Origin of the sequence: Neokomagataea anthophila, assembly GCF_018122595.1 — a bacterium.
GTDB classification, from domain to species: Bacteria; Pseudomonadota; Alphaproteobacteria; order Acetobacterales; family Acetobacteraceae; genus Gluconobacter; species Gluconobacter anthophilus.
In genome coordinates this window covers 343,847-401,517 of the sequence record NZ_JAGRQH010000002.1, presented here as the reverse complement: position 1 = coordinate 401,517, position 57,671 = coordinate 343,847, and the positions used below count along the sequence as shown (strand labels likewise).

Genomic DNA, 57,671 nt, shown 5'->3' with positions numbered 1-57,671 from the left:
TTATCCGGTGGTGGCTGTGCATGGGTTGGGCGTTGGGCAAGTACCTTGCATGTGGGCGATGTCAGCTCAGATTTTCATGCGGAGGGAGTAGAAAAGGGGCAGATGGGGGCGTGGCATTTTGCAATGACGCCTATTGCGCCATCAGCCCTTGGGTCACTGCTTCCGTTAGCTGGGCAATGGAAACTTCCTGTTTCTTTGGAAGGTGACGCGCTTTTAGTATCACGCGGCTTTGAGGCGCGCCCCGCCCATTTGGCGCTGACCGTACAGTTGGGTGATGGGCAAGTAGAGCAGGTTCAGGGGGATCCCATTCATGTGGTGAATGGAGGAGCGCACCTTGTTCTGGCTATGGATAAACCCGGTTTTTCAGGGGGAATTAAAGCCGACATCACGGATGCTGCCATCGCTGTGCAAGATAGCGCCGGTCATGTCACGCATGTGACGGCGGCGGGTGAGGTGACTGCGGATAATGTGCGCGACCCGGTGCATCTGGATGGGCAAGCACATGCGCAGATTGATGCGCTCGATTTAGAGCATCTTAGGACGATTTGGCCTTTACGCTTTATCAAGGGCGCGCGGCAATGGGTGACACGTAACCTAACGTATGGTCAGGGTCATGCGTTGACGTTGGTGTCTCATGTTCATTCGGATCATGGTTTGGATGGTTTACGCCCGACAGTGATGGATGGTCATTTTACGGCCGATGATGTGACCGTGAATTGGCTGCGGCCGGTTCCTCCAGCGGAGCATGTTGCTGCATCCTTGCATTTTGATGGGCCAGAGACATTGGTGATTGATTTCGCTCATGGGCAGCAAGGGACGTCTGCCGGGGTGGTAACAATCCCAGATGGTGTGGTGCGGATTGAGCATCTCTATGATCGGGGGCCGCCAGCCACCATTGCTGTGCATGTGGCTGGGCCGGTCGCGGGGGTGCAGAATATTTTGTCGCACCCGCGTTTGCATCTTTTAGCAAAGCATCCTCTGCCGTTTACGGAATATGCGGGTGCGATGGATGGTCACCTGACGTTAACGATGCCGTTGCTGCCAAATGTGCGAGATGACGCAATGCATGTTGGGGTGCAGGCATCTTTTCGTGATGTTGCATTAGGCAATGTACTTTTGGGGCGGCGTTTGGATGGGGCGGAAGGGACTTTACAGGCTGATGAAAACCGCTTGACGCTCAATGGTGATGGCCGTCTTTCTGGGGTGCCGGTGCAAGCGCAAGTGCTGGAAGTTTTTCGGGCAGCAGGGGCGCAAAGTGTGATGCAAGACATCACGGCACATGCGTTGTTTACTCCGCAACAAGCCGTGCAAGCTGGCGTAAATATTCCCGGTTTTGTTGCAGGGCAGTCTGCTCTTCAGGCGCATTATGTTCAGACGGCTGATCATCAGGCGGATATACGCTTGGGGCTGGATTTGGCGCCTGCGAAGGTGGATTTGCCGATGTGGTCAAAACCTATGGGGGATGCTGCGCAGGTTTCCGCGCATATGGTGCTTTCCGGGAACGAAATGACGGCGTTGGACGGGTTGCAGGCGCATGGGCAGGGCTTGGATGTCGCTGGTCGTGCGTTTACGGACCATGGACGTCTTAGCCGCGTGGTGCTGGAAGGCTTCCGTGTGGGGCGGAGTTTGGGGGATGCTCAGGTGGATTTCCCAGAGGGGGAGGTACCAATGCGGGTACATGTGCATGCGGACCCTTTGGACATTACGCCTCTTTTAACACGGCTGAATGATCGTTCTGAGCATCATGCGGGGTGTATAAAGTGTACAGCGCAGCCAGTAACGCATGATGGGTGGTCAGTCGTGCTCGACGCGCCGCATGTTTATTACAGTGCGCGTGGCATGCTCTCGGGGGTTAAGGCGCAGATGGAGTTGCGAGATGGGCAGTTACGGTCTGCCCGTTTTGCGATGGAAACGCCAAGCCGCGTGCGTGGTGTTCTAGCAGATGCTGGGACGGAGCAGCCTTTGGTTTTGGATATTGATAATTTGGGCGCGTTATTGAGTGGCCTTGGGTTGTTTGACCGAATTAGCGGCGGTGTAACCCATTTAGATGGCCGTTTTAAGAACGGTGATGGTGTGTCCGGCAGTGCGGGGGTGGGGCTTGGGTTGCCACCTTTTACTGGGCATGTGGACGTGGGTACGTTTGATGTTCTGAAGCCGCCTTTGGGAGTTACAGTCGCGTCAGATCTCTCGCCGTTGCATTGGGCGAGTACGCGTGTGGATCGGTTTACGATTCAGCATTTTACCAGCAGTCTCGCGCTTTCAGATGGGCAGGTCATGTTGCGTGATGGGGCGATTGGCAATACGGCGCTGGGAGCAACGCTTGAGGGGCAGGTCGGCGTTAATGATACGGCTCTTGTTTTGGATGGAACGATTGTTCCGTTGTTCGGGTTAAATACGTTGCCGGGGCATTTGCCGGGTGTTGGCCGTTTGTTAAGCCCGGAGAAGAATGGTGGTTTACTGGCGGCGACTTTTCGTGTGCGGGGGCATTTATCGGACCCGGCTTTGACGATTAATCCTTTTTCGATGTTACTTCCGGGGGCACTGCGTAAGTTAGTGCATTAGAGGTGTTTTTGCGTGCCTTGATTTTAGGGGGCTGGATTACATCCAACGGTTCATTCTCGAATGATACACGTTCAGGAAAATCTTATTGAAGGGGTGATGTGCCTCTATCCTGTAAGGCTGTATCAGAGCTGAATGAATTATATTAGGTGTTGCTAATGTAATTCATTCAGCTTAAATTAGAGTATTCTAATGAACTGATAATGATGATCAAAAAGCCGATGGATCTAGCGACCTTTGAACATAAGGCTGGACAGGTCGCCAACACTTTGAAGGCGATCGGAAATACGCGGCGGCTGATGTTGTTGTGTAAGTTGGTTGAGCACGGCGAAATGACAGTCAGTGATCTCGCAGAGAGCGTAGGGCTGTCGCAATCGGCGTGCTCGCAGCATCTCGCGAAAATGCGTGATGAGGGCATCGTCAACTTCCGGCGTCAGAGTCAAACGCTCTGGTATGCCATTGCTGATTCTCGCGTGAAAACGCTCCTCTCCACTCTCTACCATCTTTACTGTCAGGGTTAATACGATGACGCTCGTGGCGCTTTCTCCTGCGGATGCCCGTGTTGCGGTTGATACCGGTGCACGCTTGATTGATATTCGGGGTGCAGATGAATATGCGCGTGAGCGTATTCCTGGTGCGGTGAACGTACCGCTCAACCGTATAGGTGATCTTGCGTATGATGGGCGGCCGGTGATTTTTCACTGTAAGTCTGGGATGCGGACGACGGCTAACGCAGCACAGCACAGCTCAGCTTAGCAGCAGGTAGTGTGCAGGCTTATATCCTTGAGGGCGGTATTGAAGCCTGGCGGAATGCAGGGCAATTTATCCTTAAAGATAGGGGGCAGCCGCTTGAAATTATGCGGCAGGTTCAAATTGTTGCGGGTTCACTTATTTTGATCGGTGTACTGCTTGGTCTCTTTGTTGCGCCGGGATTTTTTGGTTTATCGGCATTTGTTGGTACGGGTTTGATATTTGCGGGTATGACTGGCTGGTGCGGTATGGCGAATGTGTTAGGCGCCATGCCGTGGAACCGACGCTGAGGGTGAACAACCGTAAAATCGTAGCGTTTATTGCTGTTCTGGGCATTGGTTTCCGAACGATTTTCATCAACATATCGGGTCAAGATTGTGTTGACGTTTGTGGACGCCAGTGGAAACAGCCTTAGGGCTATGTTCAGCAGTATGACGAAGAAAGAGGAACGTGGTGATGTCTGACTTGTTCGGTGACATGCCCCCGGCTCAAGGAAAGAGCACATCCGCTCAGGGGAATGCCGGGCCGGGCAGTCATAATAATGGCAGTCAGGCAGGTGCTGTTCCGCCCCATAGTGGAATGCGAACACCTATGCCTAATGTGCAGGCAGCGCCACGGACGCAGCCTTTAGCAGATCGTTTACGTCCCAAGCGGTTGGAAGATGTGTGTGGGCAGGATCATTTGCTGGGGGCGGAGGGTACGCTTACGCGGATGTTGGCGCGGGGGACATTGTCCAGCTTGATCCTGTGGGGCGGTCCGGGGTGTGGAAAGACAACGATTGCGCGGCTTTTGGCTGGACAATCGAATCTTGCTTTTGCGCAAATATCGGCTGTTTTTTCGGGTGTAGCGGAACTGCGGAAGGCGTTTGATGAGGCCGAGCGCCGTCAGCAAATGACAGGGCGTGGCACGTTATTATTTGTGGACGAAATCCATCGTTTTAACCGGGCGCAACAGGATGGATTTTTGCCATTTGTTGAGCGGGGGACTGTGGTTTTAGTTGGCGCGACGACGGAAAACCCGTCTTTTGCGTTGAACTCAGCCTTGCTGTCACGCTGCCAAGTCTTGGTGTTGAATCGCTTAGATGATGCCAGTTTGGAAGGGCTATTGAAGCGTGCGGAAGCCGTGCTGGAGCGTGGTCTCCCATTGGACCGAGAAGCACGGGCGAGTATCCGAGCGATGGCTGATGGTGATGGGCGTTATTTGCTGAATATGGTTGAGCAGATTGCTGCCTTAGGGGATGTACCGTCGCTGACGCCGAAGGATTTGACCGGTCTGCTGGCGCGGCGTGCCGTATTGTATGATAAAGACCGGGAAGAGCATTATAATCTGATTTCAGCGCTGCATAAATCGTTGAGGGGCAGTGACCCGGATGCCGCGCTATATTGGTTTGCACGGATGCTCGAAGGGGGCGAGGACCCGCGTTATATTGCACGGCGTTTGGCACGTTTTGCGGCGGAAGATGTTGGGCAGGCTGATCCATCCGCGCTGAATTTGGCGGTGGCGGCGTGGCAGAGTTTTGAGCGTTTGGGTTCTCCTGAAGGCGAGCTGGCATTGGCGCAACTGGTTGTGCATTTAGCAACCGCGCCGAAGTCAAACGCTGTGTATGCGGCGTATAAAGCGGCACGGCGTTTGGCCCGTGATACAGGGAGCTTGATGCCGCCGGCTCATATTTTGAATGCTCCGACCAATTTGATGAAGGACATTGGGTACGGGCAGGGCTATGAGTACGATCATGATTCGGAGGGGGGCTTCTCCGGACAGAATTATTTCCCGGATGGTATGCCGCGCGCTGTGCTTTATCAGCCAACAGAGCGAGGATATGAAGGAAGATTACGAAAACTTCTGGACAGCCGGGCCGCGAAGAGGGCATCCCGCGAGGCATGAGAGTTAACAATCGTATCGTAACTGAAGATGAGGCCGATCTGCGCCTTGATCGTTGGTTCAGACGTCATTACCCGAACTTGACGCAAGGCGCGCTGCAAAAGCTGTGCCGTACGGGGCAGGTGCGTGTGGATGGTGGCCGTGTGCAGACCAATACGCGTCTGCTTCCGGGGCAGAATATCCGTATTCCGCCTATGCCGGATGTGAGCCGTCCAGCGCCACCGCCGCCGCCTGATCCGCATTTAGTGCGCGAAATTGAGAAAATGGTCATTTATCGTGATGATCATTTGATGGTGTTGAACAAGCCATCTGGTCTGGCCACGCAAGGCGGTCCGGGGATCATGAAGCATGTCGACATGATGTTGGATGGTCTGCGTGGGGAAGATGGTGAGCGCCCACGTTTGGTTCACCGTATTGACCGTGATACGTCCGGCTTGTTGTTGATTGCCCGTACGCCGGGTGTTGCGGCGAAATTGGCTGAAGCCTTCCGTGGCCGGGATGTGAAGAAGACATATTGGGCGATTGTCGTTGGGCGTCCGCAGCCAGCATCGGGCGTGATTGATCAGCCTTTGGCTAAGGTTGGCGCGGGCGGTGCGGCGCTGGTTGTGCCAGTGGATCGTGGTGAAGAAGACGCGCAGTCTGCCAAGAGTGAGTATGAGACGATTGATGCGGCGGGCAAGAAGATCACATGGCTTGCCCTGTCTCCTTTGACGGGGCGTACGCATCAATTGCGTGTGCATTGTGAATCTCTTGGTACGCCGATTTTGGGTGATCCACGTTATGGTGGGAAGACGGCGCATCCGGATGGGTTCTTGGACCAGTTGCACTTGCATGCACGCGAGTTGGATATTCCGCATCCAGCAGGTGGGCGTTTGATCGTGACAGCGGCACTGTCCCCGCATATGCGTGAGACGTTCCGGACGATGGGTTTTGTGGCGGGTGATACGCCAGCACCAAAACGCATTCGGGGTAAAAAGGCTTAAGCGCAGCTCTTAAGATGTTTTAAGGGGCGCGACTTTGAAAAAGGCACTGACCATGTGCGTAACGTGGTTCAGTGTCTTTTCGTATGGTGGGGGAAAGCTTCGGCATGAGAAAGTTGGTTGCTGCCGTTATCGTGTTTGTGGTGCTGCTTGTGGGTGTAAGCATCGCGGCCAATGTCCTAGTGGACCAAAAGGCCTTGCGTGCGCGCGTTGCGATTGCACTGAAGCAGGAAACGGGGTTGGACCTGAAGGTCGAGCAGTCAGCAGTTCAATTTTTGCCGTGGCCCTCTATTGTCGCGCAAAATGTGGTGTTGTCCCGGGCGGGGGATGTTCCGGTATTTCAGGCGCAGTCTTTGCATGCGGGTTTGTCTGTTCTCGCACTTTTGCAGCGGGAAATCCGCTTTCAGGATTTTGTAGCGGATGGTGCACGCATTTTTGTGCATCGGCGTGCAGATGGCCGTATGGACTGGATGACGCATGCGTTGAACAGCCAAGAGGAAGAAGCCCCTCTGCCAGTCAATGGTTTTCAAGCGCGGCGTATTGAAGCGCATTGGGCGCTGGCATTGGACGCTTTGCACCTGACGAACAGTACTGTGCAGTGGGATGATCGCCGTTTAGGGGTGAGTGGCGGGTTTGCTGTTCAGGCGTTGGATTTGGCGGGGCTACGGACGCCAAGCCCGTGGATTAATTTGGCAGGGCAGCATGCCGGTACGCCATTTACGGTCAAAGGGCATGTGAGCGCTTTGGGGGCATTGTGGTCTGGCGCTTCTTCTCAAGGGGCATCATGGCCATTTAGTTTGGCGGCTACTTTAGGGCCAGAAAGTCACCGTGATTGGTTGGAGCTGGATGGCGCCATGCAGGACCCACGCCATTTGCAGGGTATGACGGTTCATGTGCGGGGAGAGTGGCTGGATGTGCAGGATGCGCAGCAGTTATTTCCGCATGCAGGGTTGCCGCATGTGCCAGCATTGGGCGGAGATGTGACGCTGGCTGGTGGTGTGGACTGGGCTGCATTGCGAGCGATGCAAAAGGGTGGTCGGTCAGGGTGGTGGCCGGTACCGGGTTTAACGCCAACAGCGCTGCATCTTCATGCAGGGTCTATGCCTGTGCGGGGTGTGGAATTGGGGCATGTGACGCTTGCGGCGGATTCGGCACAATCTCCGCTGATGCTGGAAACGGATATTGAGTGGCGTGGTAGTGATTGGCATGCATCAGGTCAGGCTGGTACATTAAGCGGTATGGTCGGCTTTGTGCAGAGTGTTGGGCGTGGGTCTGCCGTGCCTGTGCAAGCAGAAATCCGCAGTCAGTCTTTGTCTCTCTCCGCTACGTTAAATGCGCCGAATGCGGCACCGCCTGTGAATAGTCAGGATGCATTGGTGTTGACGTTGAATGGTGCGGTTGGGGCTGCTTCTCAGCTGACAGTGCAGGGGCATGCTGACCAGTTATCGACGCCGTGGGCTGTACTGCATGGTGTAACGCTGGGTGGGCAGTTGGCGTTGGATGGGCAAGCCGTTTATGCCGTGAAGGGATTGGATTTTGAAAGCCGAGAAGCTGCGCTGTCTGGGGATGTACGCTTGTCTTTTCCGGCGAATGCGATGCCTCAGATTAATGGCGCATTGAGTGCTAAACATTTGGACATAGACGCATTGAAGCTGATGACGTCGAGTGCTGCGCCATCAGCTTCAGAGCAAGCGGTCCATGCGGTTACGGTGCCACAAGCTGTTTTGAAAACCGCCATAGCTGTAGAGCATAAGTCGACGGATGCGCCTGTTGTGGAAGATCATGCAGCGGTCTCATCAGTCCCTAATTGGGTAACGCTGTTGCGCGCGCAAGATGCTGATATGGTCCTTTCTGCTGATCAACTGCGTGTCGGGGGAGCAGAGTATACGGGGGTGTCTGGGCATATTGTTCTAGCTGGTGGACACGTCACGTTGGACACGTTGAAGGGGCAAGGCGCGGGCGTTGCGCTGGGTGGCGTGTTGGATGTGAATGCTTCGGGTTGGCCGGTTCAGATGCATGTGCAAGCGGCATCTTTGGTCTTGCCAGCGCGGTGGCTGCAAGAGGCCGTGTCGATGCCAGAAATGCTGCAAGGTACGGTTCAGCTTGTTGGGGATGTCCGTTCGCAAGGCCATGATGTGCAGAGCATGCGCGATGCGTTGGAGGGCGATCTTGGCTTATCCATGGTGGATGGGCAGGTCAGTGGTGCGTTGTTGGCGCAGTTGGCTGGGCCTCAGGCAGCATCTTTCATAGGCTCGGGTCTGCATGGTTTGCGTTGTTTAGGAACGCATATGGTGCTTTCCGATGGTAAAGCCACGGTGGAACGTTTAGGGCTGCAAGCCGGTAATGTGCAGGTTTCTGGTCAAGGTCAGATTGGTCTGGTAGCGCAAAATCTGACATTGCATGTGCGGCCATCGGTGCAGTTGGCTGGCGCGGAGGCATCGGCCCCGCTTATGTTAGATGGGCCGTGGACGCATGTAACGGTGCAGCCTGAACGTGATGTTGATGGAAATGCCCAACTGACCTTGGGCGGTGCTGCCCCTGCCGAGGAAGATCCGTGTGTGGCCTGGCTGGCAGCGGGGCGGAACGGTCAAGCCGGGCCACAACCCGCAGCGGCGGCAAAGCATCATAATCGAGCAAGTGATCTGCTGAAAGCATTAGGAGTGTGGCATTGAGCGCAAAGAGACGGTTTTGGAAAACAGTGTCTGTTCAGGAAAAACATGAGGATGGGCAGGGCACTCTCTATATGCCTGCGCTGGATGAGCGGCCCATTCGTTTACCAAAGGGCAGCGTTTTGGCGCTAAAGCAGCGTGCGTTGGCGGATGCCATTGCTGCGGAATGGGGAAGCATTGGGGAAGGGAATTTTCAGCCAGATGAGCTGCCTTTAACCCGTATTGCAGGGACTATGATTGAGCGGATACGTCCTGATCTTTCTGTCCCGCGTGAGGCGTTGTTGAGCTTCGGCTTGGATGATGCGTTGTGCTATGACGGCGGCACAAATGAGCCAGCGGTAAAGGCGCTCTTAGCGTGGCTTGATGAGCGAGGCGTTCGCCCTGTTGTAACAACAGGTTTAATGCCTGTTACACAATCTGAGGCCTATGTTATGGCGCTGACGCAATGGTTGGCGCAGTGTGATGAGGCAGAACTGGCTGTTCTGGGGGTTTTGGCACAGGCTGGTGGCAGTGTCCTAGTGGGTTATGCCTTGCTGGAGGGTGGCCTGACGCCAGAGCAAGTTGCCGCGATTATCACTGCCGATGAGCGTAAGCAGGAAGCTGTATGGGGTGGGGATAAAGAACTCACGGCGACGATCCAAACCCGGCAGAATGATGTGCGGGATGCTGTGTCTTTTCTGCGTCTCTCTCGGTAAAAGCGCTGACGTAATACATCTTCGTGGTGAGGTGGGGTTTAATCTTCATCTTGCCGCCATAATCTCCTGCCAGAGCAGCGGCCAACGTGACATTTCGAGATGATTAGTGACTGGCTTTCCGTATGGGTAAGTCATCATATCCGTCTTGAAGGAATACGTGTGGCTGCGAGTCACATGAGAGTAAATGAAGGCAGGACCAGATGTCTGACGAGACTTGTAAATCTTTAAAGCGTTTTCGTGCGCGTGCTGTACGGGTGAGCTCTTTAGGGGCATGGGCTATTTTGGCAGCAACGCCCTTAATTATCGTTGTCTGTGCACTACACGGTTAATTTTTCTCGGGATTGATAGCACAAGACAACTTGAACACTGAGCCACTTAACCAATCTCCTTAAAAGGCGTTTACTAGCGTCAAAACCAAGAGTCGCTGGAATAATGTGGCGCTTGCGGTTTCGCTGATGAGCAAAGGAGCTTCCAATGGCTTACGCAACGATCAATCCCTACACGGCTGAAACGCTCAAAACTTTCCCTGAGGCGACAGATGCAGAAGTGCATACAGCACTGGATGATGCCCATGCGGCCTTTATCCAATGGCGTGATGTTTCTTTTGCCGAGCGTGCGAAGGTGATGGCATCGGCGGCGTCTATTCTGCGCCGTGATATTGATAAATATGCGCGTTTAGCGACGTTAGAAATGGGTAAGCTCTTCAGTGAAGCGAAGCTGGAAGTTGAACTCTCCGCTGATATTTTCGACTATTACGCGCAAAATGCTGAGACCTTATTGAAGCCAGAAGACCTGCCTGTTGCAAAGTCAACGGAAGGTAAGGCGAAGCTGGTTCATCAGCCGCAAGGTATTGTGTTCGCGGTTGAGCCTTGGAACTTTCCTTTTTATCAGGTCGCGCGGATTATTGCGCCGCAGCTTTCTGCAGGGAACACAGTGTTGTTGAAGCATGCAGGAAATGTGCCGCAATGTGCGGCTATTTCTGAAGAGTTGATGCTGGAAGCGGGCTTGCCTAAAGGGGCGTTCCAAAACTTGTATGCTGCCCGCCATCACACTGCGGTGATTTTGGAAGACCCGCGTGTATGTGGTGTAGCGCTGACGGGGTCTGAGGCTGCTGGTTCCGTCGTTGCGGGGGTTGCTGGTAAGGCACTGAAGAAAGCGACGCTGGAACTCGGTGGTGCAGATGCTTTTGTTGTGCTGGAAGATGCTGATGTTGAAAAATCAGCGAAGTGGGCGGCTTTTGGGCGTCACTGGAATGCAGGGCAAGTGTGCGTTTCATCCAAACGCTTGATCGTTGTGGATGCGATTTATGATCGTTTCCTTGAAGTCTATAAAGCAGAAGTAGCGAAGTTGAAGGCGGGTGACCCGATGGATCCGGCCACGACTTTGGCGCCGCTCTCTTCTCAAAAGGCTGCTGATGATTTGGCCAAGCAAGTGGAAGAGGCCAAAGCTGAAGGTGCACAGGTTGAAGTGATTGGTGCGCCTGTTCCAGAAAAAGGTGCATTTTTTCAGCCACTGTTGATGACTGGTCTTCATGGTGAGAATAAAGCGCGGCATTGGGAATTCTTTGGGCCAGTGACGCAGCTTTATCGTGTGAAGGATGAAGCAGAAGCGATCCGCGTGGCGAATGACTCGCCTTTTGGCTTGGGTGGTTCCGTCTTTACGAAGGACGAAGCGCGTGGCTTTAAGGTGGCTGAGCAGATCAATACGGGTATGGTTTATGTGAACCATCCGACGATGGTGAAAGCCGATCTACCCTTTGGTGGTGTGAACCGTTCGGGCTTTGGTCGTGAACTGATTGGTCTGGGTATCAAAGAGTTTGTGAACCACAAATTGATTGATGTTGTGGATATTGATGCACCGTTTTGATTGATGAAGTGATGTTGTGATGAAAGGCCCCGGCAGTGATTGTGCCGGGGTTTTTTTTGGTATTGGTTGGGGTTTAAGGGGCGCCCTATGTGCCTAATAGGATGAGGATTTTCTGTATATAAATTACCGCCGTGCTTTTTATGGCATCGGTATCACCTGAAGCAGGCAGTGCCGATGCCGTAAAGCGGACTTATACCTCGCCGGAGTCAGGCACCATAATGCTGACGGTGGCTGTCGCAGCGATGCCTTCTTCACGTCCCGTGAAGCCAAGGCGTTCGGAGGTGGTTGCCTTGACGGAGATACGGCTGGCACTGACCTTGAGAAGATCGGCAAGGCGTTCTTGCATAGCCTGTGCATGTGGGCCGATTTTGGGGCGTTCACAGATCAGGGTGATGTCTGCATTCACTAAAAATCCACCGCGTGCGCGGATGCGTTCACCTGCATGAATGAGGAAGCGGGCGGAATCCATATCTTTCCACTCGGCTTCGCTGGGGGGGAAGTGACGGCCAATATCACCTTCGTTCAAAGCGCCATAAATGGCATCACAAAGGGTATGGATGCCAACATCAGCATCAGAATGTCCCGCGAGGCCACGTGTGTGTGGGATTTCAATGCCGCAGAGGATCAGCTTACGGTTATCCGCAAAAGCATGAACGTCATAGCCCAGGCCAACGCGGGGCAGCATGTTTCCGGCGAGTATTCCTTCAAGGCGCATCATATCCTCCGCGACGGTCAGTTTAATGTTGTTTTCAGAGCCCGGTACGATAGCGACGTGGTGGCCACCTTGTTCCAGAAGGGCGGCATCATCCGTGCGGGCATCTGGGTGATTGCGGTGCAGGGCAAGGAATTCGTTGAAACGAAAACCTTGAGGGGTTTGGGCACGGTATACGCCATCACGTGGAACGGTGCCGGTGATGATATTGTTTTCAACTTTTTTAAGAGTATCGCTGACCACAACGGCTGGGATCGCCCCGGCATGTGTTTGGAGCGCGTGAATCACGCCTTGGACAACGTCTGCGGGTACGCAAGGGCGCGCACCGTCATGCACCAAGACAAGGTCCGGCGGTTCAGGCAGGGCGGCGAGGGCTTCTAGTCCATTGCGCACGCTGTCATGGCGCTCAGCACCGCCGGGAACGGGGGCAAGGATATCGAGCCCTGCAAGACTTTCGGCCAGTAATGGGTCATCCCCAACAGGCAAAAGAATATGGACATGGGGGAGCAAGGCTTCAGCCGCACGACGGATGACTGGCTTTCCGTGGAGCAGGCGGAATTGTTTGCTGGCACCGTCAGCATGCGGTGCAGATTCGACGAAGCGCCGACCACGGCCGGCAGCGAGGAGAAGGGCAGCGATACGCATGAAAGGAGGAATGGTCTGCCCATCGCGCTCCGTCAAGGGGAGAAGGGCTCTTTTGAGGGGTTATCTGCGCGCGCGTATGAGGGAACGGTAAATTGTAAGGTGATGGAGGGCGTTGAGGGGTATGTTGATGCGCTTTGGCAACAGGAGGTCAGTGGTATGAAGCGGTATCAATACGTCTGGGGTTTGGTCTTGTGGTCATTATATGCCGCACCTTTGGCGGTGGCTCATGATAAAACGGGCCAGACTGCGAAGGCGGATCGGTTGTTACAGGCTGATCATTCTTGGAACGGAGAAGCGTATCAAGCTTACCCACGAGGAAGGCCACAGCTCACGGTATTAAGGATTACGATTGCGCCGCATACGGCGCTGCCGTGGCATACGCATCCGTTTCCGAATGCTGGTTATGTTTTAGAAGGTTCATTAACGATTGAGGATAAGGCCACAGGTCAGACAAGGACGTTCCATAAAGGGGAAGCCTTTGCAGAAAGTGTGAATGATCCTCATCGTGGTATTGCGGGAGATGAGCCAACAATTCTGTTGTTGACCTATGCGGGAACGCCGAACGAGCCGACGTCCATACCGTTGGCGGGTGAAAAGAAAGAGTATTAGTTGTTTGCTATAGGTCTTGGTGAATGTGTTGGCGGCGTTTCATGGAGTTAAATGGGCTGGTATCCTTGCCATTCTGCGTGCAGGGCGGTGCCGGTAGGGTGTGGTTCTAGATGGATGAATAGACCGTCGATTTTATCGATGAGGATGCAATCATCAATATCCATTAGGTTGTCGTGATGTTGTAAATTCCGGTCTGTGAGGAGGAGTTGTTTTGCCCGTGTTTTCGCCTCTTCTGCGGAAGGGGCGACGAGGAATGTGAAAGCGTGATCTTCACAGAGTGCTCCGGGCGTGTAGCCGCCCATATTGATAAAATAGAGCTTATTGGTGCTGGCTGATGGTGTTGTGTGGATGGATACAGCGTGCCCATCAGCCCATGTGACGATGCCATAGGCATCTAAGTGTAACGAATCTCGCGTGCCAAACCATTTTTCGATGAGGAGAGGATGTGCTTCTTCTGGGCGTTCAACTGCGGCGAATTGGACGTCATGGACCTCAATATTGGCTCCTGGTGCATCACCACCTAAGTAAAAAATGAAAAGCTTTTTTGATGAGAGCATGAGAACCAACTGGGAATTATATTCTATTTCGTTAGTGTACTAAACTATGCTCATGCGGGCTGTCGAGGCTAAAAACGGGGATTTTTATGTCGAAGCGTTGGCCTGATGTGGGTTCGACCATGTGATAGGTGCCGTGCATAAAACCGCTTGGGGTCGTGAGCATGGCGCCGGATGTATAAACATATGGTTCTGAGCGGCTGATGAAAGGTTGCTCCCCCACGACACCATCGCCGTGGACATGTTCTGTGCGTCCTAATCCATCGACGATTTCCCAACTGCGTGACACAAGTTGGACTGTGTCGCTGCGGGTACTCTCAATACTGATGTGATAGGCCCATGCGTAGCGGTGTTCTTCTGGTTGGGACTGATCCTCCAGCCAGAAGGTGCGTACAGTCACGGTGAGGTCCTGCGTGGTTTCTGAAAAGCGTGGTGCGCTTTCCATCGCCTCAGCGAGGGCCGTTTCCGGGTCGGTGACGATCTGCGGGGGGGAGGGCTTGTCTTGCATGGCCCTAGTGTAGCGCAGGGCCATGCAGATGTCAGGTTCTCTTATACGCTCTTTTGAGCAGCCTCTGCGCCGCGGCGGAGGTCATTAATCAGATCTTCCGGGTCTTCGAGGCCGACAGAGAGGCGAATAGCGCCGTCTGTAATGCCAAGGCGTGCCCGTTCTTCTGGTGCAACACGCATATGAGTGGTTGTTGCGGGGTGTGTCGCGAGGCTGCGTGCGTCTCCAAGGTTGTTGGAAATAGCGATGAGCGAAAAGGCATTGAGGCATGCAAAAGCGCCTGCTTGTTCATTCTCAACGGTAAATGCGATGAGTGAACCGCCGTTGGTCATTTGTTTCTTGGCAAGCTCTGCTTGTGGATGGTCTGCGCGACCTGGATAACGCACGGCTTTTACGCCGGGTAAGGTAGCGAGAGCATCAGCCACTTTCGCGGCATTATGTGCCATGGCGTCCGTGCGGAGTTGCAGTGTCTCAAGCCCTTTGAGAAGAACCCAGGCGTTGAAGGGGGAGAGGGCGTTGCCGGTGTTGCGGGTAAAGGGCTGGAGGGTTTCGGTAATCCAGCTTTTGCTGCCGAGTACGGCACCGCCGAGCACGCGGCCTTGCCCATCAATGTGCTTTGTACAGGAATACAGGACGACATCTGCGCCCAGTTTAAGAGGGGACTGACCCAGCGGGGATGCAAAAACGTTATCCACCATGAGAAGGCCGCCCGCTTTATGCGTGAGGTCTGCGATGTATTGAATGTCCAACACATCCAGCATGGGGTTGGATGGGCTTTCAATCAGTACGGCCGCTGTGGGCTTGGACAGAGCTTTTTTCCAGCCCTCAAGGTCATCACCATCCACCAGTTCGGTCTCAATGCCGTAGCGTGGGAGGAGAGATGTCACGATCCAGTAGCAGGAGCCGAACAGAGCGCGGGACGCGACAACACGCTCGCCTGTTTTGACATGGGAGAGGATGGCGGATGAGACAGCGCCCATGCCTGTTGCTGTTGCAATGCAGGCTTCTGCCCCCTCAAGAAGGGCGAGGCGCTCTTGGAACGTATCAACCGTTGGGTTGCCAAAGCGTGAATATTGGAAGCGCTCGACATCGCCCGTGAAAGTGGCTGCGGCTTGTTCTGCGCTGTCATAGACGAAGCCGGATGTTAGGAAGAGAGCTTCAGACGTTTCGCCATAGGGGGTGCGATTTGGAGCATCATGCAGAAGGCGTGTTGCCGTTTTCCAGTTGCTTGATGACATGGGGTCAGTCCCTCCAGTTGGGCAGGGTCCGCAAGGCGGGGCGCTGCGCCGGTTGGTGGGCCGTGGAAGTCCTGGGGAATCGTGGGTGACCTCAGGGCCTCTTTAGCGCAATTTTTTAACCTCGCCGCAAGCCGGCCGCTCAAATCACGAGGGTGGTTCGCTGTTTGGCGCTTCCACAATCCATTACTATGTGCGTAGTTTTATTGCGTCGTCAACTGTAGATATCCGCAGGAATGTGGATTGCAGTTTTGAGCGGAAGGGATTATACGTCCGCCTGTCTGCGGGTGTAGTTCAATGGTAGAACGGCAGCTTCCCAAGCTGCATACGAGGGTTCGATTCCCTTCACCCGCTCCAGTTTTCCCTGAAAATTAGCGCAAATTTGGCATCGCTGGTGAATTCAGTGTGTCTTGATACTGGCTGCCATCCCAGACCCAGCGGTCATTACGGCCGACTTGCAGATCGCGCATGCCGCGATGGCTGGTGCCGAGGACTGAAATATCGCCGTTGACTGAGTCGAGTACGGTTGTCCAGTTATTGTTGTGGCGCAGATAAACGGATGTTGTGCACCCAGCAGAGCCACAAAGGCGCGCAGACTGAAGCTGCACGAATAATGCTTCATCGCCTTTTTTTGATGACAGCGGAGCAGAGCCGACTAAGACAACGGGAGCATCATGGTGCTTGGCCGCGTCTGCCAGATCATCTTCATTGAGCGTGCGCGCATCATGATCCAGTGCCGTACCTGGATGTGCCGCGAGGATAACCGGGGCAGGGTAAGAGGCGGATGTTGTGCTGCGCGTATGTGATGCGCGGTGGCGGGCATCGGCAGGGGTGATGATGGACGCAGCAATAAGAATGGGCAGGGTAGCGCACAACAGGCGATGGAACATGGAGTGTCTAGCCTTGGCTAAAATGTGGAGATGAGATGACTATAGCACGAAATGCGCGATCGGTTCCCTTTTGAGGGGGAAAGGGCGTTTATTCGTGCCGTAATGTGATCACAAGAACATCACGATGGGCTGGTTGTGTGGGGTCAATCGGGGTGACGGGTGTCACGCCATGAAAAACACGGTGATCATCAACAATGGCGGCATCGAGCGGTTCTGTAAGGGTAAAGGAGCCGAGCAGAGTGTGGGTATCGTCATGAATCGTGGTGGTACCTTGCTCCACATTGCTGCGGTCAATCATGAGAACCAATACCCAGTCTACGCCGTCTTTATGCATGCCCTCAGGAGTTGGCCGTCCTTCAGTATCGGGTAGTGCTTCGATTCGGAACTGGTGGACTTCCGCATGCCAGGTATTGGGGCGGCTTTCGGCCGGGGTCAGGTCATAAGCCAGAGATGCGATCGCCCGAATGGCAGCATGCATGGCGGGATGATCTGTGACGTTTGGAGCGATGGGCTTAAACCAACGCTCAATACCGCCATTGAGGACGTTATGGTCCCGGCTTTGGTAATGGGGCTGACGAGGTTTGGGCGTGATGTTGTTTTGGTCGACGGCAAATGTCGCATATCGCCGCCGACGGTAGCGCCCTGCATCGGCCATGTAACGATCAATGCCGAGATGGTTCCAGCTTTCTGCAAAGCTGTCCCAGTCTTGCAGGCCAAGTCCTTCAAGAGCGGGACGCATAATGTGGTGCGGAACACGCGCGAACCCGGTTCGCTTCAGGTTCTCTTCAACATCAGGGAGGAAGGGGGAGGCATCTGAGGGGGGCGTGTTACGAGTCTTCATAGTAACGGTAAGGTGAGCGCTTCTATGGAGAATGTCCACCTTACCGTAGGGTTCTATTAGCCGCCGAGGTCGGGGCGGGCAGGTGCAAAGCGTTCACGCAGCGTTTCGCTAATCGCTTTACCGAGGCCCGTAACGCCTGCTTGGTGCTGGCGGTAGAGCCATTCATGGATGAAACGTGCGAAACGGCCGCTCAGAATGCCGCCACCAAAACCGCGTTGTGGGTCAAACATGCCCCAACCGTTATAATCGCCCAGTGCCACAACGGCGCCGCGATCATGATAGGCGAAAGGTTGTGGTGTGCCGCCAGCAATGATCTGTGGCACGGTACGGGCGAGGTATTCACCTTGTTGACGTGCAACTTGTGCTGTTGGCGCTAAGGGGGCTGAATCAATGCGTGAGCAATCGCCAACGGCAAAGACGTCTGGGTCTTGTGTGGTTTGCAGCGTAGGGGTGACGCTGAGTTGGCCGGAGCGGCCACGTTCGAGACCTTCTAAAAGAGCCGTCGCTGCGGAAGCGCGTACGCCGGCAGCCCAGACGCGCAGGTCACAAGGGATGTGTTCGCCAGATTTGAGAGCAAAGCCCGTTTCATCAGCGCTAACGACCATTGCGCCAGTGCGAACTGAGAAGCCAATTTTCTCAAGCTCACGAGCGGATTCAGCGGAAACATTTTCAGGGAAAGCCGGAAGAATGCGTGGGCCTGTTTCAATCAGGACAGCATCCAGCAGGTTACGTCGTGCATCGGGGCCGAAACCTGGGGCTTTATCCAGTGATTTGCAGAGTTCTGCGGCAAGTTGCACGCCGGTTGCGCCGCCGCCAACGATGCCGAGGGTCAGCTTCTTACCATTTGCGCGGGCGGTTTGAGCGGCTTCGCGGAAGGCAGCGTAGAGAGCGTCAGCATCGTCAAGGCTGTCTAGGAAGCGGCAGTGATCCAAGATGCCAGGAATGCCAAAATCATTGGCACTGGAGCCAAGGGCAACGACAAGCTTGCTGTAAGGCAAGGTAGTACCATTTTCGAGAGTGACGGTGTGGGCATCACGATCAACGGAGCTTGGTGCGCTCTGCACGAAGGAAAAGCCGTTTTTTGCGGCTGTTTCAGCGAAAGGAACGCAATTCCCGTCATGGCGCATGGTGCCAGCCGCGAATTCGTGGAGGGCGGGTTTCCAATAATGAACCGGGCTACGGTCTACCAATGTGACAGCAAGGCCATTTTGCTTGCTGAGTGAAGATGCCGCCTCAAGGCCTGCGACGCCGCCCCCGAGAACAACGACATGCGTTTGAGAAGCCATGATTCGTTTTCCTCTATACCCGTCCGTTCCACGATACTGGAACACGGTTTGTGCTAGAATCAGATGAGGAGCGAGGCAACCCCCGCTCCCGTTCTTGTGTACAAACGCACTGAAAAAACAGTCGTTCAGTTTGGTCTTTGTTAGCTACGATATGAGCCGTTAATGTCGATGTAGCCATGAGTTAGGTCACACGTCCAGACGGTGGCTGTTCCTGTGCCGAGGCCGAGATCAACGGTGATGTCGATGTCCTGCCCCTTCATATGTGCGACGACGGGTGTTTCGTCATAATCGGTGACGACACTGCCTTCCTTCGCAATCCAGACGCCACCCATGGCTATCGCGAGTAGATCACGGTCTGCGGGTTCACCACTTTTACCGACAGCCATGACAACGCGGCCCCAATTTGCATCTTCCCCAGCGATGGCGGTTTTTACCAAGGGAGAGTTTGCAACGCTGAGCGCAATTTTGTGGGCCGATGCATCAGACACGGCGCCGGTGACATCGATGCGAATTTGTTTTGTCGCGCCCTCGCCATCACGCACGACGAGCAGTGCGAGTTCTTGAAGAATCTCTTGCAAAGCGGTGCGGAAGCTTTCGAGCGCCGGAGCATCGGCATCTGTGATCGCCGCGTGAGGTGCTTGTTGCGTAGCGAAAGCCATCAGCATGTCGGATGTTGACGTATCCGAATCGACAGTAATGGCGTTGAAGCTTTTTTGGCAAAAGCGTGTCAGCAGGGTCTGCAGAACGTCCTGCGGCAGGCTGGCATCCGTGACGACATAGGCCAGCATGGTGGCCATGTCCGGTGCGATCATGCCGGAGCCCTTGGCAATGCCCTGAATGCGGACGGGGGTGCCGTTAATCGTGATATCGCGGCGGGCGGCTTTAGGGAAAGTGTCCGTCGTCATGATGGCTCTGGCCGCTTGGGCCCAGTGTGCATCAGATAAGCCAGCTTGGGCTGCAGGCAAGGCGTTTATAATGCGCTCTGGCGGCAGGACTTCTCCAATGACGCCGGTGGACGCCAAGAAAATCTCATTTTTTGGGCAAGAGAGTTGTGCTGCGAGTGCCGTTGCACAGTCGTCAACGGTTTGACGGCCAGCGCGGCCTGTGAAGACATTCGCATTCCCGGCATTAACGAGCAGGGCGCGTGCTGTCGGGGTTTTGAGAGCTGCGCGGCACCATTCGATCGGTGCGCCGGGGCACTGATTTTTTGTGTACACGCCGGCAGCAATTGTTCCGGGAACAAATTCTGCCAGCATCAGATCTGTGCGGCCAGCATAACGAATGCCAGCCGCAACAGCTGAGAGGCGCACACCAGGCACCGTTGCAAGGTCCGGAAGAGGACGGGCGAGCGGGGAGACGGTGATAGGCGTGGCCATGATGTACCTTAGAGTCGAGTGGTGATTACTTTTGAGCAGGAGCAGCCGGAGCAGGCGCTGCCGTGATTGGCTTGCCCTGTGCGTCAAAGTGCACCACGTTTACTTGAGCTTCAGCCTGCTGCACAACATCACGGACCTTCGCACGGATCACTTCTTGACGGATTTGGTCATGAAGTTGCTCGAATGTCGGGACGGGTGCTGTGCGTGAGCCCAGAACCTGAATGACGTGGTAGCCGTACTGTGTGTGCACTGGCGTTTGGGAAATGGTGTTAGCCTTCATGGAGAATGCAGCGTCAGCGAATGCTGGCAGCATGTCACCCTTCTTGAACCAACCCAGATCGCCACCATTTGCGCCTGCTGAGCCCTTGTCCTTGGACAGTTGAGCGGCCAGCTTACCGAAGTCAGCGCCATGGTTGAGTTGCTTGATGATGTCCTTCGCCTGTGCCTCGGTTTCTACGAGGATGTGGCGAGCATGGACTTCTTGCTCAGGCTTTTGGTTTGCGTAATGCGTTTGGTAGTAGTCGTGCAGTGAGGCTTCAGAAACCTGCGGTGCGACTTTCTCTTCCAGATACGCATTTTGCAGGGCGCCATTTGCTGCGGCGTCCATGGATGCCTTCACGTCTGGCTTGTTTTGCAGGCCTTCTTTGTCAGCAGCGATTTGGATCGCCTTTTGGTCGACCAGTTGGTTCACCAACAGAGGAATCAGCACGGAAGGCTGAAGCTGGCGTGCTTGTGGTGGCAGGCTGGATGCGGCGTGCTGAACATCACCAAGTGTAATTTTCTGGCCGTTAACCGTAGCGATGACCATGGTTGGGCTCGGCGGTGTTGCTGGCGCAGCGGCCGGAGCAGGTGCAGCTGCTGGAGCAGCATGTGCAGGGGAAAGAGCGAACGACGCAGCTGAGAGGAGCGTTGCACCGGCGAGAAGAGAGCGGTTAAGCCGCATGAAAATACCTCGAACCAATATGAAGTGAGGATGAATAACAGGGCAGCACCATGACAAAGCCCGCGCGTCCTCGCAAGGGTGTCATCTGTTACTATTCGGTCACATGGAAGAGAAAAGGGGCTATCGGCGACGTTTTTTGTCGTGTTGAATGGAACAATAAGTGTGTTTCCGGTGGGTTTTGGGCTGCTCTGCATTGACCAGAGGCGGTCCGGGTCCTATTTCCGACACGACGTGAAAACAGATTTAGCTTGGGTTGTGCCTTCGTTTCGGTCGGAAATGGAGGAGTGATTCAGGCCCCGGCATTCAAGGTTCAGCATGTTCGCACGCCTCGCCCGCGCCGTCTTCGGCTCCGCTAATGATCGTATGCTCAAGGCGTATCAGCGCCGTGTGCCTGAAATTAACGCGCTTGAAGCATCGGTTCAGCCCCTCTCTGATGACGAGTTGCGTCAGCGCACGACTGTGTTCCGTGAGCGGATTGCTAAGGGGGAAACGCTTGATGCGCTTCTGCCAGAAGCTTTTGCCGTTTGCCGTGAAGCGTCACGCCGTGTTTTAGGCAAGCGCCATTTTGACGTGCAGCTGATTGGCGGCATGGTTCTTAATGATGGCCGTATTGCTGAAATGCGTACAGGTGAAGGTAAGACGTTGGTGGGAACACTGGCGGTTTATCTCAACGCGCTGACAGGTAAGGGCGTTCACGTTGTGACGGTGAACGACTATCTGGCTAGCCGTGATGCGGAAGAAATGTCTGTTCTGTACAGCTTCTTGGGGCTGACGACGGGCGTTATCATTCCCAATCTGTCGGATGATGAGCGCCGCGCGGCTTATGCGTGTGATATCACTTACGGGACGAATAACGAATTCGGCTTCGATTATCTGCGCGATAATATGAAGTATTCCCTCAACGATATGGTGCAACGTCCGTTCAACCACGCGATTGTGGATGAGGTGGACAGCATTTTGATCGATGAAGCGCGCACGCCGTTGATCATTTCTGGTCCGGCGGAAGATAGCTCCGATCTGTATCGTTCCGTAGATGCGGTTGTGGCGCGTTTGGTGCAGGTGCCGGATGCGTTTGATAAAGATGAAAAGCAGAAGAATGTTACGCTGACCGAAACGGGGTCAGATGCTGTTGAGACGCTGTTGCGTGATGCTGGAGTGATGCCGGAAGGCGGGCTTTACGATATTCACAACGTTGCAGTGGTGCATCACGTTCAGCAGTCTTTGCGTGCGCATACCCTGTTTACACGGGATGTGGATTACATTGTCCGTGATGGTAAAGTCGTCATTATTGATGAATTTACGGGCCGTATGATGGATGGCCGTCGTTATTCAGACGGTTTGCATCAGGCGCTGGAAGCAAAAGAAGGGGTGGAAATCCAGCAAGAAAACCAGACGCTGGCTTCTATTACCTTCCAGAACTATTTCCGTCTTTACCCGAAGCTGTCTGGCATGACCGGTACGGCCATGACGGAAGCGGATGAGTTTGCGGAAATTTATAATCTAACGGTTGTAGAAATCCCGACGAACCGTGCGATCCGCCGTCAAGATACTGATGATGAAGTGTATCTGACTGCCGTTGAAAAATACGATGCTGTTGCGAACTTGATTGAAGAAGTTCACGCAAAGGGGCAGCCGATCTTGGTGGGGACGACCTCCATTGAGAAGAGCGAGTATCTGTCAGAGCTGCTGAACAAGCGTAAGATCAAGCATAGCGTGCTCAATGCACGTCACCACGAAAAAGAAGCCAGCATTGTGGCTCAGGCTGGTGCGCCGGGTGCGATTACGATCGCGACGAACATGGCGGGCCGTGGGACGGATATTAAGCTGGGCGGCAATACGGATATGATGATCCATGCTGCCGGTGTAGGTGTAGAGGATGAGGCTGAGCTGAACCAGATTGCTGAGCGTATTCAGCAAGAAGTGGCCAAGGGCCATGAAGCGGTGATGTCGTCTGGTGGTTTGTACGTTATCGGTACGGAGCGCCATGAAAGCCGCCGTGTGGATAATCAGTTGCGTGGTCGTGCGGGCCGTCAGGGTGATCCGGGTAATTCACGCTTCTTCCTATCTTTGGAAGATGATCTGATCCGTATTTTCTCAGGCGACCGTATGGGTGGCCTGATGCAGAAAATGGGTCTGAAGGAAGGCGAAGCCATTGTTCATCCGTGGATGAATAAGGGCATTGAAACGGCGCAGAAGCGCGTTGAAGCGCGTAACTTTGATATGCGTAAAAACACACTGAAATACGATGACGTGATGAACGATCAGCGTAAAGAAGTGTACGCGCAGCGCCGTGAATATATGGCGCAGGATGACCTTTCTACGGTTGTAACCGAGTTCCGTAACGAGACAGTAGTGGAACTGGTACACGCGCATATCCCTGAAAAATCCTTCCCTGAAGCGTGGGATATGGAGGGGCTGTCTAAAGAGGTTATTCGCGTTCTGAACCTTGAATTGCCGCTGCTTGATTGGGCAAAAGAAGACGGCGTTGATGTTGACGTCGTCATTGAGCGCATTGAAGCAGAAACGGAGAAGGCGCAGGCTGCACGTGCTGCAAATATGGGGCCTGACCTCATGCGTCTGGTCGAAAAGCAGGTTGTGCTCACAACATTCGATGCCGTGTGGAAAGAGCATTTGCATGGTCTGGACCAGTTGCGCCAAGGCATTGGCTTGCGTGCGTATGGTCAGCGTGATCCGCTGAATGAGTACAAGCAAGAAGCCTTCCAGATGTTTACGCATATGCTGGATGATATGCGTATCCGTGTAACGCAGACGATGTCACGGATTCAGACCGTTGCTGAACCGCCTGCTTATCCGACAGTACCAGAAATGTCTGCGCCACAGGCAGAGGCTGGTGAGCCGGATGAACAGACGCTGCGTATGTGGCGTGAGACGGTGGCGCGGAATGCAAATTGTCCGTGTGGGTCTGGTGTGAAGTTCAAGCATTGCCACGGCAAGTTGGCCTAAGCGATACTAGGGACTAATTGTGCGGGGCATTGCTCCGTTATTGCAGGAGGCGTGATGCCTCCTGTGTTGTTGATAAACCGAAGGGGAGGTGCAGGAACGTTAAGTTCCTGCCGGGGTTCAGGGTAAGGCTCTGAAGGGTTAGCCCCGGTCTCACCTCCGCATGAGAGGGAACAGGCAGGCATGGCTGGTCATTCACAATTTAAGAACATTATGCACCGTAAGGGTGCGCAGGACGCAAAACGTGCAAAGCAATTTGCTAAGGTTCTGCGTGAAATTACAGTTGCTGTGCGTTCGGGCCTGCCTGACCCATCGTCCAACCCGCGTTTGCGTGCGGCTCTTTCTGCCGCACGTGAAGTTAATATGCCAAAAGATAACGTTGAACGCGCGATCAAGAAGGCATCAGGCGCAGCGGGTGGTGAGGATTACGTAGAAGTTCGCTATGAGGGCTATGGCCCGGCTGGTGTGGCGATCATCGTTGAAGGTTTGACGGATAATCGCAACCGTACGGCGGGTGAAGTGCGCGCTGCGTTCTCAAAGCATGGCGGGTCTATGGGGGAATCTAACTCGGTATCCTTCATGTTCCAGCGCTTGGGTGTTGTATCCTATGCCAAGGATGTGGCGTCTGAAGATGATATGCTGGAAGCTGCGATTGAAGCCGGTGCAGATAATGCTGTCACGACGGATGAAGGTCATGAAGTGACCTGTGCCATGGAAGATTTGTTTGCGGTCCGTGATGCGCTGGAAGCGCGTTTTGGTGAGCCGAAATCAGCTAAGCTGGATTGGCGTCCTGAGAATACGATTTCTTTGGATGAGGAAAAGGCACGCAGCGTTCTGAAGCTGATCGACGTGCTGGACGATAATGATGACGTTCAGGCGGTGTACGCGAATTTTGACCTGCCAGATGATGTCGCAGAGGCGCTCTCCGCTTGATCCGCATTATGGGGATCGACCCCGGCTTACGCTTTATGGGCTGGGGTATTATTGATGTGGACGGGAACCGTCTGCGTCATGTGGCGTCCGGGGTGATTGGTACGGATGGCGCGGAATCGGTGCCGCTGCGTTTGTGTGAACTGCATGGGCGTTTGCAGGCCTTGATCCGTGAATATGCCCCGGCGGAAGCCGCAGTAGAAGAAACCTATGTTAACCGAAATGGGGCTTCGACGCTGAAGCTGGGTTATGCGCGTGGCGTTGCGCTTTTAACTCCGGCCTATGAAGGTCTGCCTGTGGCGGAATATGGGGCCATGAAGGTTAAAAAATCTGTGGTGGGCACGGGGTCTGCGAGTAAAGAGCAGGTCACGATGATGATTAAGCGCCTTTTGCCCGGTGCAGAAATTTATAAAGCCGATGCTTCGGACGCGTTGGCCGTGGCGATTTGCCATGCGCATCATCGGGCCAGTGCATTGCAGGTGGCGCAAGGGAGGCGCATGGCGTGATCGGTCAGTTAACCGGGCTTGTTGGCCAGATTGAGGGTGAACGCTGCATCGTGGATGTGAACGGTGTGGGGTATGTGGTTTCGGCCTCAACGCGGACGCTGGCTTCGGTGCCGATGCCGCCTTCAGTGGCGCGGTTTCTGATTGAGACGGTGGTGCGTGAAGACGCCATTTTGCTCTATGGTTTTGCGACCACTGAGGAGCAAGAGTGGTTCCGCTTGTTGACCACGGTGCAGGGCGTCGGTGCTAAGGTTGCTTTGGCCATTTTGTCTTCGAATGCGCCGGGGGATTTGTTCTTGGCGATTAATGCTGGGGACCGTGGATCTTTAACCCGTGCTGCGGGTGTCGGGCCGCGTTTGGCGGACCGTATTTTGAGCGAGCTTAAAAACAAAATTGCTAAAATGCCGGTCGGGGCCGCTACGATTGCGGCCTCCGGCGGTGTTGTGACCCCTGCTGCGGAAACGGGGCTGGAGGGTGATGCGCTCTTGGCGTTAGCGGGACTTGGTTTCCGCCGTGCAGAGGCGTGGCCTGTGGTGAAGAAAGTTTTGGCGGAGCATGACGGGGCGAGTTTGGATCTTGTGATTCGGTTGAGCCTTAAGGATTTGGCACGATGAGCGATATGCGCCCAACCGATGCGGCTAAGCAGCCGGATGATCTCAATGAGGGTGGTATTCGGCCTGAAAGCCTTGCGGATTTTACCGGGCAGAAGGCGAGCCGTGAAAATCTTTCTGTCTTCATAGAAGCCGCACGGGCGCGCGGTGAGGCGCTGGATCATGTGCTGCTGCATGGCCCTCCGGGCCTTGGCAAAACGACCTTGGCGCAGATTGTGTCGCGTGAGTTGGGTGTGGGGTTCCGTGCAACCTCTGGGCCAGTGATTCAGCGTGCGGGTGATCTGGCGGCGATTCTGACCAATTTGCAGCCGCGTGATGTGTTGTTCATTGATGAAATCCATCGCCTTCAGCCCGCGATTGAAGAAATCCTTTATCCTGCGATGGAAGATTTCCAGTTGGATCTCATCATTGGGGATGGCCCGGCGGCGCGGTCGGTTCGTATTGATCTGGCGCCCTTTACGCTTGTGGCCGCGACGACGAGGGCGGGGCTTCTGGCAACGCCATTGCGTGACCGCTTTGGTATTCCGTTGCGCCTGGTCTTTTATACACCTGATGAATTGCGGGCGATTGTCTCTCGTGGTGCTTTAAAGCTGGGCATGCAGCTTCAGCATGAGGCGGCGGAAGAAATTGCTCTACGCTCCCGTGGGACACCGCGTATTGCAGGGCGTTTGTTGCGGCGTGTACGTGACTTTGCGCTGGTTGCGGGTAAGCCGGTGATTGATCGTGCGTTGGCGGATGCGGCTTTGTCTCGTCTGGAAGTGGATGCACGCGGTTTGGATGCGATGGACCGACGGTATTTGATGCGAATCGCTGAGCATCACAGGGGTGGTCCGGTCGGTGTGGAAACCGTCGCCGCAGGGTTGGCTGAAGCACGGGACACGCTGGAAGATGTGATCGAGCCGTATTTGATTCAGGAAGGTATGGTGCTGCGGACAGCGCGTGGTCGTATGTTGGGTGCGCCCGGCTGGAAGCACTTGGGGCTGACACCGCCGGAAGGGCATGCGCCGTCAGATGCGGTTGATCTGTTATCGCCTTTGGATCACACTTCTTCCGATCTTTGATCGGGTGAGGGAATGTTCTTCTTTTTCTGAAGAAAAAGAAGCAAAAAGACTTTTGCAAGTTGGGGGACGGTGTTGGTTACAAGGCTTCGTCCCCTAATGGATAAGAGTTTTTTTGGTTCTTTTTTGCAAAAAGGAACAGTCAAACCTCTCATGCAGTAAATCCAGAAAACGATCATTATTTAATCTGTGACGGAGTAATCCGATGGCGACGCATAAAATCCAGTTTCGCGTGTATTATGAAGATACGGATGCTGGGGGGATTGTTTATCACGCTCGTTACTTGGCTTTTGCGGAACGTGCTCGGAGTGAAGCCATGCGCTCGGCCAACGCGGCCGTGACGGATTTGCTCAAATCGGATGGGATTGGATTCGTCGTACGGCAGGTTGGGGTGCGTTACCGTACGCCTTTGCGCCTAGAAGATGTGATGGAAGTGGAAACGGCTTTGGTCGCGTTAACGCCCGCGCGCTTGAAGTTGCAGCAAACAATCCGCAATGCGGAACGCTTGGAAGAGCAAGCCGTTATTTTGGACGTAGAATTAGCGTGTATTGAAATGGATACGCTTAAACCTGCTCGAATTCCGCCACATTGGTGTGACGCTATACGAAAATTGGAAGCGGGAGAGCACTGACCCACTTTTCTGTTTCCGCCTTAAGTGTCATGGAAGGTTCTGACCCGTAAAAACAATGCCGGATCAGGACAGGAGAATATTGTGGATCATGACGTGACTTCGAGCGCGCTAGGAGCGGTCGGTGCGGCTGGACTATCGCCGTTAGACTTGTTTCTGCACGCTTCCATCGTCGTCAAATTGGTGATGATCGGGCTGATCCTGTGCAGCGCCGGTGTCTGGGCGATTATTGCAGAGAAATTTTTCTTGCTGCGCCGTGTGAACCGTGAGGCTACGGCCTTTGAAGACCGCTTTTGGTCCGGTGGCTCTTTAGACGAACTGTACGAATCTGATGGTGCACGCCCGACGCATCCTCTCGCCGCTGTTTTTGGTGCGGCTATGGGTGAGTGGCGCCGTTCTGCGCGTATTACCGGCATTGATTTGGTGCATGGTGGCGTGAAGGACCGTGTGGACCGTGCGATTAGCATTACGGTTGGCCGTGAGAATGACCGTCTGGGTGCGCGTCTTGTGTTCTTGGCAACCATTGGCCCTGTGGCACCGTTTGTCGGACTGTTCGGGACGGTATGGGGCATTATGCATGCCTTTGGGTCCATTGCCGCGATGCACAATACGAATCTTTCCGTTGTGGCACCCGGTATCTCCGAGGCGCTTTTTGCAACGGCTATTGGTCTCGTAACGGCGATTCCTGCTTATGTGGCGTATAACGTGACAGGGGCGGCACTGGATCGTTTCTCAGACCGTATGGATGCGTTTGGCACAGAGTTCGCGGCCATTCTCTCGCGCCAGTCTGAAGAGCGTTCAGAAGGGAAGAGCTGAACCATGGGCATGTCCGCAGGAGGAGGTGCGCGCAGAGGAGGCCGGAGGCGGAATCGCGCGTCATCTGAAATTAACGTCACACCTTTGGTGGACGTCATGCTGGTGCTGCTCATCATCTTTATGGTGACGGCGCCGATGATGACCAGTGGTGTGAATGTTGATTTGCCCAAGACGGATGCCAGCCCTGTTAATGCGGATACGAAACCGATTACGGTTTCTCTCCGTGGGGATGGCTCGATCTATTTGGGTGAGGATGTTGTATCCGGAGATCAGCTTGTGGCGCAGTTGAAAGCGTTAGCGCAGGATGACCCGAATCACCGTATTTTTGTGCGTGCTGATGCGCACATTGATTATGGCCGTGTCATGCAGGTCATGGGGCAAATTACGTCTGGCGGGTTTACGCATGTGGCGTTGTTGGCTCAGCAGCCGCAGAGCGGTCCTTAAAAGGAGCCTACCCGGTGGCTTTTTCCCGCCGCTCGGATCGCCGGCGTTTTCGCGGCGCGCTTCTGGCTTCGGTTGGGGCGCATGGCGCTCTGATCGTGTATTTGTTGGTGACGATCCCGTTTTCCAAACCCCCTGAGCCGCCGGAACCACCGGCGGTTGAGATGCAGTTTGAACAGGCAGGCCCACCGACGCATCCTATAAAAGCGGATCATCCGGCACCGAAGCCAGCCCCTGCGCCGGCTCCGGTTCGTAATGATGCGCCCCCCGCGCCGACACCGCCGGAAAAGGCACCAACGGAGGAGCCACCGCCGCCCCCTCCGCCGCCGCAGGCTGTGCCCCCCCCGCCGGAAAGCAAACCCACGCCGCTCCCACCGTTGAAGCTGCCGCCAAAGGTCACGACGCCGGAGCCGTCCCCGACGCCTGCTGCCCCGCCGCGTCCATCGCCTCCGTCAGAGTCGAAGATGGTGGCACCGCCATCACCGCAGACGCAGAAGGTGGATACGCTGCCTGATACGCCGAAATTCTCGCATATCACGCAGGATCATCCGACGAAGAATGCACAGCCGGATAGTCATTCGCTTTTGGCGACGCTGGACAGCTTCCGAGCGGATCAAAAGCAGACACATGCGGCGCATGCACGGGCGAACCCGCCGCAAGGTGGAGCGCCAGATGGTGGTGGTGTGCCGAATGGTGACATCACGAAGGCGCTTAGCCTTGGTGATCAGAAGGCCATCGGTGCGTCCGTACGCCGTTGCTATACGGAAGATACGGAAGCCCGGAACTATGCCAGTTTCACGGCGCATATGATCGTCACCATTGATGCGCAGGGTGAAGCGCGCTTGGCACGTTTTGCGCCAGAAACGGCGGCGCGTGCGGCGAGTGATCCGTCTTATCGTGTGTTGGCTGAACGAGCACGGGACGCGGTGTTAAGCCCGACCTGTGCACATCTTCCTATTCCTGGAAACTTGTTGGGCAAGACGCATGAGTTGCGTTTTGTGTTCCGACCATAATTTTTGAAGGGTAACCTGAATGTCCTTCCTGTCTGATCGTGACGCTGAGACACTGAGTGCTGTTTTCTCCCGCCGTAAGGTTTTAGCCGCAACGGCAGGGGGGCTGATGGTCTCTCCATTAGCGGCTTTCGCGCAAAGTGCTGCGGCACCGGGTGAAGCTGAGATTACGGTGGATCAAGCGCGACAAGCGCCGATCCCCATTGTAGTGCCGAGTTTTGGTGCGGGGTTGGGTGCGCAGATTTCGGGGGTTATTGCCTCTGATTTGAGCAGCACGGGTCTGTTTAAGGTGATGGATGGCAGTGTGCCGCCGGGTTCCACGCCTGATTTTGCCGGGCTGAAGGCACAGGGTGCCCGTGCTGCTGTTGCGGGCCAGGCGATTGGCAGTGATAGCGTTCGTGTGGAAATGCGTTTGTGGGATGTGGTTGCTGGTCAGCAATTACAGGGCACGGCGTATACGGCGTCTCAACTGAATTGGCGGCGCATCGCACACATTATTGCTGATGTGATTTATGAGCGCATGTTGGGTGAGAAGGGGTATTTTGATACCCGTATTGCTTATATTGCGCGCACGGGGCCGCGTCGTCATCAGATCACGCGTTTGGCTCTGATGGATCAGGACGGCTACAACCAGCGCATGCTGACGGGTGGGCAGTGGCTGACATTGACGCCGCGCTTTAATCCGGTGCGTGATCAAATTGCGTTTATGTCTTACGCGAATAACCGCCCGCGTGTGTATCTGTTCGACTTGGGTTCTGGTCGTCAGCAAGTGCTTGGTGCGTTTGATGGTATTTCGTTTGCGCCACGTTTTGCGCCGGATGGGCAGCAGGTTGTGCTGTCTGCCACGCGTGGGAGTGGTTCAGACCTCTACGCTGTGGATTTGGCCTCTGGTGGGAAGCGCCAGCTGACCAATTCTGGCGGAGCGATTGATACAAGCCCATGCTTTAGCCCTGACGGCAAACAGATTGTCTTTACGTCAGATCGTGGTGGTAGCCCGCAGCTTTACGTCATGAGTGCTTCTGGTGGTGGGGCGCAGCGCATTTCGTATGGTTCGGGTCAGTATGGATCACCGGTATGGTCACCACGCGGTGACTTGATCGCGTTTACGCGTATTGGCGGTGGTGGCTTCTCTCTGGGCGTGATGAATCCAGATGGTACGGGCGAGCGTATTTTGACCAAGGGTTTCACGGTTGAGTCGCCAACTTTCTGTCCGAATGGTCGTGTTTTGGCCTTCTGCCGTCAAACGGCTTCAGGGGCTGGTGGTGCGGGTTTCTCCTCCGGGATTGGTACGATTGATATCACTGGGTTTAATGAGCGTCTGTTGCACACGGGCACGGGAGCCTCTGACCCAGCATGGTCTCCGTTGAACGGTTAAAGAGTCGTTTAAGATGTTGGGTGGGATCTTTTAGGAAATCCCGCTATGGACTCACTGCGGAGCAGCTCCGCAGTGAGTGCATGTTACTGAGATGATATTCTGTATGATTGCTCAGAAAATGGCAGTTTTCAGGGGGTAATATGTGACAATAAAGAGACATTTTCATAGTCGTGTCATGTGTTTGGCATAGCATGTGCCTTGGGAATCGTTTTGCCGCAATAACAGTGCTTGACCGTTGATTTGAGTCATGAGTATGGGCGTTTGTGACCAACGTTTTTTACAGTGGATAGTACGGCGGCAGGCATTGCAGTCGGGTTATCAGGGAAGGGAGACGTGGTCCCGCTTTCCGCGATTTTAGTCGCTCTTAATGGCTCCTGATTATAGGGGTCGCTCTCAGGATTTGAGAAACATGAAGTTCAAGGTCTTTGGTGCGCTGGGTTTGGCGCTTGTTCTCGCTGCGTGTTCTGATGGCAATACGAATGCAGGTAATGCAACGGGTGCGACCAATACGGCTGCTGTTGCGCCGGATGCCGGTCCAGTTCCAGGCAGCGAAGCTGACTTGGTAGCGAATGTGGGTGACCGCGTTTTCTTCCCGCTGAATTATTCTCAGCTGACGGACGAAGCACGTGCAACGCTGGATAAGCAAGTTGCTTGGTTGGCGAAGTACCCACAGGTCACCATCCAGCTTGCTGGTAACTGTGATGACCGTGGCACGGAAGAATACAATATTGCTTTGGGCCAGCGCCGTGCGAATGCAGCACGTGACTATCTGGTGGCAAAGGGTGTGAGCGCTTCGCGCATCAGCACGATCTCTTATGGTAAGGATCGCCCAACAGCTGATGGTGATGATGATGCATCATGGACGCAAAACCGTAACGCGATTACCTCTGTTAAGTAATCGTTTTGCGTTGCGTGAGCGTTTGAGAGAGGCCGGGGGAGTTATTCCCCGGCCTCTTTTTTTGTCAGGAGGGCATTGCTCCGCGCCTGATTTAGGCCCAGTTTTTACGCATTATTATCTGTGATGATATTTTGACCAAACACTATGTGGTGTGGAGGGGCTCTTGGTTCAGTTTTTCTCATGGCGGCCGCTGCTGTTAGCGGGTGCTCTCATGTGTGTGGCGCCCTGGGCTGCGGCGCAGGATGCGCCTGATGCAGGGGATGTTATGTCCTCACGTGAAGCGATTGCGCTGCAAAATCAGGTTGCGGCGTTACGGCAGCAATTGGCGCAAGTGCAAAATGCGGCCTCTTTGTCTCCGCCAACGGCGTCAGGGACTGCGCCAAGTGTGACAACGGGGGGTGTGAGTGGTGATCTGACGGCTCAGCTTTTGCAGCGTGTGTCTGCTTTGGAGGAGCAAAATCGCCAGATGCGTGGTGAGGTGGATCAGTTGTCCAACACGTTGAAAACGACGCAAGAGACGCTCTCGAAGCAGATTTCAGACATGCAATTTGCCGCGCAAAATGGTGCGGGCGCTGCGAGTGGCGCTGTTGCAGGGGCTGCAACGAGTACGGCTTCGTCTGCCGTGGTGACGCCAAAAGCAGATTCTGCACCCGCATCGGATGCTACGCCTAAAACGGCTTTGGAAGCACTACATTTCGGTAATGCGGCGCTGCGTGCAGGACATTATACCGAGGCCGAAAGCGATGCACGATTTGCGGTAAAGACGGCAAAATCTGTGCAGGGGCGCATGGATGCTCAGTTCCTGCTTGCTCAGTCTTTGGCGGGGCAAAAGCAATATCGTGATTCGGCTGTGGCGTATTACGATGCGTATGGAAAGTTGCCGAAATCGGCTAAAGCGCAGGACTCTTTGTTGGGTGTGGCAGCGTCTTTAATCGCGCTGGGGGATAAAGCTTCAGCCTGTCAGGCTCTGGATAAGTTGAAGGCAGAATTCCCGTCTCCAGAAGCGCGAGTAAAAGCGGCTATGGCAACGTTCCGTGGTCGTGCTGCCTGCCACTAAGTACGTGATGGATGGCCGGATTTCTGCCCGTGAATTCGCGGTGTGTATGGAGGCTTTGGGGCCATTTTTACCGGATGTTCCTGAAGCCCCAATGGCTGTGGCCGTATCTGGTGGAGCGGATTCCATGGCGCTTGCGTGGTTGATGCGGCGCTGGCGGCAGCATGTTGTGGCGTTTGTGGTGGATCATGGACTGCGCGTTGAGGCGGCGGCGGAAGCTGCTTTAACTGTGGAACGATTGGGGAAGATGGGCATTGAGGCGCGGGTGTTGCGGCTTGCTCCTTTTCCATCAGGTCGTGTGCAGGAGCGCGCGCGGGCGGCACGTTTTACGGCTTTAGAGGCTGCTTGTGTGGAGCGGGGCTGTGTTGATGTGGTGCTAGGGCATCATCAGCATGACCAAGATGAAACGATATGGATGCGTCGGGAGCGTGTGGGAGCGGCGCCCGTTAGTATGGGGCTGCGGGGTATGGCGGCAGAAGTTTTGCGGGGTAGAGTGCGCGTGTTGCGGCCTCTTTTATCGTTTCCGCCGGAGCGCATGCGGGCGACATTGCGGGCTGAATCTTTGCCATGGGTAGAAGACCCTTCCAATCAAAATAGGCGCTTTGAGCGTGTGCGTTGGCGGCAGGATTTGACGGGTGGGATGCGTGAGGAAGCGCGCATTCTTCAGCGTGAGTCGCAGAGTGTGAATGTTGCGTACGCGCAGAGTTTGGCGGTGTGTATGGCGCGTTCTGTTGTATGGCATCCGGCTGGGTGGTGCCGTGTGTTGTTAGATAACATCGGCAATAGGGAATTGGTGCCACAGCTTTTGGCGGAATTGATTCGTATGGTGGCGGGCGCAGCGTATCGGCCAGCGCGTGATGCGGTGGAGCGCCTTGTCATACGTGGGGAAGGAACGTTGGGTGGTGTTGTTCTGAGGCGTGCTGGGCGCTTTGGGGATGGGGTTATCATGTTTCGTGAAGAACGTGCCGTTGGTGAGGCGGTGCCGGCTGAGTCTGGTGTGCAGTGGGATGGGCGGTGGATCGTGCCGGAGAGTGTGCCAAAAATAGGCCCGCCAGAGGGGGGCGCAGGTGATGCTGAAGGGTTACATATTGCCAAGCTGGGGGATCATGCAGCACGTTTTGATGCGCGGCGTTTAGGGATACCTTCTGCGGCATTACGTGTTTTGCCGGGGCTGTATCGTGGGGATTGTTTGCTGCGTGTGCCGGTGTGGTGTGGTGGTGATTTGGCGTTGATTTGGTCTTCCGGTGGTCCCATTACATAAAAATATCCGGCAAAAAAGCGCCATAAAGCTATTTTAAGGTGCTTTATGGGGTGGGAACATGGGCGGAAGAGCCTATGTTAACATCATTGGGGGAATGTTCACGCTGGGGTTCTAGCGTGATGATGGTTCCCGAAAATGACAGAGAATGACATGAACAATCTAGGCCGTAACGTTGCGATCTGGGTCGTGATCCTCATGATCTTGATGATTGGGCTCACAGCTCTTCAGTCAGGTGGTGGACAGCACGCTACTCAACAGATCGCGTATTCTGACTTCATTCATGATGTCGAGAGCCACCAGGTTCGCTCCGTCCTGATTCAGGAGCAGAACGTCAGCGGTACGCTGACGAATGGTACGGCTTTTGAGACTTATGCTCCGTTTGATCGTGATATGATTTCACGCCTGACGAATGCAGGTGTTGAGGTCACAGCGAAGCCACAGGACAGTGGTGAGAATCCTATTCTGCATTATCTGCTGTCTTATGGGCCGATCCTGCTGATCCTTGGTTTCAGTGTGCTGATGTTCCGCCAGATGCAGGCTGGTGGCGGCCGCGCTATGGGCTTTGGTAAGTCCCGCGCGAAGATGCTGACGGAAAAGACCGGCCGTGTGACTTTTGCGGATGTTGCCGGGATTGATGAAGCGAAGAGCGAACTGGAAGAAATCGTTGAATTTCTGAAAGACCCGCAGAAATTTACCCGTTTGGGCGGTAAAATTCCGAAGGGCGCACTTTTGGTCGGCCCTCCGGGTACGGGTAAGACGCTGCTTGCGCGTTCGATCGCGGGTGAAGCAAATGTTCCATTCTTTACGATTTCAGGCTCTGACTTCGTAGAAATGTTCGTGGGTGTTGGTGCGTCGCGTGTGCGTGACATGTTCGAGCAAGGCAAAAAAGCTGCGCCGTGCATTATCTTCATCGATGAGATTGACGCGGTCGGCCGTCATCGTGGTGCGGGCCTCGGCGGTGGTAATGACGAACGTGAGCAGACGCTGAACCAGATGCTGGTTGAGATGGATGGTTTTGAAAGCAATGAAGGGGTGATCCTCATTGCTGCGACGAACCGCCCTGATGTTCTTGACCCGGCATTGTTGCGCCCCGGTCGTTTTGACCGTCAGGTGGTGGTGCCGAACCCTGATGTTGGTGGGCGTGAGAAGATTCTTCAGGTGCATATGAAGAAGGTTCCATTGTCTTCAGACGTGGACCCGAAAACGCTGGCGCGTGGTACGCCCGGTTTCTCTGGTGCTGATTTGTCGAACCTCGTGAACGAAGCGGCTTTGATGGCTGCGCGTCAGGGGCGCCGTACAGTAGGTATGGCCCAGTTTGAGGAAGCGAAAGACAAGGTCATGATGGGGGCAGAGCGCCGCTCCATGATTTTGACGGAAGATGAAAAGCGTTCCACAGCATATCATGAAGCAGGGCATGCGATTTGTGCGCTGTACACGCCGGGTTCAGACCCTATCCATAAGGCAACGATTGTGCCGCGTGGTCGGGCTTTGGGTTTGGTTATGACGCTGCCGGAAAAGGATAATATTTCGTACAGCCGTAAGTGGTGCTTGGCCCGACTGGTCATCGCTATGGGTGGCCGTGTTGCGGAAGAAATTATCTTTGGCCCGGAAGATGTCAGTGCTGGTGCATCTGGTGACATTAAGAGTGCGACGGACCTGGCACGCCGTATGGTGACTGAGTGGGGCATGAGTGATCGTTTGGGCATGATTGCTTATGGCGATAATGGTCAGGAAGTGTTCCTTGGGCACTCGGTCGCGCAGAACAAGAATGTTTCTGAGCAAACGGCGCGTGATATCGATACAGAAATCAAGGCGTTGATTGATACGGCTTATGCACAGGCCAAGCACTTGTTGCTGTCTCATATTGAAGAGTTGCACCGTTTGACGGCCGCAATGTTGGAATATGAAACGCTCAATGGTGATGAAGTGGGCAAGGTTGTGCGTGGTGAGGCGATTGAACGCGTGGAAGATGCGGATCAATTGCCGAATAACCGCCGTGCATCTGTGCCAACGGCACGTCCGGGGGCGTTTGATCCGGCTGCACAAGCTGGATAAGCGGCCTTTGCTTGTGCTGAGATAAGGAAAGCCCCGCTGGCCTGTGCCGGCGGGGCTTTTTTGTGTTCAAAAAAGAAGCAAAAACCTGATTTTTTAAGAAGGGAGTTGGAGCGGGCGTTACGATCGGGGCTATCAGGTATGGCGCGATAGGTGCTCGCGTGAACGAAAAAACATCAGTTGCGTTGAAGTTTGCAGCACAAGGGGAATGTTCCGGCAGATAGGCTTGTACATTTTCAAAAGGCTTCTGCTTCTTTTCTTCAGAAAAAATGGGAGTTCTCTAAGCGGGAGTGTGCAGAACATGTTTAAAAGACGAGAGAGACGGCTTTAGCGCGCATCTTCAGTGAAAGATTAGCCTGTGTGCTACTTTTAATGGACCGCAAACCGCTCTAAGAGGCCTGAGAACGGGTGTATGACGCAGAAAGACAAAAGACATGGCCAGTAAGCGCAAATTCTTTGGGACAGATGGTATTCGGGGTAAGGCGAATACCGCTCCGATGACGGTAGAAATTGCTCAGAAACTGGGGCAGGCAGCTGGTTTGTATTTCAGGAGCAATAGCCAGCGTCGTCATAATGTTGTCTTAGGGAAAGATACGCGTTTATCGGGCTATATGATCGAGTGTGCGTTGGTGGCGGGTTTCTTATCTGCAGGCATGGACGTAACGCTTGTTGGGCCATTGCCAACGCCTGCGATTGCGATGCTGACGCGTTCGTTGCGGGCGGATGTGGGGGTGATGATTTCTGCCTCACATAATCCGTTTACGGATAACGGTATTAAGCTGTTCGGGCCAGATGGTTTTAAACTGTCGGACGAAGCTGAAATCGAAATTGAAACCATGATGGGGCAGGATCTGACGGACCGTTTGGCTGCGCCGGAAGATGTTGGCCGTGCATCGCGTTTGAACGATGCGGCGGGACGTTACATTGAAAATGCGAAGGCATCGTTCCCGCGTGGATTGCGTTTGGATGGCCTGAAAATCGTGGTCGATTGTGCGCATGGTTCGGCTTACCGCGTGGCGCCGAAGGCTCTGTGGGAGTTGGGTGCTGAGATTGTGCGTATTGGCTGTGATCCGGATGGTGTGAACATCAATAACGGTGTTGGTTCAACGCATCCTGAGACGTTGTCTGCGGCTGTGCGTGAGCATGAAGCGGATGTGGGCATTGCGTTGGATGGCGATGCGGACCGCTTGTTGATTGTGGATGAGACGGGCGCCGTGGTTGATGGGGACCAGATTTTGGGTCTCATGGCGTTGTCTTGGAAAGAGACGGGGCGCTTGGCGGGGACATCCGTTGTGGCGACGGTTATGTCTAATTTGGGCTTGGAAAAAGCCTTAGAAGCAAACGGATTGACCTTGCAGCGTACGGCGGTTGGGGATCGGTACGTTGTGGAGCGTATGCGTGAAATTGGCGCTAATTTGGGTGGCGAGCAATCTGGGCACATGGTGCTATCCGATTATGCGACCACGGGGGATGGCTTGATTGCAGCGCTGCAAGTTTTAGCGGTGTGTGTTGAGAAGAAGAAGCGTGCCAGTGATGTATGTCGTGTGTTTACGCCGTATCCGCAGCGTTTAGAGAATTTGCGTTATACGGGGACGAATCCGTTGAATCGCCCAGAGGTTGAGGGCATTCGTGCCCAAGCGGATGAACGTTTGGCGGGGCGTGGTCGTTTGGTGTTGCGTGCCAGTGGGACTGAGCCTTTAATTCGTGTGATGGTTGAAGCAGAAGATCAGGCATTGGTGGATGCTGTGGTCAATGAAACCTGCACGGCCATTCGTAATCTGACAGTGGCTTAATCCGTATGCAGGGGCGTGTTCTGACGATTGCGGGCAGTGACTCCGGTGGTGGAGCGGGCATACAGGCTGACCTGAAGGCGATTACGGCTTTGGGTGGTTTTGGCATGAGTGCCATTACGGCCTTAACGGCTCAGAACACGTGCGGTGTGTATGGCGTGCATTCTGTCCCCGTGGACTTTGTGCAGCAGCAAATTAATGTGGTGTTGCAGGATATTGGGGCTGATTGCTGCAAAATAGGGATGCTTGGGCAAGCGGACACGGTGCATGCTGTCGCTGATGTTCTGGATTTATATCCAGCGTTACCGTTGGTGCTTGATCCGGTGATGATCGCGACGAGTGGTTCATCCCTTATGACGTCTGACGGGGTTTCGGCGGTGAGGGCACGCCTTTTGCCGCGCTGTCAGTTGGTGACACCGAATATTCCGGAAGCGGAAGCGCTTACTTCTGTGGCCGTGCAGGATTTGGAGACGATGCGGCAGGCTGCACGTGTGCTTTTGGCAGATGGGGCTGGTGCTGTGTTGCTCAAAGGTGGGCATTTGCCAGCAAGTGCCGGGGTGGATTCGGATGAATTATTGGATGTATTAGTGCAGGCAGATGGCCGGGAATATGTGTTTCGGCACCCGCGCCTTCAGACGCGCCATACACATGGTACGGGATGTACGTTAGCGAGTGCTGTGGCGACCGGATTGGCGCAGGGTGTGGCGCTGGAGCCTGCGGTGCGGCGGGCGATCGGTTACCTGCAAGAGGCGTTGATCACCGCGCCGGGGTTGGGGAGGGGTCATGGGCCCGTCAATCATGGTGTGAGTATTGCGCCTGCTTGGGCAGTCTTTGAGAAATAGGGCCGGTCACATCATGGGCGTTGTCTGCGTGGCGTGAGCAGGGATTGGGGGGTGTGCGGATGTGGGTAGTGCGGTGGACGCATTATGCTCTTCACGCAGAATATAGCCTCGGCCCCATACGGTAGAAATAACGTTTGCAGCATGAGCGGCTTGAAGCTTGCGGCGCAGTTTGCAGATGAAGACGTCAATGATCTTCATTTCAGGTTCATCGATCCCGCCGTATAGGTGATTCAAGAACGCATCCTTTGTAAGAACTGAGTTCTTTCGGATCACAAGTAGTTCAAGAATGGCATATTCTTTGCCAGTTAGATGCACGATATTCCCATCGACCGTTACGCTCTTACTGTTGAGGTCGAGTTCGATATTGGCAATGCGTAGACGTGGTTCTGCGAAGCCGCGTGAGCGGCGGGTAATGGCTTGTAGGCGTGCGACCAATTCGCCTGCGTCATGTGGCTTGGTAAGATAATCATCGGCGCCCATAGAGAAGGCACGGATTTTAGCCTGTGGGCGAACCAGTGTTGAGAGCACCAAGATTGGTGTGCTGATCCGTGCTGCACGAATGCGGCGGATGACATCATATCCTTCAATATCAGTCAGCATGAGTTCAAGCACGACGACATCGTAATCATAGTGGCGCAGCATCTCGATGGCTTCTTCGCCAAGTGCGGTGTGGTCCACCGTGTAGGATGCGGTACGCAACGCTTGAGTAAGGTGTGTTGCGCTGTTCAGGTCACTCTCAACAAGAAGGATACGCATGTGTTCAACTCCTGGGCTGGTAAGTAGTTGTTTACTACCTTGAGTTGTAATTGTCTAGAAATTAAAGCTTATGGACGCAAATTTTTCATAATTCAGCGTTAATCTGAATTTTGTTCACCTTTTGTTAGGTGTTTTGTGATGAATTTATCATCAGTTAAATGTCTTTAAAGATATGATTTATAATGAAAAATCCTATTTTTCATGAGGTTCTAGAAGGAATTTCTACACTTCATCCAGACCGTGCCATCGGGCATGTCAAAAACATCTCTGGGTTGTGTATGAGTGTTCAGGGGGTCGAATCACTTTTATCAATCGGTGACCGTCTGACGGTGAAGGCGCGTTCAGGAGAAGAAATACAATCTGAGGTTGTTGGGTTCTCGGATGGGCAAGCTCGAACAATGGCTTTTGGAGCATTGGATGGGATTGGGCCGGGATGTGAGGCGCGTTTACCGTTATCTGTTGCGCCAACGGCATCATTGCAGGTGCATGATGGTTGGTTGGGTCGGGTGATTGACCCTTTGGGGGCACCGATGGATGGAAAAGGTACTTTGTCCTCTGCGGGTACGCGGCAAGATGTGAGGGCTGCCCCGCCAAATGCAGCAGCGCGTGCGCGTTTGGGAGAGCGTTTTGACCTCGGGGTGCGGGCGTTAGATGCTTTCGTGACGGCCCGTGTGGGGCAGCGTCTAGGACTTTTTGCAGGTTCGGGGGTTGGTAAGTCTTCGCTGTTGTCCATGTTGGTGCGCGGTGCGACCTGTGACGTGGCGGTGATTGCGCTGGTGGGAGAGCGTGGACGTGAGGTGCGCGAGTTCATAGAGGATGACCTCGGACCGGAAGGGTTGGCGCGGAGTGTGGTGGTGGTCGCGACGTCTGACATGCCGCCATTAATGCGGCGTGATGCGGCGACATCTGCCATGGCGATTGCAGAATATTTTCGGGACCAAGGAAAGTCGGTTCTGCTGTTGATGGATAGTGTGACGCGCTATTGCATGGCGTTGCGGGAAATTGGGTTATCCGCAGGGGAGCCGCCCGCCACGCGGGGTTATCCGCCATCTGTTTTTGCGGAACTGCCAAAGCTTTTGGAGCGGGCTGGGCCGGGTTACCCGGGGCAGGGCATGATTACCGCTTTATTTACTGTTTTAGTGGAAGGTGATGACCATAACGAGCCGGTTGCAGATGCGGTGCGCGGTATTTTGGATGGTCATGTGATTTTAGATAGGCGCATTGGTGAGCAGGGGCGGTATCCTGCCATTGATATTTTGAAGTCATTATCGCGTGCTGTGCCGGGGTGCTTGTCGGCGGAAGAGGCGAGGCTGGCGAAGAGGGCTCGCTCGGTTATGGCGCGTTATGAGCGAATGGCCGATATGATTCGGTTAGGTGCTTACAAGGCAGGCTCAGAGCCGGAAACGGATGAAGCCATTCGTTTGATGCCTGCTTTAACGGAATTTTTGACGCAAGGAAAACATGAGCCCCCAGATGGTGGGGGAGATGTCTTTGAGCGTTTGGCAGTGATTTTAGGTGATGTGAGAGAGTGATGTGATGGAACAGGCCAGCCTTGAAGCGCTCTATGGTTTGCGTAAGCATGAATTGGCAACGGTGGAGCAGGCGTTTCAGCAAGTTATTCAGCGTGAGCAAGAAGCAGAGCAAGCACTCGTGAGTGCGCAACAGAGGATCGTGACGGAGCGGAGTGTTGCGATGGATGCTCATTCCGATGATCGTGCGGTGGAAGCTTTTGGAGCATGGCTGCCTTTGGGGCAGAAAGCAGTGCAAGATGCCGATGCACACCGGCAAAAAATATCTGTGGATCGTGACTGCGTGCGAGCAGCCTTGCTAGAGGCGCGTGCTGCGCTTCATGTGGTGGAGCATTTGCAGGAAGAGGCTCAAGGTGAGCAGCGGCGCAAGGAGCAGCGTGCAGAGCAGCTATTGCTGGATGAATGTGCTGTACGGCCAGAGGGGCTTTTATAGTGTAGGGTTTCCCCCCTTTTGAAGAAGGGGGGAAATGAGGTTAACCGCGCTCGTGGATGGGAGTGAAGTTGCGCTGTTCTGCCCCCATGTACAGTTGGCGTGGACGGAAAATGCGGGCTGCGGGGTCATTGAGCATTTCGTTCCATTGGCTGACCCAGCCAGCGGTACGTGCAACTGCGAAGAGCACGGTGAACATATTGGTAGGAATGCCTAGGGCCTTGAGAATGAGGCCAGAGTAGAAGTCCACATTTGGGTAGAGACGGCGCTGGATGAAATAGTCATCTGACAGCGCAATATGCTCAAGCTCCATGGCGAGGTCGAGCAGGGGGTCACGCTCTAGGCCGAGTTCCGCGATGACTTCATGGCAGGTTTCCTGCATGATTTTCGCACGGGGATCAAAATTGCGGTAGACGCGGTGCCCGAAGCCCATGAGGCGTACGCCGCTTTCACGGCTTTTGACTTTTTCAAGGAAGGCGGGAATGTCTTCACGCGTACCGATGCTTTCGAGCATGGCGAGTACGGCTTCATTGGCTCCCCCATGTGCGGGGCCCCATAGAGCGGCGATGCCAGCGGATATGCAGGCATAAGGGTTAGAGCCTGTTGAGCCTACAATACGGACGGTGGTGGTGGACGCATTTTGCTCATGATCTGCATGGAGCAAGAAAATACGGTCCATTGCTCGGGCGAGGACAGGGTTTACTTTGTAATGATTGCCCGGGCGCGCGAACAGCATGTTGAGGAAATTCGCAGAGAAGGAGAGTTCTTCATCGGGATATACGAAGGGTTCACCGATGGAATATTTGTAAGCCCACGCAGCGATAGTAGGGACTTTGGCAATGAGGCGGCGGGTTGAGAGGTCACGGTCTTGTGGGTTCGCAATGTCGAGGCCGTCATGATGGAACGCGGAGAGTGCTGCGACCGTGCCGCATAAAATGGCCATAGGGTGAGCATCACGGCGGAAGCCGTTGAAGAAGTTACGGACCTGCTCGTTGAGGTAACGGTGCTTGGCCATATCTTTTAAAAAAGCATCAGATTCTGCCTGTGTTGGCAGGTGCCCATAGATCAGCAGAAACGCTGTTTCCATATAGGTGGAGTGTTCTGCCAAGTCTTCGATGGCGTAGCCGCGATGCAGCAAGGTCCCTTTATCGCCGTCAATATAGGTGATGGAACTGGTGCAGGTGGCCGTAGCGATGAGGCCGGGGTCGAATGCGAAAACGCCAAACTCACGGGGGACGCTGCGTGTATCGACCACGTCCGGGCCGACTGTGCCGCTGAGGACGGGGAGGTCCCGCGTCTTGTTATGGGCGCTGAGGGAAGCGGATGAAGTTTTGGGCATGGCACCACCGAGCAGACATAAACACAGAAAGACCCGGGGGAATGCTTCTTCGTAATGCGCGGGGCTGTCTCGAAAAGAAAATATTCACCGGGTGAAACGAGTTACTGCCTTCATACCGTGAAGAAGGGTGGAAAGGCCAGAGCCCTTCTGTGACATGTCTATGGTGTTATGCGCTATGGGCGCTCAGAAAAGACATAAGAGAGGGGCGCAGAGCGTACCATGTTTCTTGTGTGGAAAAGAGTGACAGGCTGGACGGGGGATACCCTGCCATGAGGATTTCGCTGGCGCTGTCCGGAAGGGTTGAGCCGCAGAGTGTATGTACGAGTGAACTGATGGCCGGGTTGTGCCCGATGAGCATTAGGGTTGAGATAGGTTCATCAACCGTTTGGATCGTATCGAGTAAATGCTGATCTGTTGCGCTGTAGAGGCTATCTATAAAGGTGATGGGTGGGTGGTGTATGGCACTATGCTGAAGAGAAATTTCGGCGGTTTGTCGTGTGCGGGTGGATGGGCTGCATATGATGCGCGCACGGTGGTCGGACCAGTCGAGCGCATGGTGTGAGGACAGCGCGTTGAGTATTGCCCCTGTTTGGGTTGCCTGTTGAATGCCGCGTGCGGTGAGTGCGCGGGCACGGTCTCCTTCTTCCGTTTGGGCGTAAGGGCCTGCTTCAGCGTGGCGGAGAAGAAGGAGATGCCGGATCATACGTTGGGCTTTGCTGGTGTATTGCTTTGGGCCGCAATGGCTTCGTGATGGCGGATGACTTCTTTGACAACGAAGGCAAGGAATTTTTCAGCAAAATTGGGATCAAGATGCGCGTTATGCGCGAGTTCACGCAGGCGCGTAATTTGGCGGGCTTCACGGGCAGGATCAGCAGCAGGGAATGATGCGCGGGCTTTGAGCTCTCCGACGGCTTGAGTGCAGCGGAAGCGTTCGGCCAGCATGTGAATAAGAGCCGCATCAATATTATCGATACTGGCGCGTAAGCCTTCGAGTTCCGTCAGGGCGGCGTTATGGTCTGTTGTCATGCGGTGGGCCTCCGACAAAAATTAGGGTGAGTTGAGGTCAATCCAAGCGAGGTGTCCGCCTTTTCCTGCACCAAGATCTGTGAAGATTGCTGTGCCGCCAAGGCGTCCGGTGCGGTGCCATGGGCGGCCATCGGTGGAGCGGCGGTCATGCCCGACATAGACAGTCATGCCTGCGGGGATACGGTTAATCCATGTTAGGCGGCGTTCTGGGTAGCCATCAGGCTGAAGGCGGCCTGTGGTTTCACCAAAAAGGGCACGGGAGAGCGGCGCCGACATATCGCCCAGTCCGGGCGGTGGAGGCTCCATGAGCATGGCGGTATGGAAGCCGCCATGGACGAAGAGTGAGCGGCCGAAGCGTATCCATGCCGGGGCGGCGGCAATGGCGGTGTACGTCTGTTCACGCAACGTCGCGTTTTCGGGGCGGCTGAAGGCTTGGAGTGTATCTTCTAGCGGTGGATCACGGCGGAGGCGGCGCCCTTCTAAGGCGCGACCCAGTTTTCGGTCATGATTGCCGAGGATAAAGAGGCCGCGCTGCTGCTCCAATAAATCCAGCATCAGTTCCATGACGCCGACGCTATCTGGCCCGTGGTCGACGAGGTCCCCTAATTGCAGAACAAACCGATCTGTACGCGCGGCGTGTTGAAAAGCGTTGAGATCACCATGCACGTCTCCCACCACGCGAATCCCATGATCTTGGATTCGAGCGAGAGCTTCGGGGGTGAAGGGCAGGGTGTCGAAAATGATGGGCTCTTTCATGGTTAAGTGAGTATCAAAGGACTTAAACGCAGCAGCGTCAAATTTCGATGCGGAAAATGACGTTGTGGCAGAAGATTATGCTCCGTCAATCATGGCGGAGGCTCGTTTAAGGTCAACGGAGAGTACACGGCTCACACCTCGTTCTTGCATGGTGACGCCGTAGAGGCGGTCCATATAGGCCATCGTGAGTTGATGATGTGTGACGACGAGGAAGCGCGTGCCGGCTTCTTTCGTCATATCTGTGAGTAGCGTGCAGAAGCGTTCGACATTGGCGTCATCCAATGGGGCATCGACCTCGTCGAGGACGCAAATAGGGGCAGGGTTGCAGCGAAATGTTGCGAAGATCAGTGAGAGGGCCGTGAGAGCTTGTTCACCGCCGGAGAGCAGCGACAAGGTTGAGAGTTTTTTTCCCGGTGGTTGCGCGAAGATTTCGAGGCCTGCTTCAAGGGGGTCATCACTCCCGACAAGGCCAAGATGGGCACGTCCACCGCCGAACATGCGGGCAAAGAGTGACTGAAAATGTTGGTCCACCATGGCGAAAACGGCGGTGAGGCGCTCACGCCCCTCTTTATTGATACTGCCGATGGCACCGCGTAGGCGAGCAATGGCGTGTGTGAGTTCGGCGTGTTCACGGGCGATGGTTTCTGCCGTCGTGCGGGCTTCTTCATACTCTAAATCGGCACGTAAGTTGACCGGGCCGAGGGCTTCACGTTCACGCGTTAGGCGGGTGAGGCGGCGGCGGGTTGTTGTTTCGGCGGTTTCGGAAAGGTCTTGTGGGTAGGGTGTGCGTGGGTCTGGGGCTTCGCTCTCAGCATGGAGTTTTGCGTGCGCTGCGGCAGCTTGTTCGGCACGTTCGCTTAAGCGCGCAAGTGTTGCGCGGCCTTCAGAGAGCGTGTGTTCAAGTTGGCGAAGTCGGTCTTGGGAGGTGTGGGCTTTCTCTTCAGCAGCAGTTTCATGCAAGCGAGCCGCTTCTAAGAGCGCTTCTGCGTGGTGCAGGGCCTCTTCGCGTTTTTTTAAGTTGTGGGCGATGAGGTCCGGTTCTTCAAGGGCGCTAGTGTGTTCTGCGCGGAGTGCGGTGACGCGTTCGGTGAGGGTGGTGTGTTGTTCTGCTGTGGTTTGGATTTGGTGGGTGATGTCTTGCAGGCGGGTATGTAGAGCGGTGATGGCGCTTTCGCGGCGCACGGCATCATGTGTGTGTGCTGTGAGGGCCTCTCGCGCTTGATGATGTGCGTCTTTTGTCGCAGTGAGTGCGATGAGGGCCGCGTCTTGTGCGTTGGCGAGTGCGGCAAGATCTGGTCGCTGCGTTAAGGCTGTGCTTTGGGCAGCGTGTTCGCTTTGTAAGCGTGTGTATGTGCTGCGGAGTTGCATTGCATGGGGCGTTAAGACCGCGAGGCGGGCTGAAGCGGTGGTGATGATATGTTCCCGCGTGCTGAATTCTGCACGGATGGTTTGGGCAATAGCGTGTGATGAGGATGCGTGCAGTGCCGCGTCTTGTGCCGTTTTTTGCGCGTTTTTTTGGTGTGCTTCGGCGTGTATAGCAGCGTCTTCTAGAGCCGTAATATCTGGACGTGGTGTTGCCTGATGGAGGTCCAGCGCTTTTGTCAGGGCCGTCAGGTCGTTTTGAGTACGGGTGATGCTGTCTGTGAGGCGCTGCATTTGGTCTTCGGCAGCACGGTGGCGCAGGAATGCTTGGTCACGCGTATGCTGTGTGTGCTCGAGGTCGGTCTGGGCGTTGTTGCGGTTTTGGCGGCATGTGTTGAGTGTGGCTTGAGCGGTTTGAACGTCCTGTGCGAGCGCATCGGCTGCGGCTTTGAGGTGTTCTGGTGGTTTTTGGTTCTGATAGGCGGTTTGCGCGGCGTTTAGGCGTGAGTGTGCTGCTTGAAGGATGCGCGCGGTGTCTTCATTCTTTTGTAAGGCAGTTTCGAGGCGATCTGTAGCGCGGGTACTGAGTTGGGTGTGTTGGGCTAAAGTTGTTCTGGCTTGGCTAAGGGCATGTTCTTCTATGCTGCGTTGGCCGCGTAGGGCTGTGAGAGTGTCTGACGCGGTTTTAAGTGCTGTTTGTGCTGTATGAGTTTGTGCTTGCAACGCGGGAAGGCACGCTTCCTCTGCCGTGATCTCTTTTTTTAGGGCGGTGAGGTTACGACGACGTTCGAGCAAGACGGCGCTTTGGTCTTGTGTTGAGGCTGCACGATGATATCCGTCCCAGCGCCATAATGCACCTTTTGTGGTGACGAGAGAGTGCCCGGGGTGGAGGTGTGCTTGGAGGCTGGGGCCATCTGCGTCATTTGGCAGGAGAAGAATATGGTCAAAGCAGCGGCGCGTAGCGTCAGGGCAGGTGAGCAGTGCGCTGAGTGGGGTGAGGCTGGCGAGTGTTGTGTGGAGTGGTGTTGTGTCGGTTGTATCAAAAGAGGCTTGTGGTAGGAGGCGCCAGCGGCGTGTGGCGGGAATATCGTCTGAGGCGAGGGATGCGTCGATCCCATCTGCTAGGGCCGCTGCAACAGCATGAGTGAGGTGGCTGGGGACGGATAGCGCATCAATAAGAGGATGAGGCTCTTGGGTTGTGTCTTTGAGGCTTTGAGCGAGGCCTTCGGCTTGGCTTCGTTTTTTAAGTAAAGATGCCTCGGCCATACGCTCGGTTGTTTGGGCATCTTCAGTCGTTTTGTGGGCGGTTGTAAGGGCGGTTTCAGCGTGAGAAAGGCGCTCTTCCAGTGATGTGAGGGTTTGCTCGTAAGTGTGAACGGCGTGCGTGGCTTGCTCAAGCAGCGTGGGGTCAGGCTGCTCCGTGCGGCAGTGGGCAACGTGTTGTTCTGCTTCGACGTGGCGTTTTTGGCTGTGTTCATAGTGTGTTTGTGCGTCATCAAGAGCACGCCTGAGGGCTGTATAGCGTTGTGCTCCGGCCTCGGATGCTGCGCAGGCTTGGACCCAGCGGGCATTAAGTGTGTCGAGAGCCATATTGGCGCTATTTTCGGCGGCTTGGTGTGTTGAGAGGGCCGCTTTTGCCTGTTCGAGCGTGGTTGCTAATTGCGCTTTTTGTTCGGGGGTGAGTTGTGCAGAAACGGCGTCATGGTGGGCGGCTTGGTCTTGGGTCAAACGTTGCTGAGTGGTGACGTGGCGTTGTTGAAGGTCGTGTAAGGTTTTTTGGAACGTGCTTTCTTGTTGGCGTGCATCTTGGACCGCGCGGGACGCTTGTTCGCGGGTCAGGCGTGCGTCTTGTGCGGCTTGGCGGGTCGTGTGTTCTGCGTGACGAGCGGTCTCTGCAGCGGTGACGGCTTCATTTACGCGGTGTTGTAAGGTTTCGAGCGGAGGGCCATTCTTGCATTGTTTCTGCAACTCTGCGCGTTCTTGTTCAGCGTTGTTTAGCGTGTGGTGTTCTTGCTCTAATTGTGTCGTCAGGGCTGAGAGTGCAGTGCGTGCAGCGTCTTGTTGTACGCTTTCAAGGTCATAATGCCGCTGGGCGGTATCGTAAGCGCGTTGTTGAGCGTTTTCTTCTGCCATGAGGCGGGTGACGTCCGCAGATAAAGCAGCATGTTCCGTTGGTGCTTTTTGGCGTTCGTTTTCGTAGGCGGCGAGGGCTTCGCGGGTTTCGTGCTCGGTGTTTTGGCTGTCTTGAAAGCGGATGGTGAGAGCGGTGAGGTCTGCTTCGGCTGTTTGTAAACGTTCAGTCGCGCTGGCTGCGGTCTCACGTGCACGGTTGAGGTTGTGACGTGCTGTCTCGGCTTCAAGGCGGAGGTTTTCAACGGTGGAGCGAGCATCTTCGCAGGCTTTACGGGCTGCGGGCAAAGCGGCTCTAGTTTGAAATTCCGCAATCTGCGCTTTTTCGAGTTCTTGTTCGGCTTGTTTTAAGGTTTCTTTGGCACGGGCAAGGTCATCGCGGCTGCGTTGTACGGCGCGATTGGCACGGGCATGAAGCAGGCAATGCAACTGCTCTTCGAACGTACGAATTTGCTCGGAGAGTTCACGGTAAATCTTGGCTTGGCCGGATTGTTCAGAGAGTTGCTCCAGCCGCTCTTCAAGCTGGAGGCGCAAATCTTCTGCGCGAGCAAGGTTGGCTTCGGTTTGGCGGAGTTTCAGTTCAGCATCATGGCGGCGGGCGTGGAGTCCGGTGATGCCAGCGGCCTCTTCCAAGAGGAGGCGTCGTTCTTCGGGTTTGGCAGCAATGAGCAGCCCAACACGGTTTTGGCTGACAATGGCGGAACTGCGTGCGCCGGAGGCGAGGTCCGCGAAGAGGGTTTGTACATCACGTGCGCGGATAACACGCCCATTGATGCGGTATTCGCTGCCAGACCCGCGCTCGGCCTTGCGCGTGACTTCAAGCTCATCAGCCTCATGGAATGGAGCGGGAGCAAGGCCGCGCGCATTGGTAATATGAAGGGTGACTTGCGCGAGATTCCGCGCAGCGCGGGCATTGGTGCCAGCAAAAATGAGGTCATCCAACTCGCCTCCTCGTAGGGCGCGGGCGGATGCTTCTCCCATTGCCCAACGCAGAGCTTCAACGACGTTGGATTTGCCGCAACCATTGGGGCCGACAATGCCGGTCAGCCCCGGGAGGATGTCAACCCGCACTTCATCCGCAAAGCTTTTGAAGCCGCCGATGGTGAGGCGGCTGATCGTCGTGTCAGATGAAGCCATGCGGTGCGGTGTGGGTTTTCAAATCAGTTAAGACGCTTTGGCGACGAGGTCGGCAAATTTGTCATAGGTTTCGGGATCTTGACTATACGCTGTGTTGTTAAAGCGGAAATAGGGCGTGCCCGTAATGTTATAAGTGTCTGCGTCTTTTTTGACCTGTTCGAACACGGCTTGCATGTAGCCCATGTCGTTATGGATCGCGTCAAATTCGCTGGAGGAAATACCGGCGAGGGCCGAGATTTGCTTCAGGCGGTCAATGGGGTCACCATCGCGGCTAAAGGCCCATTGCATTTGGCTAGAGAACAGCGCTTCCAAGAAAGGAACATAGCGCTCTTCAGGCAGCGCACGGGCGATCATGGCGGCTGTGAGGCCGACTTGGTCTCCAGTGAAATCATGGAATTGATAGCGGATTTTACCGGTATCGATCAGCTTGGCTTTGATTTCGGGGAATTCTTCCGTCGCGAAATGTGCGCAGTGGGTGCACGTCAGAGAGAACCATTCTTGCACAAGAACTTTGGCATTCGGGTTGCCAATGATTCGTGGGCTCATACGCTGCGCCAGAAGATTTGGTGCGCTGGTGGTTTGTGCACGTGCAGTCGCGCCCAAGAGTGTAGCGGCAGGTGCTGCGCCTAGGAGGAAGCGGCGGGTTAGAGCAGGAGAATGGGTCATATCAATGCGCCTTTGCGAGAGCAGCTGTGAAGGCATCATAGCTTAAGCCGATTGAGCTGTCCGCTGGAGTATTATTGATGCGGAAGTAGGGTGTGCCAGAAATACCTAGGAAAGATTGGTCTTTATCTTGGCGTGCCACGATTGCTTGGCGGAAGGTTTCATCCGCGTTAATGGCATCGACCTCAGCAGCCGATAAACCGGCCAGAGCGGCATGTTTTTTGAGCTCAGCAATAGGGTCCACATCACGTGCGAAGGCCCATTGCATTTGGGTGCGCAGAAGATCATCCGTGAAAGGGAAATAACGGTCTGCGGGGAGGGAGCGGGCAACCATGGCGCCAAGAAGGGCCAATTGATCCAACGGGAAGTCATGGAAGCGATAGCAGATTTTACCGGTGTCGATCAGCTTGGCTTTAACTTCTGGAAAGACAGTCTCTGCGAAATGGCCGCAATGGGTACATGTCATGGAAAACCACTCATCCACATGGATGGGGGCATCTGGACGGCCTAAAAAGCGTGGGGCAAGGCGCGGGTCATTGGCTGGCAGGGGGGTGTCAGCATGAGCAAAATTGGCGCTTAGCCCGAGTGCAACAGCACTGGCCGGAAGAGTAGATAAAAAAGCGCGGCGACCGAAGGACATAAGACAGTAGTTCCCTTGCCGAAAAAGACCCGCAGGGTAAGTGAGGGGCCGTAAGCAACTTTAGATGCCTGTCAATGGCACACGCTGCCCCCTGTGCGTCAAGCCCCTAGCTGATCACAGCTTGGGCTGTCCCCCCCCCAACGCGGCCTTCTGGCGCTGGAGGGGTGGTTTTATTTACGCGCTGCGGTCATCCTCAGTTGGATGACGTTCGGGCATGGGGCGGTGTTCCCAGCCTTCTGGAACACGCATGCGCAAAGAGCGAATATGGCGCGCGTCCGCATCCAGAACACGGAACTCTAACCCGCTTTCATGGGTCAAAATCTCATCACGTGCGGGGACATGTTCAGCCAAGCGGAACACAAGGCCGCCCACGGTTTCAATTTCGGATTCACGCTCAGCATCGGTCAGGATCGCGCCTAAACGTGCTTCGAGTTCTTCAACAGGGAGGCGAGCATCCAGATCAAATGAGCCGTCAGGGCGTTCGGTCCATAATGCTGTGACGGGGTCATCATGTTCGTCAGCGATATCGCCTACGATAGTCTCAATGAGGTCTTCAATCGTGACGAGGCCATCAATACTGCCATATTCGTCAATCACGAGTGCCATATGAACGCGGCGTTGACGCATTTGCAGCAAGAGATCGAGCACGGGGATGGTCGGCGCGATCATTAAGGGCTGACGTAGCAGAGGACGAATGTCGAACGCAGCGGGGTCATCCACGTAAGCGACCAAGTCTTTCACGTGGATCATGCCTGCAATATCATCCAACTGCCCGCGATAAACGGGCATGCGGGAATGGTTTTCTTGCCGCATCAGAGCAAGGGCATCTTCCAGCGAGATATGCTCAGCCATGGCAATGATATCTGCGCGAGGGATCATGACGTCATCCGCCGTAATATCACGCAGACGCAGCACATTGAGGATCAATGACCGCTCTTGCCGATCAAGCTCGGGCTCTATGTCTGAATCGTCTGCTGGCTGTGCGGCTTCATGAACGAGGGTGGCGATGGAGTCACGCAGTCCTTGATCACGTCCGCGGCGGCTGAAGATGTTGAACAGGCCGCTTCTTTGTCCGTTGCGTTTGCTGTCATCCGAAGAGCGCTCTGTTTGATCATCCGTCATTGGCGTGCTCCTCCGTTCTTCCATGGGTCACCGAAGCCAAGAGAGCGTAGTGCTTTGCTTTCAAGGCTCTCCATCGCCCGTGCTTCGCCGGGGTGGTGGTGGTCATGGCCATCAAGGTGGAGGGCGCCGTGCATCACCAAATGTGACAGATGCGCACGCATGGAGCGCCCTGCGGCATGTGCCTCTCGAGCGACGGTTTCAAAGCCCAGAATGATGTCACCGCCATGGCCCGGGGCCATAGCCGTGAAGGTCAGGACATTGGTTGGCTTATTGCGGTTACGGAAACGCGCATTGAGCCTTTTGACCACACGATCACTTGAAAGGAGGATAGAAGGAGCGGGGCCGCTGCTGAAGTCGGGTCCACCCTGCCGGGCGACAGCCGCGAGCGCGCGCCATATGGTGCGTTCTGCATCGCGTACTGCCGCCCGCCATCGGGCGTCTTCGATGATAATATCAGTAGCGGCGTGGGGACTTGGAGGTTCCATTGCTTTCCCGGCGCAGTCGGTCCCGGACATTGTCACGGGTGGCTGGCGCTTTCTGTTCATAGGCATCAACGATGCGCGCCACCAAGGGGTGACGCACAACGTCTTGTGAGGAGAAATGAGTTACGCCAATTCCCTTGAGACCATCAAGGGTTTCGACGGCTTCTCGTAATCCGGAGGATACACCGCCCGGAAGGTCGATCTGGCTGAGGTCACCCGTCACGGCCATGCGTGTGCCTTCACCCATGCGGGTGAGGAACATTTTCATTTGTGCTGGCGTCGTGTTCTGGGCTTCATCCAAAATGACGTATGAGTGTGCTAGTGTACGGCCACGCATGAAAGCGAGGGGGGCGACTTCAATTTCGCCCGTGCCCATGCGGCGTACGACTTGGTCACCCGGCATCATATCATGCAGAGCATCATAAAGCGGGCGAAGATAGGGGTCGATCTTCTCACGCATGTCACCCGGTAGGAAACCGAGTTTTTCACCAGCTTCAACCGCGGGGCGTGAGAGAATGATACGGTCAACCTGTCCGGCTAGTAGCATGCTCACGCCTTGGGCTACGGCAAGATAGGTTTTTCCCGTACCTGCGGGGCCAATGCCGAAGACGAGGTCGGTACGCCCGAGCATCTCCATATAAGCAGCCTGTCCGTGTGAGCGTGGGGCAATGACGCCGCGCTTTGTTCGGATGGCAGGCAGATCACCAAATGGCGCATTAGCAGCTTGTGGCGGCGCGTTATTATGGCGCTGTTGCCCGTTGTGGCGCTGCTGCGGGTGGTTGCGCTGGTGGCGTGGGCGTTCGTGCTGTTTATGCTCGGCTGTAGGAGCAGGTGCCTCGCCATAATTGGTGCGGGGCTTGTCCTGACGGCTAGGGAGTGCGGTCAGGCGGATGATCCCGTCAATCTGGGCACCATCAATCTGCGCACCGCCCTCTAGGTGATTATAAAGGGCGATGATTGCTGCTTGAGCACGGCTTACGGCTTCGTCTTCTCCTGTAATGGCAATCTTGTTGCCGCGGCAGGAGAGGCGGACATCAAAACCCGCTTCAAGGCGCACGAGGTGACGGTCATGGTCACCTAAAAGGCGCTGTAGCAGGATGTTGTCGTTAAAACGCAGGGCTATGGTGCGGGTATTTCCCCCATGGCCGGCAGGGTTTGCCTGTGGCTCAGACATAGGGGCGGCGGAGCGGGACGGTGAGGTGTTCAGCAAGCGAGGGCTGTCTCCCGGATCAGGACGCCACCGAGCGAGTTCGTGCGGCGGATGGTGATGGACACTTTGACGATCTGGCCAATGAGTTCAGCGGGGCCGTCAAAATGGATGGGTTGCAGGTACGGGGAACGTCCTGCGAGTTGGCCTGGCTTGCGGCCAAGCCCGGTGATCAGCACATCCTGAACCGTGCCGACCAGCGATTCATTGAAGGCATCCTGCTGTTCACGCAGCAGGGCCTGAAGCTCCGCCAAGCGCCGGTCTTTGATGTCTTCTGCCACTTGCAGGGGTTGGCCTGCGGCCGGGGTGCCGGGGCGTGGGGAATATTTGAAGCTATAGGCACTTGCAAAGCCGATATCACGAATCAGCTGCATGGTGTCTTGGAAGTCTTGCTCGGTTTCGCCCGGGTGGCCGACGATGAAGTCGGAGGATAGGGCAAGGTCTGGGCGTGCCTTACGGAGGAGGCGGATGCTCTCTCTGTATTCATCGGCGGTATGGCCACGATTCATAGCCTTTAGCACGCGGTCTGAACCACTCTGGACCGGAAGGTGCAGGAAAGGCATGAGGGCTGGGATGTCCCGGTGCGCGTCGATCAATGTTTGTTCGACATCGCGCGGGTGGGACGTGCTGTAGCGGATGCGGGCCAAGCCGGGGATGTCCGCCAGCAGTGCTGCGAGTTCCGCCAATGTGGTGCTGCGGCCTTGGTCGTCTAGGCCGTGATAGGCGTTGACGTTCTGGCCCAGTAGGGTGATTTCACGGACGCCCGATGCGACCATGCGGCGTGCTTCCGCCACGACTGAAGAAACTGGACGGCTGCTTTCAGCGCCGCGCGTATAAGGCACAACGCAGAAAGAGCAGAATTTATCGCAGCCTTCTTGGATGGTCAGGAAGGCGGTAAGGTTGCCGGTGCTTTGTGGTGCGGCTTGCTCTGGCAGGAAGTCAAACTTCTGTTCTGTTGGGAAGTCTGTATCAATGACAGCGCCGCCGGCGCGGGATGCGCGGGCGACCATTTCAGGCAAGCGGTGATAGGTTTGTGGGCCAAGCACCAGATCGACATAAGGGGCGCGGGAGAGGATTTCTTCCCCTGCGGCTTGAGCCACGCAGCCTGCTACTGCGATGACTGTGCGGCTTTTGCCGTCTTGCATCCGTTCGTCACGGATTTTGCGTAGACGGCCGAGTTCTGAGAAGACCTTTTCTGTTGCACGTTCACGGATATGGCACGTGTTGAGGATGACCATATCGGCATCTTCTGCGGTTTCCACCGGTGCATAGCCAAGGGGGCGTAGAACGTCAGACATGCGGGCGCTGTCATAGACATTCATCTGGCAGCCCCACGTAATGACGTGCAGGCCCTGACGGGGGCGGGTGGCAGAAGGAGTGGAGGTCAGCTCGGCGCTCAAGATCGTGGTCCAGAAAAGGTGAAAACAGGCTTGTGCATGTTGAAGGTCCAAGCGGCGCTGTGAGGGCGTGGTGCGTGGAACATGCAAGTCTGCGGCGTTATGGTGGGCGAAGCGCTTTCGATCAAGGCTTCATCCTGTTCATAGCGCTTCTTGCGTACGAAAAAAGAGGGTGATGCACAGGCCTGAATCGGGGTCACCTTTGCCGCAGGGGCCGCAGTATTGCGCCGTTTTCAAGCATGAGACTGACGGGAGGAGGGGGGATGAGTCAAGGCAAACTTCACCCGTTTTGTAAAAACGTTGCGGGAGTGTGTTCGTAACGTACTGCTGCGTGTCACGGACGATTCTCGCCGATGACAGCTTCTCCACCCGGTGCACGGCCTACGCGGCCGCGGCGAATTTCCGTCGCACCGTTTTCGACGATATTATAGGCCTCACGTGCGAGGACTTTGCGGGAGCGAAACTTTTCAGGGTCTAGGGGGGGATGGAAGAGAACCGTGGCGCGCATTGTGCGCCATTGTCCAAATGCCCAGACATGAGGGGCGAGGTCCATATCCCCAAACCATGAGAAGACTTTGCGGCGCATAAGGCCGACGGGCAAGCCCTCGAGGCGGTCATATACTAAGGAGACGGGCTGGATGAGGACTGGCGGAGGTGTTGCCATGCCTGCTTGTTCCAGTCGTCCCGGCTTTGCGATGGCAAAGAAGGATGAGAGGAAAGGGAGAACACGTGTGCCGTCTGTGGAGGTGCCTTCTGGGAAGAGCATGATGTCATCCCCATTCCACAGGCGTTGTGACATATCTTCGAGTTCACGGCCTGTATTTTGGCGGTTGCGACTGACGAAGATACTCCGGCCGAGGCGGGAGACGGTGCCGATGAGGGGCCAGCCGCTGACTTCACCTTTAGCCACGAACACGGTGGGAATGACGCCGCCCATTGTTGCGATATCAAGCCATGACGTATGGTTGGCAACGTAAACGACGGGACGCTGGCCATTTTTGACGTCTTTGGCCGTACGGATGCCGCCAGCAGGTTGGCCTACAACACGGACGTGTAGCCCAAGAATACGTGAGACACCGGCCCAGTAGCGGCGCGCTAAGTGTATTTTGGCGCTGCCAGGCAGGCGGATGAGGAGGGATTGTATGCATCCCATCCAGAAGGTGAAAACCAAAATGAAGACAAGGCGCGCCGCGCAGCAACTACGGCTGACACGTGATGTGCGCGTTGTCACGCCGTGCGAAGCGTGGAGTTCTTCCTCGCTCAAGATTGGGCGTGAGTTGGAGCGGCGGCGGGTGTGTTGCCCTGCGTTACGGTAAGCCATCGCTTTTGATTGATAAGGTCTTCAAGCCGAACATACAATCCATTCTCAAGCGATTTGGGGGGCTTTTTTCGAGGATTCTTTTTGCATTTTTATGAAGGAGCAGAAAACGAAGTGCGGCTTCTTGCGCTCTTGACACTGAGCTTTGTCGTAAGTTCATGAACGAATGTGCCAAACTGTATTGTACCATGTGAGGGGTATGATGCTGTGTTGAGGGTGGTTGTCGTGGTCGTGGCCGTGGTCATTTTGGCTGCGGGCTATGTGTTTGTCTTTTAAGTGAGAGCAGGGCTAATCGGTGGCGTCAGGTCGTATCTTTCATGTTGGTTTTATACGTTGTGCTCTGAGCTCGGCTTTGGCGTGTGGTGTTGGTATTGCACCCATACAGCTTATGGCAGCGGAGGCATCAAAAGCGACGACTGTGCAGCCACTCTCTTCCACGCCTGCTGTGCAGGGTGGTGTGGCGGTGCCGTATAAAGTCTCTTTGAGCTCAACGGGTAATGCTGCGGTGGATAGTGCAGTTGCGGCATCCTCTCAATTAAAGACGTTGCAAACGACGCAGGCGGTGGGGCCGTATGCGCTGTCTGGGCGTATTCGGGCGGATTATGACCGGGTAAATACCGCGTTGGAGTCTCAAGGGTTTTACGCGGGCCGTGTGACGATTACGGTGAATGTCGCGGGGCAAGCATTGGACGGTCAAAACCCGCAATTGCCTGACGTGCTGAAAGCGGCCGGTGCCAAGGGCAATGTCAAAGTAACGATTGCTCCGGTTTTGGGTGTGCAGTTTCGTTTAGGCCAAGTGTCGGTTGTGGCACCTGTATCGGTTGTCGCAGGGCAGACGGCGGTCAATGCTGTGCAGCAGGTGAGATCCTCAAAAACGCCATTGGTGAAAGCGCAGCAGCCGAGTGCTGCTGTGGCACTGACGGATGGTGAGCAAAAGGCATTTGGGCTGGTGAGTGGGCAGCCAGCACAAGCCGCAACCGTTCTTGCCGCGCAGGGTAATTTGCTGACGTTTTTGCAAGAAGAAGGTTATGCGACGGCGTCTGTTTCAACGCCGGTGGCGTATTTGAAGCCGCAGAGTCAAACGCTGGATATTGTGTTCCATGTAGAGCGTGGCCCCAAAGTGGTGATCGGGCCGATTGCGTTTGATGGTT

52 protein-coding genes, 1 tRNA gene and 1 riboswitch (2 of these 54 running past the window's edge) are annotated in these 57,671 nt (G+C 55.1%); of the genes, 31 read left to right on the top strand and 22 right to left on the bottom strand.

All coding sequences use genetic code 11. From position 1 onward, the window contains the following. The 10 genes from KB213_RS04705 to KB213_RS04670 all read left to right on the top strand — a co-directional run. Positions 1-2,562: the 3' portion of a YhdP family protein gene (locus KB213_RS04705; protein WP_211680840.1), read on the top strand. The gene continues 681 nt to the left of window position 1, outside the view; 2,562 of the gene's 3,243 nt are visible here — the last part of the coding sequence; its start codon lies off the left edge, out of view; its stop codon occupies positions 2,560-2,562. A gap of 200 nt (positions 2,563-2,762) precedes the next feature. Then, positions 2,763-3,080, top strand: a complete 318-nt coding sequence (locus KB213_RS04700; protein ID WP_211680839.1) for an ArsR/SmtB family transcription factor — start codon at positions 2,763-2,765, stop codon at positions 3,078-3,080. Between the two features lie 4 nt (positions 3,081-3,084). Next, positions 3,085-3,315 carry a rhodanese-like domain-containing protein gene (locus KB213_RS12820; protein WP_249110226.1) on the top strand — a complete coding sequence of 77 codons (231 nt, stop codon included), beginning with the start codon at positions 3,085-3,087 and terminating at the stop codon, positions 3,313-3,315. Between the two features lie 11 nt (positions 3,316-3,326). Beyond that, positions 3,327-3,599, top strand: a complete 273-nt coding sequence (locus KB213_RS12815) for a YgaP family membrane protein (protein WP_346266665.1) — start codon at positions 3,327-3,329, stop codon at positions 3,597-3,599. A gap of 289 nt (positions 3,600-3,888) precedes the next feature. Beyond that, positions 3,889-5,193, top strand: coding sequence for a replication-associated recombination protein A (locus tag KB213_RS04690; RefSeq protein WP_245642301.1), 1,305 nt, complete (start codon positions 3,889-3,891; stop codon positions 5,191-5,193). Further along, entirely contained in the window at positions 5,190-6,173 is a 984-nt protein-coding gene (locus tag KB213_RS04685; protein WP_068172387.1) for an RluA family pseudouridine synthase, read from the top strand. Before KB213_RS04690 ends, KB213_RS04685 begins: the two co-directional genes overlap by 4 nt. Positions 6,174-6,277: 104 nt before the next feature. Next, positions 6,278-8,842, top strand: coding sequence for an AsmA family protein (locus KB213_RS04680; protein WP_211680838.1), 2,565 nt, complete (start codon positions 6,278-6,280; stop codon positions 8,840-8,842). Further along, positions 8,833-9,534 carry an ATP12 family protein gene (locus tag KB213_RS04675; protein WP_346266664.1) on the top strand — a complete coding sequence of 234 codons (702 nt, stop codon included), beginning with the start codon at positions 8,833-8,835 and terminating at the stop codon, positions 9,532-9,534. Before KB213_RS04680 ends, KB213_RS04675 begins: the two co-directional genes overlap by 10 nt. Positions 9,535-9,734: 200 nt before the next feature. Continuing rightward, positions 9,735-9,863: a hypothetical protein gene (locus tag KB213_RS12995; protein WP_282958311.1), complete on the top strand. Its 129-nt coding sequence runs from the start codon at positions 9,735-9,737 to the stop codon at positions 9,861-9,863. 145 nt (positions 9,864-10,008) lie between these two features. Beyond that, complete coding sequence (locus KB213_RS04670; protein WP_211680836.1) at positions 10,009-11,400, top strand: NAD-dependent succinate-semialdehyde dehydrogenase; 1,392 nt, start codon at positions 10,009-10,011, stop codon at positions 11,398-11,400. Positions 11,401-11,590: 190 nt separating this feature from the next. On the opposite strand, the gene ispF is transcribed toward KB213_RS04670, so the two are convergent. After that, positions 11,591-12,757: a 2-C-methyl-D-erythritol 2,4-cyclodiphosphate synthase gene (gene ispF / locus KB213_RS04665; protein ID WP_211680968.1), complete on the bottom strand. Its 1,167-nt coding sequence runs from the start codon at positions 12,755-12,757 to the stop codon at positions 11,591-11,593. Between the two features lie 156 nt (positions 12,758-12,913). On the opposite strand from ispF, the gene KB213_RS04660 reads away from it, so the two are divergent. Then, positions 12,914-13,366, top strand: coding sequence for a cupin domain-containing protein (locus KB213_RS04660; protein WP_211680835.1), 453 nt, complete (start codon positions 12,914-12,916; stop codon positions 13,364-13,366). A gap of 47 nt (positions 13,367-13,413) precedes the next feature. Here KB213_RS04660 and KB213_RS04655 read toward each other — a convergent pair whose 3' ends face one another. From KB213_RS04655 to metZ, 3 genes are read right to left on the bottom strand one after another with little or no spacing between them, the layout of a single operon-like run. Beyond that, the gene (locus KB213_RS04655) at positions 13,414-13,923 is read right to left on the bottom strand and encodes a DUF1543 domain-containing protein (RefSeq protein ID WP_068172399.1); all 510 of its coding nucleotides are present in this window, start codon (positions 13,921-13,923) and stop codon (positions 13,414-13,416) included. 31 nt (positions 13,924-13,954) lie between these two features. Continuing rightward, positions 13,955-14,428, bottom strand: a complete 474-nt coding sequence (apaG, locus tag KB213_RS04650) for a Co2+/Mg2+ efflux protein ApaG (RefSeq protein WP_068172440.1) — start codon at positions 14,426-14,428, stop codon at positions 13,955-13,957. Between the two features lie 41 nt (positions 14,429-14,469). Further along, a complete protein-coding gene (gene metZ / locus KB213_RS04645) occupies positions 14,470-15,663 on the bottom strand; it encodes an O-succinylhomoserine sulfhydrylase (RefSeq protein WP_211680834.1) in 1,194 nt (397 codons plus the stop codon). Between the two features lie 81 nt (positions 15,664-15,744). After that, positions 15,745-15,824: riboswitch (SAM riboswitch) on the bottom strand. Between the two features lie 119 nt (positions 15,825-15,943). On the opposite strand from metZ, the gene KB213_RS04640 reads away from it, so the two are divergent. Next, positions 15,944-16,017, top strand: a tRNA-Gly gene (locus KB213_RS04640). Positions 16,018-16,031: 14 nt separating this feature from the next. Here KB213_RS04640 and KB213_RS04635 read toward each other — a convergent pair. The 5 genes from KB213_RS04635 to KB213_RS04615 all read right to left on the bottom strand — a co-directional run bounded on the left by KB213_RS04635 (position 16,032) and on the right by KB213_RS04615 (position 20,996). Further along, a complete protein-coding gene (locus tag KB213_RS04635; protein ID WP_249110224.1) occupies positions 16,032-16,550 on the bottom strand; it encodes a hypothetical protein in 519 nt (172 codons plus the stop codon). Between the two features lie 88 nt (positions 16,551-16,638). After that, the gene (locus tag KB213_RS04630; protein ID WP_211680833.1) at positions 16,639-17,391 is read right to left on the bottom strand and encodes a 2OG-Fe dioxygenase family protein; all 753 of its coding nucleotides are present in this window, start codon (positions 17,389-17,391) and stop codon (positions 16,639-16,641) included. Between the two features lie 56 nt (positions 17,392-17,447). After that, a complete protein-coding gene (locus KB213_RS04625; protein ID WP_211680832.1) occupies positions 17,448-18,677 on the bottom strand; it encodes an NAD(P)/FAD-dependent oxidoreductase in 1,230 nt (409 codons plus the stop codon). A gap of 140 nt (positions 18,678-18,817) precedes the next feature. Continuing rightward, positions 18,818-20,053 (bottom strand): bifunctional glutamate N-acetyltransferase/amino-acid acetyltransferase ArgJ, encoded by a 1,236-nt coding sequence (gene argJ, locus KB213_RS04620; protein WP_211680831.1) that lies wholly within the window; start codon positions 20,051-20,053, stop codon positions 18,818-18,820. A gap of 25 nt (positions 20,054-20,078) precedes the next feature. Next, positions 20,079-20,996 (bottom strand): peptidylprolyl isomerase, encoded by a 918-nt coding sequence (locus KB213_RS04615; protein ID WP_211680830.1) that lies wholly within the window; start codon positions 20,994-20,996, stop codon positions 20,079-20,081. Between the two features lie 315 nt (positions 20,997-21,311). Between KB213_RS04615 and secA the strand changes: the two genes are divergently transcribed. The 16 genes from secA (at position 21,312) to thiD (ending at position 39,226) form a co-directional block, all read left to right on the top strand. Beyond that, positions 21,312-23,960 (top strand): preprotein translocase subunit SecA, encoded by a 2,649-nt coding sequence (gene secA / locus KB213_RS04610; protein WP_211680829.1) that lies wholly within the window; start codon positions 21,312-21,314, stop codon positions 23,958-23,960. A gap of 180 nt (positions 23,961-24,140) precedes the next feature. Next, complete coding sequence (locus KB213_RS04605; RefSeq protein ID WP_068170448.1) at positions 24,141-24,890, top strand: YebC/PmpR family DNA-binding transcriptional regulator; 750 nt, start codon at positions 24,141-24,143, stop codon at positions 24,888-24,890. Beyond that, positions 24,887-25,393, top strand: a complete 507-nt coding sequence (gene ruvC / locus KB213_RS04600) for a crossover junction endodeoxyribonuclease RuvC (protein ID WP_068170451.1) — start codon at positions 24,887-24,889, stop codon at positions 25,391-25,393. Before KB213_RS04605 ends, ruvC begins: the two co-directional genes overlap by 4 nt. Then, the gene (ruvA, locus tag KB213_RS04595) at positions 25,390-26,004 is read left to right on the top strand and encodes a Holliday junction branch migration protein RuvA (RefSeq protein ID WP_211680828.1); all 615 of its coding nucleotides are present in this window, start codon (positions 25,390-25,392) and stop codon (positions 26,002-26,004) included. The genes ruvC and ruvA overlap by 4 nt, the downstream gene beginning before the upstream one ends. Then, positions 26,001-27,062, top strand: a complete 1,062-nt coding sequence (gene ruvB, locus KB213_RS04590) for a Holliday junction branch migration DNA helicase RuvB (protein WP_211680827.1) — start codon at positions 26,001-26,003, stop codon at positions 27,060-27,062. The genes ruvA and ruvB overlap by 4 nt, the downstream gene beginning before the upstream one ends. 202 nt (positions 27,063-27,264) lie before the next feature. Then, entirely contained in the window at positions 27,265-27,690 is a 426-nt protein-coding gene (gene ybgC / locus KB213_RS04585) for a tol-pal system-associated acyl-CoA thioesterase (RefSeq protein WP_068170458.1), read from the top strand. Between the two features lie 81 nt (positions 27,691-27,771). Beyond that, a complete protein-coding gene (gene tolQ / locus KB213_RS04580) occupies positions 27,772-28,503 on the top strand; it encodes a protein TolQ (protein ID WP_068170537.1) in 732 nt (243 codons plus the stop codon). A 3-nt stretch (positions 28,504-28,506) separates the two neighbouring features. Then, positions 28,507-28,947 carry a protein TolR gene (gene tolR / locus KB213_RS04575; RefSeq protein WP_211680826.1) on the top strand — a complete coding sequence of 147 codons (441 nt, stop codon included), beginning with the start codon at positions 28,507-28,509 and terminating at the stop codon, positions 28,945-28,947. Between the two features lie 14 nt (positions 28,948-28,961). Next, complete coding sequence (locus KB213_RS04570; protein WP_211680825.1) at positions 28,962-29,957, top strand: energy transducer TonB; 996 nt, start codon at positions 28,962-28,964, stop codon at positions 29,955-29,957. A 19-nt stretch (positions 29,958-29,976) separates the two neighbouring features. Next, entirely contained in the window at positions 29,977-31,329 is a 1,353-nt protein-coding gene (tolB, locus tag KB213_RS04565) for a Tol-Pal system beta propeller repeat protein TolB (protein WP_211680824.1), read from the top strand. A gap of 409 nt (positions 31,330-31,738) precedes the next feature. Next, positions 31,739-32,227 carry a peptidoglycan-associated lipoprotein Pal gene (pal, locus tag KB213_RS04560; protein WP_211680823.1) on the top strand — a complete coding sequence of 163 codons (489 nt, stop codon included), beginning with the start codon at positions 31,739-31,741 and terminating at the stop codon, positions 32,225-32,227. Positions 32,228-32,390: 163 nt separating this feature from the next. Continuing rightward, positions 32,391-33,284, top strand: coding sequence for a tetratricopeptide repeat protein (locus KB213_RS04555; RefSeq protein WP_249110223.1), 894 nt, complete (start codon positions 32,391-32,393; stop codon positions 33,282-33,284). Further along, positions 33,262-34,542: a tRNA lysidine(34) synthetase TilS gene (gene tilS, locus KB213_RS04550; protein ID WP_346266663.1), complete on the top strand. Its 1,281-nt coding sequence runs from the start codon at positions 33,262-33,264 to the stop codon at positions 34,540-34,542. The genes KB213_RS04555 and tilS overlap by 23 nt, the downstream gene beginning before the upstream one ends. A 150-nt stretch (positions 34,543-34,692) precedes the next feature. After that, complete coding sequence (ftsH, locus tag KB213_RS04545) at positions 34,693-36,597, top strand: ATP-dependent zinc metalloprotease FtsH (protein ID WP_211680822.1); 1,905 nt, start codon at positions 34,693-34,695, stop codon at positions 36,595-36,597. A 431-nt stretch (positions 36,598-37,028) separates the two neighbouring features. Beyond that, positions 37,029-38,387 carry a phosphoglucosamine mutase gene (gene glmM / locus KB213_RS04540; protein WP_211680821.1) on the top strand — a complete coding sequence of 453 codons (1,359 nt, stop codon included), beginning with the start codon at positions 37,029-37,031 and terminating at the stop codon, positions 38,385-38,387. A 5-nt stretch (positions 38,388-38,392) separates the two neighbouring features. Further along, positions 38,393-39,226: a bifunctional hydroxymethylpyrimidine kinase/phosphomethylpyrimidine kinase gene (thiD, locus tag KB213_RS04535; RefSeq protein WP_211680820.1), complete on the top strand. Its 834-nt coding sequence runs from the start codon at positions 38,393-38,395 to the stop codon at positions 39,224-39,226. A gap of 6 nt (positions 39,227-39,232) precedes the next feature. On the opposite strand, the gene KB213_RS04530 is transcribed toward thiD, so the two are convergent. Further along, on the bottom strand, positions 39,233-39,982 hold the full coding sequence (locus KB213_RS04530; RefSeq protein WP_211680819.1) for a response regulator transcription factor: 750 nt from the start codon (positions 39,980-39,982) through the stop codon (positions 39,233-39,235). A gap of 182 nt (positions 39,983-40,164) precedes the next feature. On the opposite strand from KB213_RS04530, the gene fliI reads away from it, so the two are divergent. Together fliI and KB213_RS04520 are read left to right on the top strand one after the other, a co-directional pair. Next, positions 40,165-41,514: a flagellar protein export ATPase FliI gene (gene fliI, locus KB213_RS04525; RefSeq protein ID WP_211680818.1), complete on the top strand. Its 1,350-nt coding sequence runs from the start codon at positions 40,165-40,167 to the stop codon at positions 41,512-41,514. Between the two features lie 4 nt (positions 41,515-41,518). Further along, entirely contained in the window at positions 41,519-41,944 is a 426-nt protein-coding gene (locus KB213_RS04520; protein WP_249110221.1) for a flagellar FliJ family protein, read from the top strand. Positions 41,945-41,984: 40 nt separating this feature from the next. Here the strand turns inward: KB213_RS04520 and gltA are convergent, their stop codons facing one another. From gltA to KB213_RS04460, 12 genes are all read right to left on the bottom strand, one after another. Further along, positions 41,985-43,280, bottom strand: a complete 1,296-nt coding sequence (gene gltA, locus KB213_RS04515; RefSeq protein WP_211680816.1) for a citrate synthase — start codon at positions 43,278-43,280, stop codon at positions 41,985-41,987. 166 nt (positions 43,281-43,446) lie between these two features. Next, the gene (locus KB213_RS04510; RefSeq protein ID WP_211680815.1) at positions 43,447-43,983 is read right to left on the bottom strand and encodes a SixA phosphatase family protein; all 537 of its coding nucleotides are present in this window, start codon (positions 43,981-43,983) and stop codon (positions 43,447-43,449) included. Then, a complete protein-coding gene (locus tag KB213_RS04505; RefSeq protein WP_211680814.1) occupies positions 43,980-44,306 on the bottom strand; it encodes a chorismate mutase in 327 nt (108 codons plus the stop codon). Before KB213_RS04505 ends, KB213_RS04510 begins: the two co-directional genes overlap by 4 nt. A 21-nt stretch (positions 44,307-44,327) precedes the next feature. Next, on the bottom strand, positions 44,328-45,062 hold the full coding sequence (locus KB213_RS04500; RefSeq protein ID WP_211680813.1) for a metallophosphoesterase: 735 nt from the start codon (positions 45,060-45,062) through the stop codon (positions 44,328-44,330). Between the two features lie 75 nt (positions 45,063-45,137). Continuing rightward, the gene (locus KB213_RS04495) at positions 45,138-49,691 is read right to left on the bottom strand and encodes an AAA family ATPase (RefSeq protein WP_211680812.1); all 4,554 of its coding nucleotides are present in this window, start codon (positions 49,689-49,691) and stop codon (positions 45,138-45,140) included. Between the two features lie 27 nt (positions 49,692-49,718). Continuing rightward, on the bottom strand, positions 49,719-50,357 hold the full coding sequence (locus tag KB213_RS04490) for a thioredoxin domain-containing protein (RefSeq protein WP_211680811.1): 639 nt from the start codon (positions 50,355-50,357) through the stop codon (positions 49,719-49,721). 1 nt (position 50,358) lies between these two features. After that, on the bottom strand, positions 50,359-50,994 hold the full coding sequence (locus KB213_RS04485; protein WP_211680810.1) for a thioredoxin domain-containing protein: 636 nt from the start codon (positions 50,992-50,994) through the stop codon (positions 50,359-50,361). A gap of 174 nt (positions 50,995-51,168) precedes the next feature. Beyond that, the gene (locus tag KB213_RS04480) at positions 51,169-52,116 is read right to left on the bottom strand and encodes a hemolysin family protein (protein ID WP_211680809.1); all 948 of its coding nucleotides are present in this window, start codon (positions 52,114-52,116) and stop codon (positions 51,169-51,171) included. After that, positions 52,113-52,601: an rRNA maturation RNase YbeY gene (ybeY, locus tag KB213_RS04475; RefSeq protein WP_211680808.1), complete on the bottom strand. Its 489-nt coding sequence runs from the start codon at positions 52,599-52,601 to the stop codon at positions 52,113-52,115. The genes KB213_RS04480 and ybeY overlap by 4 nt, the downstream gene beginning before the upstream one ends. Further along, positions 52,570-53,808: a PhoH family protein gene (locus KB213_RS04470; RefSeq protein WP_408903713.1), complete on the bottom strand. Its 1,239-nt coding sequence runs from the start codon at positions 53,806-53,808 to the stop codon at positions 52,570-52,572. The genes ybeY and KB213_RS04470 overlap by 32 nt, the downstream gene beginning before the upstream one ends. Continuing rightward, complete coding sequence (gene miaB / locus KB213_RS04465; RefSeq protein WP_249110219.1) at positions 53,802-55,205, bottom strand: tRNA (N6-isopentenyl adenosine(37)-C2)-methylthiotransferase MiaB; 1,404 nt, start codon at positions 55,203-55,205, stop codon at positions 53,802-53,804. Before miaB ends, KB213_RS04470 begins: the two co-directional genes overlap by 7 nt. Before the next feature lie 331 nt (positions 55,206-55,536). Next, a complete protein-coding gene (locus KB213_RS04460) occupies positions 55,537-56,523 on the bottom strand; it encodes a lysophospholipid acyltransferase family protein (protein WP_211680807.1) in 987 nt (328 codons plus the stop codon). Between the two features lie 385 nt (positions 56,524-56,908). Here KB213_RS04460 and KB213_RS04455 point away from each other — a divergent pair, with 385 nt between their 5' ends. After that, positions 56,909-57,671, top strand: partial view of an autotransporter assembly complex protein TamA gene (locus KB213_RS04455; protein ID WP_211680958.1) — the start only. Its footprint extends 1,235 nt past the window's final position; only the first 763 of its 1,998 coding nucleotides appear in the window; the start codon lies at positions 56,909-56,911; its stop codon lies off the right edge, out of view.

Bases quoted from the DNA above. Each gene is read 5' to 3' on its own strand.
- KB213_RS04700 (WP_211680839.1), top strand. From the start codon at position 2,763: ATGATGATCAAAAAGCCGATGGATCTAGCGACCTTTGAACATAAGGCT.
- KB213_RS12820 (WP_249110226.1), top strand. From the start codon at position 3,085: ATGACGCTCGTGGCGCTTTCTCCTGCGGATGCCCGTGTTGCGGTTGAT.
- KB213_RS04690 (WP_245642301.1), top strand. From the start codon at position 3,889: ATGCGAACACCTATGCCTAATGTGCAGGCAGCGCCACGGACGCAGCCT.
- KB213_RS04685 (WP_068172387.1), top strand. From the start codon at position 5,190: ATGAGAGTTAACAATCGTATCGTAACTGAAGATGAGGCCGATCTGCGC.
- KB213_RS04680 (WP_211680838.1), top strand. From the start codon at position 6,278: ATGAGAAAGTTGGTTGCTGCCGTTATCGTGTTTGTGGTGCTGCTTGTG.
- KB213_RS12995 (WP_282958311.1), top strand. From the start codon at position 9,735: ATGTCTGACGAGACTTGTAAATCTTTAAAGCGTTTTCGTGCGCGTGCT.
- KB213_RS04670 (WP_211680836.1), top strand. From the start codon at position 10,009: ATGGCTTACGCAACGATCAATCCCTACACGGCTGAAACGCTCAAAACT.
- ispF (WP_211680968.1), bottom strand. From the start codon at position 12,757: ATGCGTATCGCTGCCCTTCTCCTCGCTGCCGGCCGTGGTCGGCGCTTC.
- KB213_RS04660 (WP_211680835.1), top strand. From the start codon at position 12,914: ATGAAGCGGTATCAATACGTCTGGGGTTTGGTCTTGTGGTCATTATAT.
- KB213_RS04655 (WP_068172399.1), bottom strand. From the start codon at position 13,923: ATGCTCTCATCAAAAAAGCTTTTCATTTTTTACTTAGGTGGTGATGCA.
- apaG (WP_068172440.1), bottom strand. From the start codon at position 14,428: ATGCAAGACAAGCCCTCCCCCCCGCAGATCGTCACCGACCCGGAAACG.
- metZ (WP_211680834.1), bottom strand. From the start codon at position 15,663: ATGTCATCAAGCAACTGGAAAACGGCAACACGCCTTCTGCATGATGCT.
- KB213_RS04635 (WP_249110224.1), bottom strand. From the start codon at position 16,550: ATGTTCCATCGCCTGTTGTGCGCTACCCTGCCCATTCTTATTGCTGCG.
- KB213_RS04630 (WP_211680833.1), bottom strand. From the start codon at position 17,391: ATGAAGACTCGTAACACGCCCCCCTCAGATGCCTCCCCCTTCCTCCCT.
- KB213_RS04625 (WP_211680832.1), bottom strand. From the start codon at position 18,677: ATGGCTTCTCAAACGCATGTCGTTGTTCTCGGGGGCGGCGTCGCAGGC.
- argJ (WP_211680831.1), bottom strand. From the start codon at position 20,053: ATGGCCACGCCTATCACCGTCTCCCCGCTCGCCCGTCCTCTTCCGGAC.
- KB213_RS04615 (WP_211680830.1), bottom strand. From the start codon at position 20,996: ATGCGGCTTAACCGCTCTCTTCTCGCCGGTGCAACGCTCCTCTCAGCT.
- secA (WP_211680829.1), top strand. From the start codon at position 21,312: ATGTTCGCACGCCTCGCCCGCGCCGTCTTCGGCTCCGCTAATGATCGT.
- KB213_RS04605 (WP_068170448.1), top strand. From the start codon at position 24,141: ATGGCTGGTCATTCACAATTTAAGAACATTATGCACCGTAAGGGTGCG.
- ruvB (WP_211680827.1), top strand. From the start codon at position 26,001: ATGAGCGATATGCGCCCAACCGATGCGGCTAAGCAGCCGGATGATCTC.
- ybgC (WP_068170458.1), top strand. From the start codon at position 27,265: ATGGCGACGCATAAAATCCAGTTTCGCGTGTATTATGAAGATACGGAT.
- tolR (WP_211680826.1), top strand. From the start codon at position 28,507: ATGGGCATGTCCGCAGGAGGAGGTGCGCGCAGAGGAGGCCGGAGGCGG.
- tolB (WP_211680824.1), top strand. From the start codon at position 29,977: ATGTCCTTCCTGTCTGATCGTGACGCTGAGACACTGAGTGCTGTTTTC.
- pal (WP_211680823.1), top strand. From the start codon at position 31,739: ATGAAGTTCAAGGTCTTTGGTGCGCTGGGTTTGGCGCTTGTTCTCGCT.
- ftsH (WP_211680822.1), top strand. From the start codon at position 34,693: ATGAACAATCTAGGCCGTAACGTTGCGATCTGGGTCGTGATCCTCATG.
- glmM (WP_211680821.1), top strand. From the start codon at position 37,029: ATGGCCAGTAAGCGCAAATTCTTTGGGACAGATGGTATTCGGGGTAAG.
- thiD (WP_211680820.1), top strand. From the start codon at position 38,393: ATGCAGGGGCGTGTTCTGACGATTGCGGGCAGTGACTCCGGTGGTGGA.
- KB213_RS04530 (WP_211680819.1), bottom strand. From the start codon at position 39,982: ATGCGTATCCTTCTTGTTGAGAGTGACCTGAACAGCGCAACACACCTT.
- fliI (WP_211680818.1), top strand. From the start codon at position 40,165: ATGAAAAATCCTATTTTTCATGAGGTTCTAGAAGGAATTTCTACACTT.
- KB213_RS04520 (WP_249110221.1), top strand. From the start codon at position 41,519: ATGGAACAGGCCAGCCTTGAAGCGCTCTATGGTTTGCGTAAGCATGAA.
- gltA (WP_211680816.1), bottom strand. From the start codon at position 43,280: ATGCCCAAAACTTCATCCGCTTCCCTCAGCGCCCATAACAAGACGCGG.
- KB213_RS04510 (WP_211680815.1), bottom strand. From the start codon at position 43,983: ATGATCCGGCATCTCCTTCTTCTCCGCCACGCTGAAGCAGGCCCTTAC.
- KB213_RS04505 (WP_211680814.1), bottom strand. From the start codon at position 44,306: ATGACAACAGACCATAACGCCGCCCTGACGGAACTCGAAGGCTTACGC.
- KB213_RS04500 (WP_211680813.1), bottom strand. From the start codon at position 45,062: ATGAAAGAGCCCATCATTTTCGACACCCTGCCCTTCACCCCCGAAGCT.
- KB213_RS04495 (WP_211680812.1), bottom strand. From the start codon at position 49,691: ATGGCTTCATCTGACACGACGATCAGCCGCCTCACCATCGGCGGCTTC.
- KB213_RS04490 (WP_211680811.1), bottom strand. From the start codon at position 50,357: ATGACCCATTCTCCTGCTCTAACCCGCCGCTTCCTCCTAGGCGCAGCA.
- KB213_RS04485 (WP_211680810.1), bottom strand. From the start codon at position 50,994: ATGTCCTTCGGTCGCCGCGCTTTTTTATCTACTCTTCCGGCCAGTGCT.
- KB213_RS04480 (WP_211680809.1), bottom strand. From the start codon at position 52,116: ATGACGGATGATCAAACAGAGCGCTCTTCGGATGACAGCAAACGCAAC.
- ybeY (WP_211680808.1), bottom strand. From the start codon at position 52,601: ATGGAACCTCCAAGTCCCCACGCCGCTACTGATATTATCATCGAAGAC.
- KB213_RS04460 (WP_211680807.1), bottom strand. From the start codon at position 56,523: ATGGCTTACCGTAACGCAGGGCAACACACCCGCCGCCGCTCCAACTCA.